The following is a 57,671-nucleotide window of genomic DNA, read 5'->3' on the forward strand; positions in this document are numbered from 1 at the left end:
AGGTTTTTGCTGACGACACCGCACTGGCATCGATACCGGACGGCGCGGTCGCCGACACAGAGGGCAACATCTGGAACGCCAAGTTCGGCGGCGGGCGGATCGCCGTCTACCAGGGGCAGGGGCGGCTTGCAGACGAGCTGCTCCTGCCAGCCACGCAGGTAACGTCCTGCGCGTTCTGCGGGCCCGATCTCGACTACCTTGCGGTGACAACAGCCAAACGGCTGCTCGACGATGAACAGAGACGGGCCCAGATCGAGGCCGGCAACCTGTTCATCTTTAGGCCGGGCGCAACCGGTTTGCGGGAGCCGGTCAGCCGGATCTGACCGGAGCGGTCGGAGGGGATCGGACGTCCTCGGGCAATTTCCGGTGCGACAAATCTGCGGAAGCCGGGGTCAGCGGATACCCCGCCTTACGCCGTCTTCCGCAGCATCAATATTGGAAGTGTCGACAATGGCCGGGCCGGTGTAGATGTCGTCAGCCATCGTGAAGCCCTGCGCCACGTGCAGCCACATCTGCTGCACCGACAGATAACCCTGCAGATATTGCTGGCTGTCGATCGTGGCGACAATGTCGCCAGACCGGATGCCATCGATCTGCGGCTGGGCAACATCGAACGTCATGTGGGCCCACTGACGTTCGAGGGGGACCAGTTTACGGGCGTCAATGACCGCCTGTGCTCCTGGAGGACCAAGTGTGAGCACAGCGTCCACGCCGGTATTTTCGGTCAGATATTCCGCGACGGCCCGCGCACAGGCTTCCGCATCGCCGCCAGGCACGCGAAGCCGGTCTGTCCTCAGGCCCTTTGCCTCGAAGGCCTGTTCGAAACCCTGATAGCGATCGGAATGGCAGATGTGGTGGTGCAGGTAATGATCCACGCACATGCCGGTTTTCGGCGAGAGCTTTCCGATCAGATAGTTGCCAGCAAGGCGTCCGGCGTTGGTATCGTCGCCGCCAATGTAAAACAGATAGGGAATGCGTTCGCCCTGCGGCCGCGGGTCCCTGGCGTTGATTGCAATGACCGGTATGCCCCTCTGGATGACGGCACGGAGCGGTGCGTCGACCGCCTCCACGCGCGGAATGGTGGAGATGATGCCATCCGGCTGCGCATGCATCGCTCCCTCGATAAGGCCAGCCTGGATTTCGGGCGAGAATTTGCCAGGTCTGAGGTGCTCGACATCGACGTCATAGCGCTCCGCAGCGTCCATAAGTCCCCTGCGGAAGACGTCCCAGAATACGTCGCCGAGAATGTCGTGCGTGATCGCGTAGAACTTCAGGCGTTTAGGTCGCATGCCGGGGAAACCGCAAATGCATAGCTATTCATATATCCTTGTGCTACATGCCTGACACTTGAAAATCAATCGAAAAGTTGACCCATGCGCAAGTACCGGATCGTCATTGTGGGAACCGGAAGAATAGCTGCCGTGCACGCCCGCTCCGTTCACCGCAGTCCGTGGCTGGAGCTCGCTGGCTTCGTCGATGCCCTGGCACCGGGCAGTCTGCCGTCAGACTGGGGCCTGCCCTGCTTTCCCACGCTGGGCGAGGCCGCAGGGGCAATAGTGCCCGACGCTATCGTCATCGCCTCACCGACAGACACCCATGTCAGTTATCTGGCGATGGCCGTCGATCTCGGTCTGCCGGCGCTCTGTGAAAAGCCCGTCGCCCGTGATCGCCGCTCCATCGAGGCGGCAATCGACCTTGTGGGCAGATCCGGCCTTCCGGTCATACTCGGATTTCATAGGCGCTTCGATCCCATGCGGCGTGAGGTCCGGAACCGGATCGCGGCCGGCGGCATCGGCAAAATTGAACATATTCTCCAGCTAAGCCGGGACGTCTCCCTGCCGGATCGGACCGTCACAGCGCATCAGGGCGGCATCGTTGCTGATATGGTGGTTCATGATCTTGACGAACTCCTCTGGCTGGTGGGACGCCAGCCTGACCGCGTTCTCGCCCGCCTGGACAGGAACGTCGATCCCGGCCTCGCCGAGATCGGCGACCATGACACCGCATCGCTGCAGCTGGAATGGGATGATGGTCCGGTAGGCCATATCTCGGCGACCCGCCGGGCCGTGCATGGTTTCGAACAGCGGCTCGAAGTCTTCGGGTCTGGCGGCCGTCTCGTTTGCGATGATCCCAGGGTCAGCTGCGTTCGCCAGGATTCGGCACAAGGCACATTGCTGGACGGTCGCGATGCCGACTTCCAGGAGCGCTATCGCGATGCCTATCAGGCCGAAGTTGACCATCTCGCGGACCTTTTGCGATGCGGCGGCGAGCCCCTGTGCAGCCTCGAGGACGGCCTCAGAGCCTTCGACCTGGTGGAACGGGTGGTCGAGAGCGCACGATGAAGGTCAGATCTGCCATCGGCTCGATCGGGGGCCAGCCCCCATGCTCTGTCCGCAGCTGCGAACATGACATTGTCGATGGCGCGCATTGTCGCTAACCTGCCGGCTTGTGCATTGCAATTCAGAGGCGGAGTCTAGCGTGCGGCAGGACGATGAAAACGGCAGCAAGCAGCCGACGTTGCTAGACGCGGCAGGCGGTCCGGATGGCCGCGGCAGGCTGCAGCCGTCTTCGATCGATGTGGCGCGGCTGGCCGGAGTGTCGCAGTCGGCAGTATCGCGCGCCTTTACCCCGGGTGCCAGCGTCAGCAAGAAGACGCGTGAGAAAGTAATCGCGGCAGCGCGTGAACTTGGCTACCAGCCAAGCATCCTTCCACGCATCCTGGTGACGCATCGCTCGCAGCTGATCGCCATTGTCATTGGCGGAATGTACAACCCCTACTACGCCAACATCTTCGAGCAGTTCACCCGACAGTTTCAGGCACAGGGCTACCAAGTCCTGGTGTTTTTCGTCGATCACAACGAGTACTTCGACGCAGCCATTCCCCTGATCATGCGCTATCGCGTCGATGGCATCATATCGGCGCTTTCCATAATGTCCAAAGACGCTGCCGACGAGTGCGCCCAGATGCGTATTCCTATCGTCCTGCTCAACGGACGGCAGCAGAACAAATGGGTTTCTGCCGTCTGCTGCGACAACGTCGAGGGCGGCAGGCTGATCGCAAATCTCCTGTTCCAGAAGGGTGGAACGCGATTCGCCTACATCGCCGGTAACGAAACGCTGGCCAATACCGATCGCGAGCAGGGATTTGTCGGGCGCCTGAAAGAGCTCGGCGTCGAGGATGTCGAGATCGTAAAAGGCAATTTCCACTACGAGGGCGGCTATGAAGCCGCCCGTACCCTGTTTGCGGGAGAGAGCCCGCCCGACGCGGTGTTCTGCGCAAACGACTTGACTGCCATTGGGGCAATGGAATGCGCCCGCGTCGAGTATGGCCTGCGCATTCCCGAAGACGTCATGATCGCCGGCTTTGACGATGCGACATTTTCGAGCTGGCCGTCCTATTCATTGACCACAATCCGCCAGAATGGAGCGGAAATGGTTGACGCAGCCATCGCCGCGCTCAAGCAGCGCTGGCAAGAGGGCACTGCCGGCGGTGGCAGGTTGCGCCTCGTTCCCGGAACGCTTTGCGAGCGAAAATCAACCGCACGCTAGCCCGGACATCTGCCACTTCCGTCGGAACACCCATTTCCATCTGCCTTGGCCTCGTGCACTGCCCAATTCGTTGCAGCCGGCACCCCGATAGCGGCAAAACCTGCATACATTTCAGGTTCCGACTTGACTTTGCATAGCTATTCATATCTTAAGATCACACGCTCGACAGGATCGGTTGGCAGCGGACGAAAGTGCAGAAACAGGACCTCGGAATGGCCGGATCGAACGAAATTGGCATTGGCATGATCGGCTACGCCTTCATGGGCAAGTCACATACGCTTGGCTATCGCGATGTGCCTCTCATTGCCCCGGAGGCCGTGCCTCGCCCAAGGCTGGTGTCGCTCTACGGGCGCGATGCGCAAAAACTCGAAGTAGCCAGAAATCGGCTGGGATGGGAACAGGGCGTCACGGACTGGCGCGATATCGTGGCCGACGACAGGATCCAGCTGTTCGACAATTCAGGTCCAAATGCGCTGCATGTCGAGCCGACTATCGCCGCAGCTCGAGCCGGCAAGCACGTGTTTTGCGAGAAGCCGCTTGGCCCAACTGCAGATGACGCCTTTGCGATGTGGGATGTAGCTCACAAGTCAGGCGTCAAGCATATGTGTGCCTACAACTATCGCTTTTTTCCGGCGCTGCAGCTCGCACGTGAGATCATCCAGTCCGGCGAGATCGGCGAAATCCTTCATTACCGGTCGCAGTTTCTCGTCTCCTCGTCTCTCGATGAGACACGCGAGAAAAGCTGGCGCGATGACAGGCAGGCTGCAGGTGCGGGAGCGCTTGGCGATCTCGGAGCGCACCATATTGATCTCTCGCGCTTCCTGATGAATGCTGACCCAGCGACCGTGCAGGCCGTTACCCGAATAAAGGTCGGCGCTGCAAGCGATGGCGCCCGGATCGAGACGGACGACCAGTTTGCAGCATTGTTCGACTATGACAACGGCGCGCTCGGCGTCGTCGAGGCCTCACGGGTCGCTGGCGGTCATCTGGTTACAAGCAGGATCGAAGTCGACGGCTCAAAAGGGTCGATAGCGTTTTCGATGCAGCGTCTCAATGAGCTGCGTGTTGCTGGAGCCGACAAGGCCTTCCGGACAATTCCGGTCATGCGAAGCGCTGATCCCTACCAGTCAAACTGGTTTCCGCCAGGCCATCCGCTTGGTTGGGTAGACACATTCAGCCATGAGGCCGTTCACATTCTGGGTGCGATTGCCGGGTTGCATGAGGTTGCTCCGATCGGAGCAACGTTCCGTGATGGCTACTACTGTTCCGAAATCATTGATGCGGCGATCGGTGCCGCCAGCCTCGGTCAGCGGGTCGACATCTCCTACCGAAGCGTAGACGAGTGAAGGGGTAGTCTGATGCGTATCTTCATCAGCTGGCCGGGCTTCGATCGCAACGGCGCGACCACAGGCAGACGCCTTCTGGATGCGGGCCATGAACTGGTGCTCGCGCCGAAGCTTGGCATCCGGACGCCCGACGAGCTGACGCATCTGGCGGCAGGTTGTGCCGGTGCGATCGTCAGCACCGATCCATTCACGGCCGACGTCCTTCGTGCGCTTCCGGATTTGCGGATAATTGCCCGGGTCGGCGTCGGTTTCGATTCGATCGATCGCGCCGTGGCTGACGAACTGGGAATTGCAATTTCAATCACCCCGGGCATGAACGCCGAGACCGTGGCAGACCACACGCTGGCGCTTATCCTTTCCGCCGTACGCAAGACTCCCCAGCAGGACAACTCGGTCAAGGCCGGGCGCTGGGAGCGCGTAGGTCCATTGACGCCAGGTGAACTGCCGGGCAAAACCGTTGGGCTTGTTGGCGCCGGCACCATCGCGCGCGCAGTGGCGCGCAGACTTGCCGGTTTCGGGGTCACCATTTGCTTTTTCGATGCTCTGGTCGATGCGCTTGCCGGCGCCGAAAAAGTCGCCAGTTTCGAAGAGCTTCTGGGTCGTTCCGATATCGTCAGCCTCCATGTTCCGCTGATCGCGCAGACCAATCATCTGATCAATGCAGCCGCGATTGCCCGCATGAAACCTACGGCCATTCTGGTCAACACGTCCCGCGGCCCGGTGGTCGATCAGAAGGCGCTTTTCGAGGCTCTGCGGGAGGGAAGGCTGGGCGGCGCGTGTCTCGACGTTTTCGAAACGGAGCCACCGTGCGCCGATACCCTTCGTGACGTCCCCAATCTGGTCTGTGCAGCGCATATGGGTGGCATCAGCCATGAATCCATAGCGCGCATGACTGGGTCGGCAACACAGTCCGTTCTTGACGTGCTTGCAGGACGAATGCCCGACACGGTCGTCAATCGTGACTCGCTCCGGGGGAGCCAATGAGCGCACATCAGGCCCCTGCGTTTCGCACGCGACTGCGTTCTGGCGCGCCGCTCATCGGTACGTGGATCAAGACGCCCAGCCGCATTGTGGTTGAAGTCCTTTCGAGCTCGACACTGGATGTCCTGTGTCTCGATGCCGAGCACGCACCTTTCGATCGTGGTGACCTGGACGGGTCGATCTTCGCTGCCCGTGCTCTCAGTATGCCAGTTCTTGTCCGTCCCGGCACGGCATCGGCCGACAGCCTGCTGAACTGCCTTGATCTGGGGGCCGTCGGGGTCGTTGCGCCCCATATCCGTACCGGCGAAGAGGCCGATCGGCTGGTCCGTAGCACCCTGTTCGGTCCTGGTGGGCGCGGTTACGCAGGGTCAACGCGTGCGGCAGGCTACACAAGCAAACCGATGGCTGAACACCGGGAGCGCTCCACAGACGACACGGTGATAATCGCCCAGATCGAGGACCGGGAAGCTCTCGACAATCTGTCTGACATCATCCGCATCGAACGCCTGGACTGTCTGTTCATCGGCCGGGTTGATCTCACCATTTCGATGGGAGCTGCTTCCCCCAAAGATCCGCAGGTGTTGGAAGCCGTCGATGAAATCTGCCGGAAGGCTGCCGAAGCCGGAATGCGCACTGGCATGTTCGTCTCGGATCTTTCTGAACTTCCTGGCTGGCTGTCACTGGGGTCCAGCCTCTTCCTGCTGTCGAGCGACCAGACCTTTCTGCAGGAGGGGGCTCGCTCTCTCCGAGCTGCATTCGACATTTCCACCCGCCAAGGCACTGAAACCTCTTTGATGGAACCCAGATCATGAACGTAGCTTTGATAACCGGCGCATCGCGTGGACTGGGTGCCGTCATGGCCCGCTGCATGGCGGCAGATGGCTGGGCAGTGGCAGTCAACTATGCCAGCGACGAAAAAAGCGCCTCACAGGTCGTACGCTCGATCGAGTCGGGTGGGGGCAAGGCATTTGCGGCACGCTTCAGTGTCGTTGATAGAGACCAGCTGCGCGTCGGCCTGGATCAGATACGCGACGCTCTCGGACCGGTCGATCTCATCGTGAACAATGCAACGGGACCGCAGCCGGAAATGCCGCTCATGGAGCAGTCATGGCGGACGTATCTCGACCAGCTCGAGTTCTTCGTCAAGGCGCCGCTTGAACTGCTCCAGCTTATGCTGCCGGACTGGCGCGCCCGCAAGTCCGGCAGGGTGGTCAACATCGGCTCGGAGATTGCCGAGCTTGGTAACCCGAATATCGGCAACTATGCATCGGCAAAGGGAGCAATGCTTTCAATGACGCGCTCCTGGGCCAAAGAGCTCGCCCCGGATGGAATTACTGTGAACCTCGTCGCGCCGGGCTGGATCCCGGTGGAACGCCATGCCGACGTGCCACAGGTCAGTCGCAACTGGTATCTCGACCGCACGCCCCTTGGCCATTTTGGCACTCCCGAGGACATAGCCAACATGGTCGCCTTTCTGGCATCGCCGAAAGCGAGTTTTATCACTGGCCAGAAGTTCGCAGTGAATGGTGGTCGGACGCTTCTGTAGGAACCACGCTCCGGCAACTTTCAGATTACAAGGAGGCATCGAGGCGAAGGTCTGAGATGGTCAAACCATGGAAGTCCGGCGTTGTGGGTGTCGGAACAGTAATTGCCGAATCCAATCATATAGTTGGACTTGGATGCTGAGAATGCGATTCAGGCCATGCTCAACAACTGATTCAAGTGTGGCGCCGGAAGACGCGAGCCCCCCAATCCGTTCGCGCACGCCGACGAATGAGGGCTGGGTTTCACCAGATCCTTCCTGAGGGCGATTTCTCCGGCAACTTCCCCGCTCGTGATGACCTGTCGGTTTCGCAGCCCGGGTCTCGCTCCTTGAGAGTGAAAAATCTGGATGCCCGGGATTCGACCTGGTCTGGCCGACGACACCTAGCACCGCGTGATCCACCCCCATGCCGAAGGCATTCAAGATTGATCGCATGCCTCGCTTTGGCAGTGCGTTGACCATGTCCATCTGCGAATTTCGTTCACAAGTCGTGTTCTGTGCGTGCGGCTAGTGCATCGTTCGTCCCAGCAAGAAGATTGGCATGGCGAAAGAGAGGCGTCGAAGGATGCCAAGGGCACGACCCTGACCGCGCCGGAAACGACTGGGAGAGGTCGTCGGCATCGCCACAACGGGAGGAACCATTGAAATCATATCTGTCACGATTGAGAACACTAACGCATGCCGTCTGTGCACTCGCCGTCGCGAGCGCTTTGCTGGTCCAGACGGCACAGGCCGGCACCTTCATGCCGGCATGCTACAAGCCCGGCCTCGGCAACACCGGCACGATCAAATACGCCAAGAAAGAGGGACCATACCGTGTCGCGCTGGTCAATGGCCATACGGGCATCCCCTGGCGCGAGCAGATGATCAAGAGCGTCAAAGTCTGGGCGGCTGCTCCGGAAAACGCCAAGAACATCACCGAACTCAAGGTCGTCAGCACCGGATCTGACGTGGCTGCGCAGATTGCCGCGATCGACAACTTCATTCAGGCCGGCTACGACGCCATTGCTTTCATTGCTGTCAACCCGACCGCCTTCGACGCCGTCATAAAACGGGCCAAACAGGCGGGAACCGTCCTGGTTTCGTTCGACAATCCCGTCGACAACCCGAGCGTGCTGCGCATAACGCCGGAATGGATCGAGTTCGAAGGCGCAATCAAGGCCCAGTCCGTCGTCAACCAGATGAAGGAACCGAAGGGCAAGATTCTGGAGATCCGCGGCATTCAGGGCAATTCCACGGATCGTGATCGACATTTGGGCGTGCAGAAAGTCCTCGCGAAATATCCGGACATCAAAGTCGTCGAAGTCGTCGGCAATTGGGATACGGGGACGGTCCAGAAAGTGACCGCCGACGCCATTGCGGTTCACGGTTTCTTTGACGCCATCATTTGCCAGCATGGCTGCCGCGGCGTGACCAACGCGATGAAGGCGACTGGCCATCCGCCGGTGCCAGTCGGCGGCGACGCCGAAAACGGCTTCGTCAAGGCGCTGGCGATGAACGACATCCCTGGCATTTCCGTTTCAACGTCGCCCGGCCAGGGTCCCGTCGCCGTTCGCGCTGCCATTGCCTTGATGCAGGGCGAAGAGTTTCCGGCCCTGGTCAACGTTCCGACGCCCTTTGTCGAAACCAAGGACATGAAACCCAATGTCAACTACTTCCCCGACGAGCCCGACACGTTGGAAACTGTGACCGGCTATGCGGTCTGCGGCTCCGACATGGTGTTCACGCCGGCGCAATTGAACGCCCAGTCCGCTGACAACAACTAGTCGCCCCAGCAAAGCGTCCGAACGGACGCTCCTGCACGTCGGCCGAGAGCAGATCCGATAAGCTCTCGGCCAACCGCGATCGAGGGGAGGAGGGAAGATGACCGAAGGTAGTTCCTTCTTGGCGTTGACGGACGTTACCAAGACATACGGCGGCGTCAATGCGCTGAAAAGTGTCTGCTTTGAAGCCAGACGAGGATCCATTCACGCCATCCTTGGCGAGAATGGCGCTGGCAAGAGCACGCTAATGAAAGTCCTTGCCGGTGTCACCCAGCCGGATTCCGGAGCCATTCGCCTGCAGGGCGATAACGTGACATTCGCGAATCCCGCCGATGCCGCGGCCAAGGGCATCGTATGCATCTTCCAGGAGCTTTCCATAATCCCGGATCTGAGCGTCGCCGAGAATATCTGCCTTACCCAACCGCCGAAGACGGCGTTCGGATTGATCGACCGCAAGGCGCAGGATCGTCTTGCCGCCCGGGTACTGAAACAGATGGGCTGCGGGGAGGGCATCGATACGCGCAGCCGCTGCGCTGACCTGCCCTTGTCGAAACGGCAGATCGTCGAAATCGCCAAGGCGATCGTCCGAAAGCCAGACGTCCTCATTCTCGACGAAGCCACCTCCGCGCTGACCGCGTCGGATGTCGGGCCAGTAATGGACCTTTTGCGCCGCATGCGCGACGACGGCGCCTGCATCCTGTTCATCTCCCACCGCATGCATGAAATCGAGGCGCTGGCCGACACCTGTTCGGTCTTCCGCAACGGCGAGCACGTCTCGACCTTTGCCAGCGGCGCCAAGACGCATGACGAGATCATCCAACTGATGATCGGCAAGCCAATCTCGCAGGTCTATCCTGACAAACCAGCCGAGGTGCCGGTGGCGCCGCCTTACCTCGACATCCACGACCTGCGCTGGGGCGACCAGCTCAAAGGCGTCAGCCTGTCACTGCGGCCGGGCGAAATCGTCGGGCTTGGCGGCCTCGACGGGCAGGGCCAGCAGGAGGTGCTGCTGGCCATCGCCGGCGTGCTGCGCGGTACCACCGGCACCATGCGGATCAACGGCCGTCCGGCCGTCCATCGAGGCCCGAAAGGGGGTAAGGGTTCGGACATGCGGATCGCGCTGATCCCCGAGGACAGGAAGACGCAAGGGCTCTTCCTCAGTCTTTCAGTTCGGGACAACCTCACCGTCTCGATGCTCGACCGCCTGAGCCGCTACGCCGTCGTCGACCGTCCAGGCGAAAAAGCGCTGGTCGGCCGCATGATCGATCTGCTCAAGATCAAGGCCGACAGCGCCGATGTCGCGGTCGGCACCCTGTCTGGCGGCAATCAGCAGAAGGTGGTGCTGGCCAAATGGCTGGCGACGGACCCGAAACTGCTGCTGCTGATGGACCCGACCCGCGGCATCGATGTCGGCACCAAGCAGGAAATCTATCGGCTGCTGCGCCGGCTGGCTGGCGACGGCCTCGCAATCCTGTTCCACTCAACCGACTATGACGAGCTGATCGGTCTGTGTGACCGGGCTCTCATCATGTACGACGGCCGGGTCGCCTCGACGCTGAGCGGTCCGTCACTGAACGAGCACAACATCCTGACGAGCGCGCTCAACCTGTCCCATGACAACTCCGGACGGGAAACTGCCGCGCCGAGTGCAGCACTGGCGGAGGGCCTGGCATGACAGCTTTCCTCGACATCCATTTGCGCCGCAACAACCGAGCGCTGCTCGCCTGGCTGGTGCTCGGCGGGTTGCTCGTCTATTTCTTGCACATCCATCCGAGGGGGGGCAGCATTGGCGTCCTTTCGGCATGGGCGAACCAGGGTACGGCGCTCGCCTTCCTGGCTGTCGGCCAGACCATCGTCGTGATGTCGCGCGGCGTCGACCTGTCGATCGGTCCGATCATGGCGCTGACCAATTGTCTGGCCTCGCATCTGGTCAATGGCGGGCCGCTGGAGCTTGCTTTCGGCATTGCCGTCGTGGTCCTCGCCGGCGCCGTGTGCGGTGCGATCAACGGCATCGTCGTCGTCTTCGGCAGGATACAGCCGATCATCGCTACCCTGGCGACAGGGGCCATCTATTCAGGCTTTGCCCTGATCATCAGGCCGATCCCGGGTGGATCGATAGACGAGACACTCAGCGAACTGACGACTGGCGACCTTGCCGGAATCATGCCGAGCTCGATCGTTGTGCTGTTCGCCCTCGTCTGCCTGTTCTGGCTGCCGGTGTCGAAGGCCAGCCTTGGCCGATCGATCGTCGCGGTCGGTTCGTCGGAACAGGCCGCCTATATGTCCGGTCTCAAGGTCGATCGGGCCAAGATCGCCGCCTACACGCTTGGCGGCATCTTCGCCTCATTCAGTGGCCTCTTCATCGGCTTTCAGACACTAAGCGGCGACCCGTCGATCGGGCTATCCTACACACTCAATTCGATCGCCGCGGTGGTGATTGGCGGTACCGCGCTGACCGGCGGTGCCGGCAGCGTACTGGGCTCGATCGCCGGCGCACTGATCCTGCGCACTATCGGCAGCCTGATCTTCTTCACCGGCCTGCCGCCGCTGGCACAACCCCTCTTCGAAGGCACGGTGCTGCTGGTCGCCGTGGCATTCGGCGCTACCAGGCTGCTGCGTATCAACAATCGGCTGGAGGTGTTTCAATGAGAGCCGTGTCGTTCGTCACTTCCTTCGACGGTCCGACCAAAGCGATCGCCGTGGCGATGCTGCTGCTGCTGGCCGTGGGCGGTGCCTACTATCACCAGTTCCTGTCGCCGATGTACCTTATGCAACAGCTGCAAAACGGGGCGTTTCTCGGCATTGTCGCAGCTGGTGCGATGATGGTGATCCTGCTTGGTCACATTGACCTGTCGGTGCCGTGGACAATTACCGCATCTGCCACCTTGGCTACCGCGCTGGTCGGCACCAGCCCGGAAGCTCTCGTCAGCGAGCGAGGCCTGGTTGCCGGCCTCGGCGCCGGGCTGTTGATCGGCCTGATCAACGGGCTGGGCGTCGCCTATCTGCGCATCCCGTCGATGATCTGGACGCTGGTCACCAACAACATCATCTTAGGGGTCTGCGTGTTCTACAGCGGCTTCTACGCACTGCGCAGCCAGCCTTCCCCGGTTATGTCGGCATTGGGAGCCGGCCAACTGTTCGGGATACCCTGCGCCGTCCTCGTCTGGTTTGCGGTCTCGGCGGCAATCGTGTTCCTGCTTCGACGCAGCAGGACGGGCCGCTACATTTACGCGGTCGGCACCCACGAACCGGCCGCCTATCTGTCCGGGATCGATACGCGCAAGGTCATAGTCTTCGCCTTCGTCGTTGCGGGCCTGTGCAGTGCCATCGGCGGGATGCTCCTCACCGGCTATGCCGGCCAATCCTATCAGCGCATGGGCGATCCCTATCTGCTGCCCGGCATCGCCGCGGTGGTTCTCGGCGGCAGCAGCCTGTTCGGTGGCCGGGGATCCTACTCGGGAACCGTCGCTGGCGTCCTGCTGATCACCCTGATCTCGTCGATGCTGTCGATCATGCAGGCGCCCGAAGCTGCGAAGCAGATCTGCTACGGCGTCGTCATCATTCTCATGGTCGGGCTCTACAGCCGGGCAGCGCCGGCCAACTAAATCATTCAGGCAGACAGGATCGGTCGGTATGCAACGAAGTGACGCACAGCGGCATTTGCAGCCGCCGACCAAATGGAGCGATGCGCTCAAGCAGGAGTTCGCCGTCAATCAGCTCAATGGCTGCGTCGGCCAGTCGCTGGTATCGGAGACCACACGGGTTCGCGTCTGGATGATCCGCCTGAAGCCCGGCGAACGGCTGGGCTTCCATCGGCATGTGCTCGACTATTTCTGGACGACGTCCACGGCCGGCAGCTCTCTCTCATCCTTCCACGACGGCCGGGTTGTCGAGACGATCTACCGTCCGGGCGATACCAAGCATTTTCGCTTCGGACCCGGGCAGTTTGCAGTGCACGATCTGAAAAACACCGGGGATGCCGCGCTGGTGTTCACGACGGTCGAATTCATGCAGAGCGCCAATCCGCCGCTGCCGGTGCCCGATCATGTTCGGGTGCGGCCAGGCCGGGTCACCTGGCCTGCGCTGTCCGAATAGCTCACGAGCCGTTACGACGGCTGACCGGTTGTTATGCGGCGTGGAATGCGCTCTGCCAGGAAGTTCACGAAGACGCGGATGCGGTTGGACAGATGCTCGTGGTCGACGAAGATCGCGTGGATGGGTTCGAGGTCGCCGGGGTTGAAGTCCTCAAGAACGGTGACCAGCCGACCCTCGTCGATATCCTTTCCGACATGGAATGACGACAGCCTTGCAATGCCGAGTCCGGCCAGCGCCAGCTGGCGCATGGTCTCGCCATTGTCGGTTCGCATGTTCCCACTGACCGGCAAGCTGAGCAGGGCTGCGGCAGCATTTTGTCTGTCCTGGAACGGCCAGGTATCGAGGTTGCGGCGGATGTTGAAGTTCAGACAGTTGTGCGATGCCAGTTCCTGCGGATGCGACGGGATTCCGTACTTTGCGAAGTAGGTCGGCGACCCGATGACGTGTCGATCGCTTTCCAGCAGCTTGCGGGCCTTGAGCGACGAGTCATGCAGGAGGCCGGTCCGGATGGCGACGTCGGCGCGTTCGTAGATCAGGTCGACCGGAAAATCAGAAAGGGTGAGATCGAGCGTAATGCCGGGATTTTGCGCAAGGAATTCGGGAACAATCGGGATCAGGTAGTGCGTCGCGAATGGAATGTTGGCGTTCACGCGCAGTGGCCCGCGGGGTTCATTGGACCCCGATGCGACGGCGCGCTCGGTCTGCTCGATCTCGCTGACGATGCGCTGAGCCCGGTCGAACAGCATCTCGCCCTCCGGTGTGAGCTGAAGATTGCGCGTCGACCGGATGACCAGAGGAACGCCGAGCCGCTCCTCGATTCTGGTAACCAGCTTGCTGACCGCCGAGGGTGTGATGTGCAGCGCGCGCGCCGCAGCCGAGAAACTGCCCATCTCGACAACCCGGACGAACACTTCCATTTCGGCGCCGCGATTGATCACGTGATCCTCCTCCCGCGCTGGTCCTGGCGACACAAGCCCGCCACTACGCGCCTGATCATAAGGAATCTGCGAGCAATTGTGAAATTGGTTCACAACTGAAATCTGTTTTTCGCAAATTCTGAAAAACACTCTCTTCCGCTACTGAATGATCAAGCCGGTGCGAACCGGAAGATAGCTGGAGGAGGGTGGCATGGACAGAATTCAGGATCTCCATCTGTTTCGCACGGTGGTACGCGCCGGCAGTCTCACTTCTGCCGGCAACCATCTCGGTCTGTCACCTGCTGCCATGAGTGGGCGCTTGAAGGCGTTGGAAGCCCACTATGGTGTCTCCCTGCTGAAACGGTCCACCCGTTCCATGAACCTGACCCCGGAAGGGCGGCTCCTGTTCGAGAATTCAGACCGTGTGATCGAGGAATTCGATACGCTAGAGGCGACGCTGCGCAGCGGCGGCAGCGATCTGCGCGGCTCTATCACGCTGACATGTCCGAGCGATCTGGGCCGGCAGCATGTAGCGGGAATGGTGGATGAGTTTCTCGCAGAAAATCCCGAAATCCAGATGCGCATGTTCCTCACCGACAACGTCCTGGACATCGTCGAGACCGGCTGCGACGTGGCGATCCGCTACGGTAACCTGCCCGACAGCGCGCTGACCACCAGACGGCTCGGACCCAACCGGCGGCTGATCTGCTGCGCGCCCGCTTATGCCGAGCGGCATGGCATGCCGGCCACGCCTCATGATCTTGCGCAGTACAACTGCCTGGCGCTGCTCAGGTCGGATCGCATCATGGATGAGTGGGAATTTATCAAGGATGGCGAGACAATGACCATCCGCATCCAGGGCGACCGGATGTCGAGTGATGGCTTCGCCCTTCGGCAGATGGCGATGGAAGGCGTTGGCCTGGTGCGCAAATCGCTGTGGGATGTTGCCGGTGATCTGAAAAGCGGACGGCTGCTGAGCGTGCTCGACGATTACACACGCAGCCCCTTCGGCTTTCACCTGCTGACCGACCACCGCACGATGATGCCGCGGCGCATCCGCCTGTTCATCGATTTCGCGGTTCGATATTTCAAGCGGCTGAGTGGCGAGTTGGCGGCCTATGTCTAGGTCGCCCCACCCCAGCATCCGCCGTACGGCGGTGGCATCTTTCGGAAATGCCGAAATAGGTCTTTCGCCCTTGGCTGTTTTTCCCATGGGCAAAGACGGGCAACAAGGCGGCGGGCAGAGTGCGTGCAGTCAGCTGCGTTCGGCACGAGCGACCGGGCGGACGTTTGCCGCAGTCAATTTTCTTCAATCAACAGGATGGAGGCCAAGGTCATGGATCTCGGTATAGCTGGAAAAGTGGCACTCGTGACTGGCGGCAGTTCCGGCATCGGACTGGCGATCGCCCAGTCGTTCCACAATGAAGGGGTGACCGTCGTCATCAACGGCCGTGATGCGGCGAAGCTGGAGGCGGCCGTCACCCAGATCGGACCCAACTGCCGCGGCGTCGTCGCCGATCTCACGACGGCGGAGGGTGCGGCCAAACTCTATGCCTTTGCACGCCAGTCCGGTCCGATCGCGTTCCTCGTCAACAATATCGGTCGCTTCGACGTCGAGGATTTCTTCACCATCTCTGACGAGCGCTGGCTCGAATACTTCGAGTTCAACGTCATGACCGGCATCCGCATCACCCGGCCGGTCCTGAAGGAGATGCTCGACAACAATGACGGCAGCATCGTCTTCATCTCGAGTGAAGCGGCAGTGCGTTCAATCCCGTTCATGGTCCATTATTCCCTGACCAAGACCGCGCAGCTCGGCCTGTCGCGGGCGCTTGCCGAGATGACGCGGGGCACCCGCGTCCGCGTAAACGCCTACATGCCGGGACCGACGGCGACGGATTCGGTCAAGGACTACTTCCACGGAATAGCCGCCGATCGGGGGATCTCGTTCGACGAGGTACTGCGAGGATTTTTCAAGGACGACCAGCCCGGATCGCTCATCCAGAAGCTGATCGATCCAGAAATGCACGGACGGGCAGTCGTGCAGATGGCAGCCAACTGGGCGATGAATGGGACCATGCAGCGCGCCGACGGCGGCGCTGTCCACTCGATCCTTTGAGCGCCGGGAAAGCACGCGCCCGATCTGCCGCGATGATCGGCCGCCGACATCATCCGCATTGACACGGGGGCACAGCTGTTTGGAAACGCAGCCGGCTGCCGCTCCTCGACACTCAAGCCTAACATTTCATCGATCGCCATGGGCCGCATCGCGCCGGGTGGACGACAGCATCAGGGAGATCCCAATGTATAAAAAGCGCGCCTTAGTCGTCGGTGTTACCGGCATCGTCGGATTGAATGTCGCCGAGTATCTTGCCGAGCAAGGTGGCTGGGAGATCAGTGGGATCTCCCGGCGGCGGCCGCTTGGTGCGAGTTACGTGAACACGATCGCCCTCGACGTCCTCGATCGCGAGAAGACGGTCCAGAGCTTGGCGCATCTCCAGCCGACCCATATCTTCTACTGCACCTGGACCCGGGGCGCCGACGAAGACGAGAACATCCGGCTGAATGGCGCCATGCTCGGCAATGTGCTGGATGCCTTCAAGGGCAAGAGCTGCGTCGAACATGTCGCGGTGGTGACCGGCACCAAGCACTATCTCGGCCCGTTCGAACACTATGCCAAGAGCACGCCCGTGACGCCGTTCCGCGAAGAGCAGCCGCGCCTGCCGCACAAGAACTTCTACTATGCGCTGGAGGACATCGTCATGGGGGCGGCGGCGGAACGCGGCTTCGGCTGGAGCGTGCATCGCTCGCATACGATTATCGGCTATGCCGTCGGCAACCTGATGAATATCGGCGCCACGCTGGCGACGCATGCGTCGATCTGCAAGGCAACCGGACAGCCGTTCTTCTTTCCCGGCCATCCCGCGGCCTATCAGGGGTTGAATGACATCACCGACGCGCGTCTGTTGGCCCGGCAGATCGTCTGGGCCTCTACCGAACCGAATGCCGGCAATGAAGCCTACAACGCCGCCAATGGCGACGTCTTCCGGTGGAGCCGGCTGTGGAACGTCATCGCCGACTATTTCGGCATCGAGGCCGCGCCTTACCCCGACAGGCAGGTCAAGCTTGAGGACCAGATGAAGGACTCGGGCCCGGCTTGGGATGGGCTGGTCGCCCAACACGGTCTGCAGCCGAACAGGCTTGGCATGCTGGCCTCTCCGTGGCACACCGACCTCGACCTCGGCCGGCCTATGGAATGTGTCAACAGCATGGAGAAGAGCCGCCGTTTCGGCTTCCTCGACTATCAGGACACCGACCGATCGTTCATCGACGTCTTCGATCGCTTGCGGCGCGAACGCGTCATTCCATGACGCGGCTGCGGATTTGCTTGAGGCGGCGCTGGTCGACAGCGCCGCTTTTCCTTGCGAACAGGCGAGATGCTGGTTAGGTGATCTTGTCGGGCCTGAATCGGGCCGCCGCCTCGGCCGATGCCGGCGTTACTCGAAGGGGCGGGCGCCCAGCATGTGGGCGATGCGGTCGAGGGTCCGCTTCGATGCATGCATCCGCCGGCACTTCACTTCCCTGACGCCAGGGACCTCCAACAGGAAGGTGCGGATAGGCCCTGCATAGGTCATGGCGATGTTGGGGCATGCCTCGCAGGCACCGGTCAGCTCGACGGTGACGACGCCATTCTCGATATCGACGATTTCGATGTTGCCGCCATGGCCGAGTACCAGCGGGCGGATGCCGGCGAGCGCCCGTTCGAGTCCGTCCGCGTTGATCTGCGGGTCACCGGCGGTCATGCAGCGAGCCCCAGCTCGGCCCGTTTGCGGTTGAGATCAATGCCGAGGCCATTGGCGAAGTTGATCCCGAAGACCTTTTCCTTGATCTCCCTGGTAAGCTGTGGATAGCCGTATTTGTCCTGCAGTTCGTCCGGCATCTCCATCGTCGCCCAGGCATCGATGTAGGGCTGGATGTGGGGCCAGATGAACGCCTCCGAACCGTAACAAATGCGGTCGCTGCCGACGAAAAGCAGCGCCTCGCCGAGCCTGTGCAGCATTTTGTGCGGCTGCAGGAAGTACTGATTGAACCACAACGGCAGGATCAGATAGACGTTTTCGAACCGGCTGGCGATCGAGATGGTTTCGGCAACATGGGGATCGCCCAGGTGGTGGATGCCGAAATTGAGTTCCGGAAAATCGGCCGCCGCATACTGGATGTCGTTCGGCATAAAGGCTTCGACCGGTCCGAGCTCGAGCGGAAAGCCCTTGTGGAACTGAACCATCTTGATGCCGAGCTCGATGGCCTTCTCCCATAGCGGATAGGCAACGTCGCGATCGTCGGCGCGCCACTGACAGCCACGCATCTGGTACTGATAGAATTTCATGCTGACGGCACCCCATTCCTTCACCTGGCGTTCCATCTCGGCAAGTGCGTAGTCCAGCCCCTGGTAAGCGGGGTCGACGCCGCCCGTAAGAAGGATGCGGGACGGGTTGGATTTGGCCAGTTCGTAGCTCAGTTCGACGGGACCGAGGCCGGCCTTCCAATGGGCGAAGAGCGGCACCGAACACGCCATGGCGAGATCGGTGTCGGACTTCTCGAAGAGGGCGGCGTTCGCCCAGTCGAGGTCCGGTGGTGACGAGAAGCCGGGATTGGCCTCCGGGCCGCGTCGCGCGGTGAGGTCGATGAAGCCCTTCAACTGTTCGCGCAGCACGCGCACGCGGCGCCCGTCGCTGCCGGGCTTGATCTGCCTGTCGGTGAAGTCCTGGCAATGGACCGCTGCGTCGAAGACAAACATTCCGTCCTTCATGATTTCCTCCGCTTTGCATGGCCGATCGTGCCGCCACAGCAAATTGCAGCGGCAAACGGATCGCCTGATGCTCGTCTCTAGCACGCCAATCGGACTCGGATTTTTCAGCATTTCCGCAGTCAGTTTTCAGAATGAATTGCCAACGAAATGACCGCTGGACGGTTAGAAAACGACACAAAGCCGAAGGTGAGATCGGCGTTCGCGTGGAGGACAAAAAGCGTGCTGGGGAAGCAGAAGAACAGGACACCGAACAGTTCGCCGCCCGCCGGTCGCGCTGAATTCGCACCGAACGAGGTGGAACTGGCCATGCTGAAGGAGAAAGCACTGTTCTCCCGTCTGGAGGCGATCCGGCTGATCGAGATCGCCAAGGTCGGCCACTATACCTCGGCCTTTTCGGCCGCCGAGCTGTTCGCCTCGCTCTATTATGGCGTCATGCGCCTGAAGCCCGGTGAGCCGAACTGGGCCGAGCGCGATCGTTTCATGATGGGCAAGGGCCACGCGGCGGTTGGGCTCTTCCCGATCCTTGCCGATCTTGGCTTCTTTCCGACGGAAATCCTCGATGGCTACACGCGCCTCGGCAATCCGCTCGGCGACCATCCCGACATGCGCAAGGTGCCCGGCATTGATTTCAGTTCCGGTTCCATCGGCCATGCGCTGTCGGCCGGCTGCGGCATGGCGCTGGCCGGCCGCATTCTCGGCAAGGACTTCCATACTTTCGTGATGATCGGTGACGGCGAGCTGCAGGAAGGCCAGGTCTGGGAGGCGGCCCTGTTCGGCGCCCACAACAGGCTGAACCGTCTGATAGGAATCATCGACCGTAATGGCTACCAGCTCGACGGCGCCGTCGACGACATCATCACCGTCGGGCCGATCGTCGACAAATGGCGGAGCTTCGGCTGGGAAACCCACGTCGTCGACGGCCATGACGTTGGTGCGGTGACGACGCTGCTGCGCTCACTCAAGGCCGACACGGCGCGCGACCGCCCGGTCATGGTCGTGGCCGAGACGGTGAAGGGCAAGGGCGTCTCCTACATGGAGACCGAACCGGGCTGGCATCTCGGCTATCTCGATCCGGTCGACGCCGAAAGGGCGATCGCCGAGATCAAGGCAATGGAGATACGGTGATGAACCGGCCGCTATCCGAAAAGTCCTGGCAGTATCGCCAGCTGAATGCCCAGACGCCGGGCCTCGACGCGTTATCCGACGCGCTGCTCGAGCTGGTCCGGACTGGCGAGCCGGTGGTCGCCGGAACCGCCGATCTGCAATATTCGAACGGTCTGGCGAAATTCGCGCGGGGATGCCCGGAGCGCTTCGTCCAGTTTGGTATTTCCGAGCAGAACATGGTGTCGGCAGCGGCCGGCATGGCTGCTGTCGGGCTCAAGCCCTATGTCGCGACATTCGCTTCCTTTCTGGCGCTTTTGTGCTGCGAACAGATTCGCATGGACGTTGCCTACTCCGCTCTGCCGGTCCGGTTGATCGGTCATCATGCAGGCATCTCGCTCGGCTTCTACGGCACCTCGCATCACGCCACCGAAGACCTCGCCATCGCCCGCTCGATAGCCGGTCTGACCGTGGTGGCTCCCGCCGATGGCGCCCAGCTTGCCTCGGTGATCGCAGCATCAGCCAACTATGCAGAGCCGATCTATATCCGCACCCAGCGCGGGCGCGACCCGGTGGTCTACGAGGCTGGCAAACCTTTCGTCTTCGGCAAGGCAATCAAGCATCTCGATGGCAAGGACCTGGTCATCATCGCATGCGGCTCGACGGTGCATCCGGCGCTTCAGGCGGCCAAAGCCCTGAACGCCAAAGGTCACAGCGTCGGCCTGCTTGATATGGCGACGGTCAAGCCGATCGACAGCGAGGCCATTCTCGAGGCGGCCACGAACGCCAGGATGGTGCTCACAGTGGAAGAGCACAATGTTCTGGGTGGTCTCGGCGGCGCCGTTGCCGAGGTGATCGCCGGGGAAGGGCTTCCGGTGAAGCTGCGCCGCCACGGCATCCACGACGAATACAGCCTGATCGCGCCGCCGACCCATCTCTATGCGCATTACAAGCTGGACAGCGCCGGTATCGGAGAAATCGCGGCAGGTTTGCTCGCTTGAGCAGGGACTGGCGCAGCAACGAGTTGAACCTCTGGGAGGACATACGTGAAACGGATCGGCCATATGTGCGAATGTATCTACCGTGGCGCCAGGATAAGCGTGACGCTGACGACAATCGTGACGGCTGGCGTCGCCCTTGCCTCACCGTCGCGTGCCGCCGATAGCATGACCTGGATCGGCAGCTGGGCCGCCAGCCCTCAGCCAGTCTGGGATGGTGATTTTCCTCTGCCGACGATGCTGCCGTTCAACCTGTGGAACCAGACGGTGCGCCAGGTCGTACGTCTGAGCCTCGGCGGCAATCGGCTGCGTGTCGTCATCTCGAACGAGTACGGCACGGAACCGCTGGTCATCAACGCCGCGCATATTGCGCTGGCAGGTGGTGGCTCAACCATTCTCGACGGCAGTGATCGCGTATTGACCTTCAGTGGATCGCAAGCGGCGATTGTTCCGCCTGGCGCGCCGATGATAAGCGATCCGATCGACCTCGACGTTCCGGCGCGCGGCGACGTATCCGTCTCGCTGTTTGTGGCCAGCCCGACGCCGTTGTCGACATTTCATTGGGATGCGGAGCAGACCGGCTATATCGGCGCCGGAAACCAGGTGTCGGCTGCGGCGATCGACGGCCCAAGCGAGATTACGACACGCATCTTTCTCACTGACGTTCTGGTGGAGGCGCCGCAGGGCGCGAGGACGGTGGTCGCCCTCGGCGATTCAATCACCGATGGCGCCGCTTCGGGTCTCAACCAGAATGTCAGGTGGCCTGACTTTCTGGCCGAACGGCTTGCCGGCGACAACGTCGCGGTGCTGAACGCAGGTATTTCTGGCGCCCGCCTGCTGCAGAGTCGGATGGGCGAGAACGCGCTTGCCCGTTTCGGCCGCGATGTTCTCAGCCAGCCCAATGTCAAGACGGTCGTGGTGTTGATCGGTATCAACGATATCGCCTGGCCTGGACAAAGCTTCGCACCGAGGGATCCATTTCCAACCCTTGACGACATTGTCACCGGATTTCGACAGCTGATCGCCCAGGCCCACACGCGAAATGTCCGGATCGTCGTCGGCACACTGACACCGTTCGAGAACGCACTCGCAGGCAGCCCGCTCGAGGGGTACTACAACCGACAGCGCGACGAGCTTCGGCAGAAGGTCAATGCATGGATCCGCACCAGCGGCGAATTCGATGCCGTCGTTGATCTCGATGCGATCATCCGGGATCCTGCAAATCCCCTGCATATGAAAGCTGAATACGATTCCGGCGATCATCTGCATGCCGGTGCCGGCGGCACCAAGGCCATTGCAGATGCGATGACGCTCGACGTGCTGTTCGGCAACCAGTGATCAACGACCATGCGTTCAACCTCAGTGCCAAGGTCTCCTGCGTATGGAATTGGGTCCGTCGCGAACCAGCGGATTTGGAAATGACTTCCAGGAGCAGGTCCCATTTCATGCGGCAGGCCAATCTCATCAACGGCGAATGGGTGCAGGCCGACAGCGGCCAGACGGTCGACGTCAACAATCCGGCCACCGGCCTCAAGATCGGCACCGTGCCGAAGTCGGGCAAGGCCGAGACGCGCCGCGCCATCGAAGCCGCCGACGCCGCCTTCCAGACATGGCGCAAGACCACCGCGCTCGAGCGCTCGAAGCTGTTGCGCAAGCTGCATGACGCGATGATGGACAACCAGGATGTGCTGGCCGAGCTGCTGACCATCGAGCAGGGCAAGTCGCTGTTCGAATCGAAGGGCGAGATCGGTTCGGCCGCGTCCTACATCCTGTGGTTCGCCGAAGAAGGCCGCCGCACCTATGGCGACGTCGTGCCGTCGCCCTGGGCGGACCGCCGCATCCTGGTGACCAAGGAGCCGGTCGGCGTCATCGCCGCCATCACGCCGTGGAATTTCCCGTCCTCGATGCTGGCCCGCAAGCTCGGCCCGGCGCTTGCCGCCGGCTGCACCGCGGTCGTCAAGCCGGCGTCGCAGACGCCTTATTCCGGCCTCGCCTGGGGCGCGCTCGCCGAGGAGGTCGGCTTCCCCAAGGGCGTCATCAACATCCTGACGGGTGCCGCCGGCGAGATCGGCGACGAGATCTGCGCCAACCCGCTGGTCAAGAAGATCACCTTCACCGGCTCGACCGAGGTCGGCAAGATCCTGATCCAGAAGTCGTCGACGACCGTGAAGAAAGTGTCGATGGAGTTGGGCGGCAACGCACCGTTCCTCGTCTTCGACGACGCCGACATCGAACGTGCCGTAGCCGGCGCCATCACCGCCAAATATCGCAATTCCGGCCAGACCTGCGTCTGCACCAACCGCTTCCTGGTTCAGGCCGGCGTTTACGACAAGTTCGTGGAAAAGCTCGCCGCCGCCAGCAACGGTCTGAAGGTCGGTTCCGGCCTCGAGGACGGCGTGCAGCAGGGGCCGCTGATCGACGAGAAGGCGGTGGAAAAGGTCGAGGAACTGATCGCCGACGCCACCGACAAGGGCGGCAAGATCGTCGCCGGCGGCAAGCGCCATGCGCTCGGCGGTTCGTTCTTCCAGCCGACTGTGATCGCCGATGCGACGCCGAAAATGCGCTTCATGAAGGAAGAGATCTTTGGCCCGGTCGCACCCGTGTTCAAGTTCGAAACCGAAGAGGAGGCGATCGCACTCGCCAACGACACCGAATTCGGCCTCGCCTGCTACTTCTACACCGGTGATCTCGGCCGCGCCTTCCGGGTCATGGAAGGGCTGAAATACGGCATGGTCGGGGTCAATGAGGGGCTCATCACCACGCCTGAGGCGCCGTTCGGCGGCGTCAAGGAATCGGGTCTCGGCAAGGAAGGCGGACATCAGGGCATCGAGGACTATCTCGACACCAAATATGTCTGCATCGGCGGCCTCGGCCTCTAGAGGAGATGTAGGATGCCAAGACCGGAGGTCAACCGATCGGGCGAAATGGAAGTCTTTGTAAGCGTCGTTGACCTGGGAGGCCTCTCGCCAGCCGCGCGTGCCCACCGAGTGACTCCCTCGGGTGTCAGTAAATTGATCTCGCGGCTGGAAGCACGTATAGGCGCTCGGCTACTCAATCGCTCCACCCGAACGCTCCATCTTACGCCGGAAGGGCGCATTTTTTACGAACGCTGTGTCGGGATCTTGGCCGATATCGACGAGGCCGAAAGCTGTGCTACGGCCAGCGAAGCACCGTCGGGCCGCTTGTGTGTTAGCGCCACCAGACCAATAGGCACGCATATTCTTCTGCCGCTCGTTTCAGAATTCCTTTCCCGGAATCCGAAGGTCACGCTCGACATTTATCTCGTCGACGCTATTGGCGACATTCGGGAAGAACGGACAGACGTGATCGTGACAAGCGGTCCGATGAGAAGCTCTCACACTGTTGCTCGCAAACTTGGTGAGACTGGCATGATTATCGTTGGTTCTCCTTCATATCTTGAATGCTTTGGCACGCCGAAAACGCTCGAAGATCTGGAACGTCACAATCGCCTCGGCCTTGCCCATACTCGGCCGATCGAGGGATGGCCTCTCGTGAAAGGCACCGAGCAAATGTGCGTTCCGCTGGTTGGAAATGCTCGTATTGGCGACGGGGAATCCCTGCGGGAACTCGTCATAAGTGGCCTAGGCCTCGCCCGACTGGCTCGCTTTCAAGTGAAGAAGGATATTGAGGCTGGCCGGCTGGTGCCAGTCCTCGAGGAAATTAACACTGGAGATCTCGAAGAGATTCACGCCGTTTACCTAGGTGAAGGTGGACATCTCCCCGTGCGTGTATGTGCGTTTCTGGACTTTCTGAGTGAGAAGGTCTCGATTTCTTGATCGCTGCTTTCGCCCTTTCGTCTCCGGGAGCGTTGGTAAGCGAGGAACGAAGTGCGGTAGACCAGCGCAGCACCGCCGCAACTTACCATTGGGCGGGACGATGCCGCACAAGCCGGAATGGTTTCTCAATCGCTGGGTCAGCAGGTGATGCAAAAGGGGCGGGTGCTCCAGCATGATCAGAGTTGCCTGTCGGGTATCGAGCGGGCTCATTATGTGTCACTGTCAATCACGCTGAATCACGGATTCACACGATGGAGCAGGATGCCGCTTTGCGCCGTCGCGCCATCGAAAACCAGGCACCTCAAGGACTTAATGGCAGAGGTGGATCGGGGCAGGGGATTGGGAGTTGGACCGGGATTGCTAATAGCAGGCTTGCTGGGCATCCCACTTGGCGCGAAAAATTGCCCAGTCGGCCCGAACTGCGACGACGCTGCTGTTCCATCTGCCTCTCGACGTCAAGGCAGCTCTATCATCTGTCTAGTTAAGTTAGCGGCGCTCTTCAGTCACAGCTCATTTTTCACGGAAAGTTTCCAGAACCGAGGCTCGTGTTACTCCGTCAATGCCGCTCCCGGCCTGTACGATAAGGGCGTTTAGGTCAGCGCGATCCTCACAGTCGAGCCGGACTATGGTGTGGTTGACGCCAATCTCTCCAGTAGTGACTGAGCCAACGATCACGTACTTGCACATCCCAAGATTGGCTCCGAGTCCCTGCTGAAGCCTATCCTGATCGACATTGTTGCCTTCGATTAGGACATATGCGTGCAGAATTTCGGCCCGGACCGGGTTAACCCACATGGCTATGGCGACAAGACCGATCGTGAAAGTGAGGTTTTTGACTGTCCACATGGCAAGTACCCTCCATAAAAATTGCGATATCACTGAGGTCGACGTGCCATCCAAAGCTCCTTTCAAAAGCCTTGAATCGCTTCGCGGCAGCCGACGCAATCCTTTTTGGCCAGAGAACTTAGCGCAAATCCAGCCGCAGCAGACCGCTATAGTCCTCGATCGAAAGGAAGAAACCTTCGTCGATCGCCTTGGCCTTGAATGTCGCGTCGTCGTTGAAAGCCCGGAATTCCGATTTCAGAACCCCGGTTGCATCGAAGTAGCGGTCGCGAAACTCATCCCGTCCGAGCCCGGCATAGTCGGCGTTGCGGGTGCCGGTCGCAGTGCACATCTTCAGAATCGCGGGATCGGCTGCGCTCGCCGGAAATGTCTTCATAGCGAAATCCATCGGGCCAAGGGAGGGCACCACACTGTGTGGAAATTGCGTCACACACCTTTTGGTGGTGTCGCCGTCCGACAGTGTCAGGTCGAAATAGGGCGGTCGCAATCCCTTTGTCGCCAGATAAGCGAAGGCACGAATGCGATTGGCCGCCTTCAAAGTGTTGAGGTCGGTCGTCTCCAGGAGATCGCCTTTGATCATCGGCGGTCCTATGCCGCCCAGCGCGGCAATCTGTTCCTGCAGCCAGCCCGCGTCGCGATCGATCCAGGTCAGGAAATCCAGAGGCACGGCCTCGGGTTCCGTGAGTTGCCGGCTCATGGATTGGGCCAAAGCCGCTGTCGTGGCGAGCATCGCCGTTCCGGCAAGGACCGCCGCAAGGAGTGGGAACTTTCGCATGTCATACCTCCGTCCTTCTTCGCCGCCGAGGATCAATAATTGTTGCGCGGCTTGATGCCGAGCATATCGCGCAATTGGTTCTCAGTTATGTCGTCCGACCGCGGGGTGCCGCCGACGCCGACGGTCCGTGCCTCCTCGTCCATCGCCGTGAATGGCTTTCCGTCAAGGCCGGTATAGGTGGCCGGACCCATGCCGGAAATCTGGCCCGCCTGGATATGCGAGGCATGGATCTGCTCATGCGCAAGCACGATGCCCGGATCGGCAGGTTCGACCGACGCCGTACCCGTCGACTGATCGAACTCGCTTGATGTCCGGGTACGGGCGGCAGCGGGGTCGTAGGAAATGACGGCACCGCCCGGTGTCGTCATCGGGTTCTTAGTAGGGTCGGCCAGATCCGTTCCGGTAGCGCCCGGCACCTTTTGGATCGTCACCGTTTCCGGGCTGTCTACGATACGCCGTTGCAGTTCACGACCCGTATCCATACCGGTACCTGGCACGAAGAAGTCCTTGACGTCGAGCCAGGCGCCGTGGAGCCAGCTTTGCGAGACCTCGCCGGTCTTGCTGTCGACCCGGGCCGTCGGGTCGGTGCGCTGGATGTCCTCCTCGACCTGCCGGCGGTAGGCCGCGTCGCCCGCCACGATCTCCTCGAGACCTGTCGGGTCGATATAGGCCATCGGATTGTTGTTGGCATAGGCGAAGAGGTTGCACGAGGTCGGGTTGCCGGTGCAGCGCTCCGGATCGCCGACATAGAGCGGGTCGGGCGAGATGAACCGGCCGAGCGCCGGATCGTAGTAGCGGGCGCCGAAATAGTAGAGCCCGGTATCGTCGTCGAGATACTTACCGGTGAACCGATGGTGGGATTTCTCACGCGGCAGCTCGCCCAGGACATCCGCCAGATGATCGGCCCACGCCGGCGCCAGCACCTCGGGTTTGTGCTCGGTGCCGTAGGCCCGATAGAGCATCTGCTCGACCGGGGTGCCGTCCGAGGCGATCACGTAGTCGCTGCTCTCGATATGGTCCTTGAGATAGTAGAACCACTTGCCGGTGCCGTGTTCGAGCCGCACCAACTTGTTGGATGCAATGTTGACGTAGCTCTCCTCACCCTTCGGGCCGACCTCGAAGGTCTCGACCGGATAGAGATAGAGCTGGTCGGGGCTCGAACCGTCAGGAGTGACGATCTTCTTGTAGAGGCGGCGACTGGTCTGGTCGTAGCCGTAGAAGACGTCGTTCGTCGCGGTCTGCGCCCGGATCAGCCGGCCGTTGATGTCGAAGACCGTGCCGGTGAGCTTTGGCGAAGTTGCCAGCTGACCGAAGCCGTCGAAACCATAGGGCTTGGACGCGCTGCCCGCCGGAACGAGGCCGGTCACGTCGGGTGCCGCAGGTGCGATGACTGCTCCGGGGTCGAGTTCGTCATTGCGGGCAAAGGCGCCGGCGGGCGAATAGCCGAATTCGCCATGTTCGCCGTAGCGATCGATGCTGAGGAGCTCGTTCTTGAAGTTGTAATGGAACGTTCCCGAACGGTCGACATGCCCGGGGCCACCCGTCCCCTGCTGCAAAGCATCAACGATCTCGGTGATCGAACCGTTCGAATTGAAGGCCATCGACAGGTCCTGCAGCGCAATGCCTGCGGCCTGCGAGACGATATGGGTGAGAAACAGTGTCGCCGGATCATAGGTCATCTGGGTGAAGGCCCCGAGCCGGTAGTCGACACGTTCGACACGCCCTTCGGGGTTGTAGGCGATGTTCTCGATCACCTTCTGCGGGCCCGCGAAATCCGGATGCGAGACCGTGACCGACTTCAGGTTCTTGTCGGGACCGAGGGCGAATTTCGACGACAGGCCGCGCGGCCCGGTCGAGGAATCGATCCGGCCGTCGAGCGTGTGGTGGAAATGGTCGGCGTATTTGGCGCCGCCGATCTCCACCTCGTTGGTCACCATCCGGCCGTTCGAGTTGTAGGCGAAGCGTTGGACCGTATCTAACAACCCGTTGGGGTCATGGATGACCACCTCGGTCATCTTGTCGAGCGGCAGCATCACTGGCATCTCGAACCCTTCGGCCGAGGCGACCTCGACACCCCTGTCGTAACGGTACTCGAGATGCAAGACCCCGTCGTTCACCTCGGTCAGCTTCCGGTTCAGGAAGTCGTAGGTGAAGGTCTGCACGGAGGCCTCGCCGTTGGCGCCGATGCGCGCGATCGCCGATTGCCGGCCCCGCGCGTCGTAGAAGGCGTAGCGCTCGCCCATGCCGGGGATCGACTGGAACTCGATATCGCCGACGGAATTGTAGATCAGCCGTCGCGGCGTGGGTTCGCCCGGTAGCCAGATTTCGCTCATATAGCCGAAGGAATCGCGCAGGAAGCGGGAAATGTGGGTCGTGCCGTTGCCGTCTGCCGCAATGAAACCGGTCACGCCGTTCTCGTTTCCGAGCGAATATTCCTCGCTCTGCACCGTGCCGTCGAACTGATCGGAATAGGTGGTGATCGTAAGCGTGCCCCACGGCCTGAAGTTCAGGTCGGAGACCTTGCCCGATGGATGGGTTTCACGCACCGCGCGGCCGGCGGCGTCGTAGGTATAGGCATTGCCGATCTCATGGTCCGGGCGCGGAACATCGCCGAGATCGAACACTTTCTGCAGATTGAGGTCGTCGACGCCGGCAAAGCTCTTGACCACGAACGGGGTCCAGCGGAAGATCTGGTTCTCGTTGCGGTTGTAGAGCGAGAAATTGCGGACCCGAACGCCGCCCTCGGCAACGTTTTCGAGATCGGCGATCTGGTTGCCGCGGGCATTGTAGGCCGCGAGCTCGGCAATGAACTCGCTTTCGCCCTCCGGCGTCTCCGCGGCGCTTCTGTAGCGGCGCTTCGACGTCAGGATCAGCGACGGCAATCCGCCTTCGCCGATCTTGTAGTTGTAGAATTTTTCGGCACCATCGGCGGCTGCCTCGAGCGTCCTGCGGCCGAGCGCGTCGTATGTGTTGGTGACGGCCATGCCGAGCGGTGTCGTCATCGTCGCCACAGCGCCTTGCCGCGGCCCGTCATAGGTCATGGCAGTGACTTGGTCGAGCTCGGGCGCGCCGCCTGCCGGCTTCGTATGACGCAGCGGCAGGGTGCCGGTTTCCTCATAGCTAACCGTCTCGATCTGGCCAAGGTCGTCCGACATCGAGGTGGTGTTGCCGAAGACGTCGTAGGCCATGCTCTTGGCGAGCGTGCGGGTGGCGTTGCGGAACTGCTCAAGCCCAGCCGGCAGTGAGCCAAGGCCCGAAAGGACTTCGAGCGTGCGTGTGCCCATGCGGCCGCCGGCATCGGCCAAATAGGTGAAGCTTTCGCGGCTCAGGAGTCGTGTCCCTGCAAGGATCCGGCGCTCGGATGCGGCGTTGACGATGCCGAGCGCGGCGAGATCGGCGCGCGATTGCGTATAGTCGGTCTGGGTGGTGCGGGTGAAGCCTTGGACCGTCAAACTCTCGGGTCCCGGGATGTCGCGAACACGCACCGTTTCCGAACCCGGCATGTTGAACTCGTCGAAATCTGCATAGGTCTGGGTCTTGATCGGATCCTTGCATTCGGGATCCGCCGGGCTCTGCTGCTCGGCCTCGCCAGCGGATTCGGTCAAGGTTTCCTTGACCTTGCTGAGGTAGGACGAGCCGTCGCTATTCGGATGGGCTTCCCAGACGGACGCCTCGCATTTGAGCATCATGCCCGTCGCCGGCAATTTCTGACTGCGCGTCGCGGTCGATAGAGAGTGAATGGCCGCGGTGGAGGGATCGAGCGTCTCGGTCGCCTCTGCGCTTGCCACGAGTGTAGCTTCCGGCACCACCTCATAGGTCTTGCGGATTTTGAGCTTGCCCGCGAGGTTCAGGTCGGCGACCGCTTCCGCGAAGGTATAATATTGCTCGCGCGCCAGGCTCGAACGTTGGGTGACACGCATGCCGGCCGCATTCTCGTCGCCATAGCTGACCTTCTCAACATCCGAGAAGCCGATGAAACGGCGGTTGATCACGTCGTAGAAAGGGTTGTGGTAGAAGAATTCGTCCGTCTGCACCTGGGCCCGGGCCTGGCCCGGTATGCCCTGGGACGTGACGAGCTGCTTGGCGACGACGACGGGGAAATGCAGGTTTCGCGTCGCCAGGCCGTTCGCCCGGTCGCGCAGCATCTCGTCGATCGAGGTCGCATAGCGGATGTCATGCCTGCGGCCGGAATCGAAGTCGACGACCGTCAGCAGGTTGGCCTTGACAAGTTGCATCGTTTCGGTGCGGTTGAAATCGATGACGACGACCGGTTTGACCTCGTCGCCCGACGGTTTCTGGAAGACGATGATCTCGGTCTGGCCGTCGCCGTCGAGATCGGCAACGCGCGAGGCGAAGCTCTGCGTCGAGGTGCCAAGCTGGACCCTCAGATTGAGCGCGATGTTCAGCGGATCGTTGAGATAGGTGCCGTCGCCGAAGCCAAGCCACACCCGCATCTGGTCGGTGCGCTCGCCCATCGACGCGAAGTCGATGATGCCGTCGCCATTGGCATCAATGTACCACATGGTGGCGAGGCTGTCGCCGGGCTGCATGCCGCCGATCTTCGAGAAGGCGCCGTCGCCGCAGAGCGGATCGTTGAGCGCGGCATCGCCGAAAAGCAGCGCGTTCGGATCGGGCGAGAAGATGTTGCCCTGGTTCTCGTAGAGGCAGAATCCCTGGTCAGCTGGGCGGATGACCACGAGATCGGGCAGCCGGTCGCCATTGATGTCGACCATCCGCACATTGCCGCTGCCAAGGATTTGGCCGTCCTGGCTCGTGAACGGAAAGGCCTTCGTCAGCGCGCCGAAATTGACGCTGTAGCCGCCGTCCGCCTGCCGCCGGGTGAGATTGAGGAAGATCCGCCATTCGGTGCGCCCGTCGGCATTGAGCCGGGTGGTGACGATGTCGGACAGGCTGTCCATGTTGAGATCGGCAAACCGACCGTTGCCGTCGGTGAAGGTCGTCGGCGAGACGCCAGCCAGCGGGATCGAGCGGCCAAGATAGGGGAAAGTGCCGTCAGCCTTGCCGTCATAGACGTGTATCAGGCCGTCTTCGATTTCGACGATGTCGACAAAGCTGTCGCCAAGGATATCGGCGAAGGAGAAGCGGTTGTCGGTGAGCCGCGGGGCGATCTGGCGCATCAATCCCGCCTCCGTTGGGCGGGAGAGAACGAGCTGGGCGGTCTCGCCGAACGCGCTGTTCAAATCGCCGCTGCCGAAATGGACGACCGCGCCGTCATCCTTGGTCTGCACAATGTCGACCAGAGCGTCCATGTTGAGGTCGGCAAGTTCGAAGTTCTGCGGCGGAATATCGCCCGCAAAGGCCATTTTCGGTGCCTCGAAGACAATCGGGCGGGAGGCGAGCTCGGCGCTCGTCCAGGACGAATAGTCGAATTGGATGTCCGGGAATTTCAGCGTCGTCTCGGCAAGCGGCGCGCCGGTGGTATCGCCATACCGGTAGAGCACGCGCAACTGATCGAGTACGTTGACCGACTGGGTGTCGATCGCCGGCGCCAGATCGGCCTGCGCCTTTGCCATGCAGTCGGGATGCGCGCGCACCACGAATTTCGACGTGTCGCTGGTGTCGCGGCCGACATAGCCCATGCACCACTGGCTATAGACGGTCTCCTTGAACTTGGCGGTCACCTTGCCGTAGAGCCGGGCATTCTCCTGCCGGCTGCCGATCGTGTGGCTGACGAGCGTCGACTGGGTGTCGATCAGCTCGAAGTCGTAGCTGCTCTGACCGCCGGCGAAGCTGATCCGGGTCAGGTAGCTGCGCCCGCCGAAGCGCTGGTAGTCGTAGCGCACCGCTTCGCGATTGGCGTTCAACTGCAGGACCAGCGGCCATTTCGTCACATAGGGCTTGACCGCATCGAAATTGCCCTCGGCCACCGAGGGGTCACCGCTCAAGATCAGCCGGGATCCGTCGGCATTGATCACCTCGAAGCCCGAGGGGATCGTGTCGCTGTGGAGGCCGCCCGTCAGGTCGAGCGTGACCACGTCGAACGCGCCGGTATGGTAGAGGATCTTCACATAATCCTCGGCGTATTCCAGCCGATACTCCCAGACGCCGTTCTGGTTGCCCAGGTAGACGAGCCGCGCGCCCATATAGGTCAGGTGCGAGAAGAAGTCGCCCTCCGGCTTGGTCCCGGGTATTGCTGTGCCGAGATCGTCATTGACCATGATGGCCTGGACATTGAAGCGCCAGCCGATGCCGAGTCCGTTGCCGGTATCGCCGGCAAACTGGTTGTAGGTCAGGCTCATCTGCGGGCCGAACTGGCCGCGGGTGGGCAGATTAGGGAACGGCAGCGCGAAATTCGCCGATCCGGTGTTGTTGTTCAGGGTAAAGCTTCCTTCCTCCTGGGTGACGGTGCCACCGGCGGCCGGCAACTGCACGATCGATGTCGCCGACTTGTCTTCTGCGCGTGCCGGGGCGCCGAGGATTGTTGTACCGGCGATCAGGGCTGCGAGGGCAGTAGATGTGGTTCTGAACATGGGACTACCTTTCCTGAAGCAGGTGTCACGGATTGAATATCGGACCGACGATGACGTGCGGCTGAACTAGAACGGTCGCGCATGTGGGACCGGGGCACGCGCCGAAATTCGTCGCCGGCGTGGTGGTCGTCGTCAGGCCATCCAGCACATGGATGTCGGGATTGATCGGGAATACGAGCAGCGGCACGCGCTTGCAGGCATCGTTGACCTGCGGGATGTTCGCGCGGAAGGAGCAGATCGGATTGCCGCCCAGATAGGTCTTGCCGATGACCGGCTGGACCTGAGCGAGCGTAGCGACCCTGTTACCTCGTAGATCGACGATCGATAGTGCCGGAAGCGAACCCAATGGCGCCGCATTGACGACCCGGTTGTTCCTCAGATCGACATTCGAAAGCGCCGGCATGCCGGACAGATTGGCGACATTGGTTATCTGACTGTCGTTCAAATAGATGTATTTCAGCCCGCTTGAGGCGAAGCGCGGAATGGATGCGAGCCGATTGGTGGCAAGGTTCAACTTGACGAGTGCCGTCAGCGAAGCGATGGGCGTCGCGTCAAGGACGAGATTGTCGAATAGATTGAGTTCGCGAAGCGCACGGAAGTGGACGATGGGATCGACGGCGATGATCGTTTTCTTGTTGAGCGTGAGGCTCGTGACCGAGTGAGCCCAATCCTGTGCGGCGGCGCAGTCCGTGCTGTCGACGTGATCGGCCTGCATCCGGCTGTCGAGCGCTGCCATGAACGCACGAACATTGCCGAGCGCGATTGAATCGAAGCGGTTGACGATGCAGTATTCGGAGAAGCTCGCATATTGCAGCGGCAGGTTCCGCATGCCGGCGTCTTCAAGCAGCGGCAGGTCGGCAAGCGGCGTGACCGACCGGACATTCGTGTCGGAAAAAAAGACCTTGGTCAGCTTGCTGAGCATGCCGATGCCGGTCAGGCTCGATAGCGGATTGCCGTCGATGCTCAATTGCTCGAGCCGGCGCAGTTGCAGCACCGCCTGCATCGAGGCGATCTGGTTGTTGCGGACCCAGAGGCGCGTCAGACCCGGTATTGCCGACAGCACCGAGACGTCGGTCAGCTGGTTGTCTGACAGGTCGAGCGAGGTGAGGTTTCCCATCACCGGGAAATAGGCGACGCTCGTCAGTCCGCGGTTCTTGGCGTCCGCGAACTCGCGTGACCTGAGATCGTCGTAGGCCTTGCCACAGGCAATCTTGCCTGAAATCGACAGGAGCGCGTCCACCTCGTTGGCCTGCGCCGGTGTCAGGAAGTCAGGCTGATTTCGTACCAGGCATGCTGCAACGAAATCGGAAGTCTGCACCGGATTGCCGGAGACATCGAGATTGATCAGCCCGGTCAGCGTCGCAAGCGGCCTGATGTTGGTGATCGAATTGTCGGCGAGATTGAGCGCGCCCAGGTTGACGAGGTTGGTGAGCGGCGAAACGTCTGTAATGGCATTGCCTGAAAGGTTGAGCGAGGTCAGCTGCGGCAGGGTGGCAAGCGGGCGCAGGTCGCTGATTATCTTTGACGAAAGGTCGAGCGAAGTGGTTGCCAGCAGCGCATTTCCGACCGTGGCGCAGGTGCCCCCTCCCTCGAGGTCGATCAGGGCGCGGATCGTCTGTCCGAGAGGCGTGGCGGCGTCGCGATGCAGCACACACAGATCGACGAAGCTCTGGCCGCCTTCGACGACGATGGGGTTGCCGCTCAGGTTGATTTGCAGCGTCGAGGGAAAGCTGCCGAGATTGGCGAACGTCTCGATCCGGTTGTTGGCAAGGTTGAGAGTCGTAAGTCCGCCCAGCGCGCTCAACGGGTCGAGCATCTCTCCGGTCAGGTCGTTGTTGGCGATGGAGAGCGTCGACAGGGCCTGCAGGAACTGCAACGGCCCGAGATCAGTGACCTCGTTGTTGTCCAGCGTCAGGTTGGTCAGGAGAGCTAGCGCCGACAACGACCGGATGTCGCTAATGCCGTTGTCCGAGATGTCGAGTCGCACCAGCGCGGTCAATGGAGCAAGCGCGTTGATATTGCCGACATGATTACCGGAAATGTCGAGGAAGGTCAGCGCCCTTAGCTTGGTCAGCGGTTCGAGATCGGTAATCGCATTGTCGGCGATGGACAGGCTCGTCAGATGGGCGAGCACCGAAATGGGGCCGAGCGACTGCACGCCCTTTCCGTTCAGGTTCAGCGTAATGATCGATTCCAGGAAAGCCTGGGCAGCGCTGCAGGCGGCCGGATTGCCGAGCGTCGAAACACCGCCTGGCGTGGAATCGAGCATTGCCATGACGGTTGCGGTCTCGGCGGGTGTCCGGTCACCCTTCACGCACCACTTGGCAAATGTCGTCGGCCTGTCGACGAGCGGTGCTCCGATCAGACAGGCGATGGTGTGAATTTTGCCCACGAAAAACGGGGTTGGGTCGGCGTTGAGCGCCTCGTCGAGATCGAGCTTGAGCTCCGTCACCAGCGGAGCGCAGCCAGGGATGTAAAGACGATCGGAGAAGGATGTGGCGCCGAGGTCGGACGGGAACTGGAGATAGTAGACGAGGCCGCTGCCATCGTCGCGCGCGAAGACCTTGATCGGATAGGCGTCGCCCGACGGGCACAGAAGCGGATTGGTCGCCGGGTCCGCGGCGACGATCACGTCATCGACGGCGGTCAGCACTTCCGAGGGAACGGTGGCAAAGCCGAGCCCGCGGATCACCGCCTCCTCGTCGGCCTGGCTTTCGCACCGAATCCGGTAGCCGCGTCCTTCGGAAATGAGCAGGGGATGGTGGAGCCGGTTTGCTGCCAGCGTCGGGTCTTCGAAAAGCACGACCTTCGGCTCGTCAGCCCGCGCCTGGCCGGCGCCGGCGGCCACGAGCAGGACCAGAATTAGGAGCAGCGATGGGGCGATGCGGTTCATCTGGTTTCTCCTTTCGAGGCTCAGGCTGTTCGATGCGGCTCAAACAGCCAGAACCACTGGCGGCGCTAGTTCTCGTCCGCCACTTTGATGGTCCAATAGCGCGACGGGTCGCGGTCGCAGGTGAACTGGAGGGCTGGGATGTTGTTCAAGTTGGCGAGCCCGCCAGCGACGGTCAGGCACTTGCCCGTCTGGACGTTCTCCGCCTGAACTCCGTCGCTCGTCTCGACCAGGTGCCAGCGGCGCGAAGGATCGCTGTCACAGTTGAACTGCAGGGCCGGGATGTTGTTTTCGGTGCTGACTCCGCCGGCAATCGTCAGGCACTTGCCCGTCTGCACGTTCGCCACCTGGAAGCCGCCGCCTGTCTCAACCAGCCTCCAGCGCTGCCATTGACTGCCGTCGCAGTCGAATTGCACCGTCGGCGCGTTGTTGTCGATTCTGCCTTCCGCGACCGACAGGCACTTTTCGGTTTGCCGGTTCACCAGCACGACCTCGGGATCGGCCGCCCGTATGCTCCAGAACCGTGACGGATCGCGGTCGCAGTTGAACTGGAGGGCGGGGATGTCGTCATCAGTGCTCACCCCGCCGGCAATCGTCAGACATTTCCCCGTCTGCACGTTTTCAGCCTGAAAACCGTCGCCGGTCGCGGTCAGCTTCCAGCGTCGCGACGCGTCCTGGTCGCAGTTGAATTGGAGGGCCGGGATGTTGTTTTCGGTGCTGAGCCCGCCGGCAATCGTCAGGCATTTTCCGGTCCGCACGTTCTGCAGCTGAAAACCGTCGTTCGTCTCGACCAACTTCCAACGGCGCCACTTGTCGCCGTCGCACTTGAACTGGACGGCCGGCGCGTTGTTGTCGAGCCGCCCCTCGGCGCCAGCCAGGCACTTGCCGGTCTGCATGTTTGCCAGCACCACGTCGGCTTCCTTGATTGCCGTGATGCAGGCTTCGAAAATCTTGCCGGAGGCCACCGTTGATTGCTCAGGTCGACTGATGCAGACCGGATTGCCGTCCAGCGAAGGATTGAATGGCAGGATGGCGCTGACGGACTGCGCCGTGGCCAAGCGGTTCGCGCGCAGGTTCAGAGCGGTAAGTTTGGTCAGGCCAACCAAGGCGCGCGCATCCGCGATCCGGTTCTTCGACAGGTCGAGCGCCGTGAGTTCTTGCAGTAACCGCAGCGGCGAAACGTCAGTGACCTTGTTGTTGGCCAGAACCAGCCGCGTCAGCGCCCGCGCCGAGGCGAGCGGCCGCAGGTCGGCGATCTGGTTGGAACTGAGATCTGCGTCGACCAGATTCTTCATCACGGCCGCCACGTTGATGTTGCTGATCCTGTTTCGCGACAGATCGAGGAACGTGAGCTCGGCCAGCTTTTCCAGATCGCGCGTGTCGGCGATGTCATTACCGGACAAGGTCAGGCTCTTCAGATGGGTAAGTGTCGCCAGCGGCTCAAGGTTTGTCAGCCGTCGCCCGGCAAGGTCGAGCGTCGTGCTCGACGCGAGAAAATCCTGCGCGCTTGCGCACCCCGCCGGATTGCCTAGCGCGGAGGCGCCGCCGGGTGTCAGGTCGAGCAGTTCCTCGACCGTCGTCTGCTGGGCCGGATCAAGGTCGTCCTTTTCGCACCAGCTGGCGAAGGTTGTCGGCTTGCCGACAAACGGTGCGCCCGCGACGCATGCGATGGTGTGGATCCTTCCGGCGAAGAATGGGGTGGGGTCGGCGTCAATCGCCTGATTGAGGTTGAGTTTCAGTTCCGCAAACAAAGGCGCGCAGCCGGGAATATAGAGTTGGTCGGAGAACGATGTTGTTGACCCTAAATCGGTTGGGAACTGCAGGTAGACGAGCCCGCTGCCGCCGGCGTGCGCAAAGACCTTGATCGGGTAGTTCTCGTCGAATGGACACAACAGCGGATTGGCGGCCGGGTCGGCCGCGACGACCACGTTGTCGACGGCGGTCAGCACTTGCGACGGGACGGTGGCGAAGCCCAGTCCGCGAATCACCGCTTCCTCGTCTGCCTGGTCGTTGCAGCGGATGCGGTAGCCGCGACCTTCGGAGATGAGGAGGGGATAGTGCAAGCGGGTGGCGTTCAGCGTCGGGTCCTCCAACAGGACGACCTTCGGTTCCTCGGCGCGGGCCGGACCGGCGTCGATTGTCGCGAGCAGCGCCACCAGAAGGAGCAGCGATCGGGCGATGCTGTTCATCTGGTTTTCCCTTTCGCTCTATTCGACCAGGCTGAAGCGGCCCGGCCCGCAGGCCCGGCTGGTGTTGTCATGGGCGATGTCGTTGCCCGGCAGCAGGAAGCTCGCGCTTGATGCGGCATCGGCAAAGCTGACCGCGCAGCGAAAGCCGGAAACGGTCGAGGTGGTGAAACTTGCGGAGGAATTGCGCTCAAGCTGAATGGCCGAGCCGGCTGCCAGGCCGGCCGCGGTCGGCACAAGCCCGTCCGACCGACCTGCGACGTTTGCTCCGCGCAGGACGAGCGGATTGGCCGCCGCGATGTCGGTGAAATCGATCCGCATCAGGCTGTCGGAGGTCAGGACCGCACCAAAGCGGGCGCGGGCGAGGGCGGATCGGTTAGGCGGCCGCGCCGAAACGAGCAATCGCGCCCTGACACCCTGTATTGCCAGCATGTCGGCTTCCACCCGCAGGTTGCGGGCATAGAGATCGGCAAGGCACAGCGACATGCCGCGCGCGAGCGGCGCCAGGCCCTCCGCCACAGTGCCGATGGTGACATCGTCGAGAGCGACCACACCGTTCTGCGCGATCAGCCCAACTACCTCATCGGTCGACGGAGCGGCGGTGCGCACCAGATCGATCCGTTCAAGCTCGAGCCGCGGCAGCGCGTCGGCGACGATCAGCACGCCCGTCGAGGAGAGGATGCAGGACGCGGTGCCCGCCGGCACACGACTTTCCGTCCCGACCAGCCGCGTGCGGGCGACGCCCGGCGCAGGCGCCATGTGGACGGTTCTGAAAGGCAGCGCCTTTAGGATGAGGGCTTGAGGTACCTTGATCGAGGCCGGCAGTTCGAGCCTAAGATTTGTCCGGCCGGCACAGTCTCCCTCGGCGGCAAACCGCGCCAGGGTCAGCGTGCCGCCGTCATTGAGCTGGCGAATGCAGGTGTCGCCGGCCGAGCCCCGGCAGTCGAAACCGGTGCCCGGCGCCTGGGCGGCCGTCAGCGCACGATCCGTCTCGGCCATCCAGTCGCCAATGCCGGTTGCGGAAAGTCCAAGCGCCGCGGTCAGTTGCGGGCAGCCGGTGAAAGAGAGACTCCGTCCTTCGGCAAATGTCCAGTCAAGACGCGGATTGCCGAGTGGATCGAGCGAGGTGGACGTAAGTCCGGGTGACAGTGGCGAGAGCCCGAGATCGAGACCGGGCTGCGCAAAGGCCGCGTGCGCCCTCTGGTGGCCGTTGCAATCTGTCAGGCACAGATCGACATAGGGGGCCGAGCGAAGTGCTGCGACGGCCTCGGCGCCGAGCAGCGTCACTGCCTCGCCCTCTGCAATGCCGAAGAATGCGCGCAGCTTCGCCTCGGCCGTCTCGGCGGCGGCGCCACCCTCGACGATCAGGTCGCGCGTTGTCCGGTCGTCGAGGCGGACGATCGGCAGGTAGGAGGGTACGGCGCCTTCGCCCGGCGGGGTGTAACGGGCGACATAGATAGTGTCGCCGATGCTGTCGGCGCTTAGGAAGGTTTCGAACCGGTGCAGCCTCCAGCGGGCCACATTCGCGGCGGTTGCATCGGGTGGACCTACGAGTTCTCCGCGCCCGCAATCGAGGGTAATCGGCGTTCCGAGATTGGGCGGCGCAAGGAAACCCTGGAGGACGCCGGGTAATTGCAGACGCTCGCGAATGGCAAGCGCCGCCTTGATCTCCGCGCAGGCCGTCGGCACCGCGTAATAGCCATTGCCCGAAAGCGCCGGCAGATAATAGTTGCCGGATACCTCGACGTCGGCCCAAATCGGCGTTGTGGCCGGCCAGTCGATTTCGAATGCCGTGCCGGAACATGGCAGGCGCGGCTGCGAGCCATAGCCATTGTCCGCTTGCAGCTTGGCAAGCGTCGCCTCGATTATCTCGACCGTATCGGGCAGGTGCAGAAGTCGTTTCGCTTCGGCCGAACTGGTGCAGCCGGCGAGTTCCACTGCCTTGCCGTCGAAAAGCGCCACATAGACATCGATGTTTTGGTCGGTGACGAAGACGTTGAGCTCGGGCGCTGCCGCACCGGCGGGAGATGCGCCGGCAACGAATAGAACGACGAATGCCGCTACGTGTTTCATCTGAGTTCACTCAGGCAGCTTGCCGCCCGGGTCGGGTCCATGTTGACTTCGGTCATCAGCGGGTCGAGGCCGGCGGCTTGGCAGAGGTCACTGACCGAGATCGAATGCGGGCCTTCGAAATCGACCGTCAGCGTGCCATTGGTGATCTGCCCGTCCTGGCCGATGCAGAGCGGATTGTTGGCGAGCGCCGGCCTGCGGCAGGCGCGGATCACGCCAGTCATCGCCCGCCGGTTGGTCAATTCGCAATAGTAGATGCGGCAGAGGGCGGCGACCGTCGCGCGGTTCTCGGCATCGGCGTTGATGATGCGCCTGACGTCACCCACGAGCGCCTGCGCCTTGGTTTCGAAAGTGAGGTCCTCGACGCGGGTCTTCTCCCCCTCGAGTTCGCCCGCCCGCTCGGTGATCTTCGGCATCAGGTTGATGTTTTCCGAGGTGATGAAAAGCCCGCCTTTCCAGCGGTCGAATTCGTCGAGGATCGAGGTGGCTCTGAGGATCGCCTCGCGATAGGCGTCGTAGATGGGGCCTATCCTGGTGTCGCGCGCCGCCTCGTAGACCTGGTTCAAGGCGGCATATTCCTGGTTGACGACGTCGGCACCGGCCGTGATGTCGTCAATGCCGGCGCGTGAGCCCTCGACCAGGCCCTCGGCCCGCTTCAGCTTGCGGCTGAACATTGCCGTGATAGGGCTTTCTACGCCGGAGAAATAGGTCTCGACCACCTTGCCGGCCGCCTCGTCGGCGAAGGCGTTGATCTCGGTTTCCGACAGGTTGGTGATGAGCCCGCATTCCGCGTCGAAGTCCGTGCTCAAAGCGCCGGCCTGGCAAGCGCTCATCTCTGTAAGCCGCGCGTCGAGATTGCGCCTCGGCCCGAGCCCGTCGGCATAGTCGAAGAGCGCATGGTTCCATTTGATCGCATTGAGATCGGCCTGCGACAGACGTCGGTCGCGGCAGAAATAGGTCCGTTCGAGAAGGTTCTGATTGTTCGAGGCGCGGTACGCTTCGAGATGGCGCGTGGCCTCTGAACAATGCGCAAGCCCCGACACTAGTCCGGCAAGCTGCTGGTGGACCGGCGGCAGCCCCCGCGTCTGCGCCTCCTGCATCAACCTGGTCGTCCTCTGGTTGTCTTCCGGACTGCGGGCCTGACCATGGAAAACGCACAGGCCCTGTTCGAAGGTCCTGAGCGTGCCCTCGGGAATTGCCGGGCCATCGCAATTGGGGGCGTCGAGCACGCGGGCCCCGATCGTGTAGCCGGCGAAGTTGTCGACGAAGAGATCGCGCGCACCGGCATCTTGCGCGGCAAGCGCCAAGGTGAGTGCGGCAAAGACAAGGAAGGCCCTCATGGCGCACTCGCGAAGATGAAATAGAGGGTAAAGACCGCGCCGTCGAACGGACAGTCGCTCGGCTGCAGAGACAGCCGATAGGAGCCGATCAGCGGCGCGCCGAGATAGGGCAGGATCAGGCTCGTATCGTTGGACGGCCCCGGCGGGCGCGGGAACCTGCGCGCCTGGTAGCGGTCCTGCACCCAGTAGCGGATGATTCGGTTGATCTCGTCGCGGCTGTCGGCCTGGTTGAAGAAGGTCTGGAAAGCCAGCCGCTCCGGTCCGATGGCGATATCGGCCCTGACTTCGGTCGACCCCTTGGTTAGCGGCTTGAAGACGAAGCCGCTGCCGCGATGCTGAAGTGCGAAGCGGTTCCACTGGGCGCCGGTGCACTGGTAGTCGGTGCCGATAAAGGTATCGATCAGGGTCAGGTTCTTGCGGTCGCGGAACTTGCTGGGCGACCAGAGCGCGAAATAGCCGTTCGCCTTCATCGACGCCTCGGTGGCGGCGAAGGGCGAGACCTCGAATTCGACGTTCTCTGCGATGGCCAGCTTGCGGGCGAAACCGGAATTGGCAGGCACGACGACTTCGGCCACGTCGATATTGATCTGCCGCTCGTCGAAGAAGCGCTTATTGACGATGTCGTCGATCATCGCCCGCAATTGCGTGGCGTTGCGTACATAGACCTCCGGCACCGTCTCGGCCTCGCCGGTGAAGCCCTGGACCACCTCGAACCGGCGGCGCATCAGATGCATCATCCGGTTGGCCGTTTCGAGCACGCGCCGCTTGGTCACCAGATATTCGGGGATGCCCTTCATCAGCTCAGAGAGGGTCTCCTGATTGGCGATGAAGAGGTTCTTGCGCGTCGCGGGGTCATCGATCTGGCTGACGAGCTTGGTCATCTCCTCCTGCTGCGTGCTAACTTCAGCCTGGATGTCGCCCTGGAATTTCAGGATGCCGTCCTGCAGCGCGCGGCTCTTGAGGCCGAGCTCCTTGGCCTCTTCGAGGCCGGCGACAAGGAGTTCGGTATTGCCGCGCGACTGGGTGATGCGCTGTTCGACGAAGGCGAGTTCGGCGTCGTTGAGCGCCAGCATCTTTTGTTGCTGGCGCTCACGCAGCTCGGCGATGAGATTGGTCGAGGTGTTGGATTCCTCGGAAAGACCGGTTACCGTCGTCTGGGCCGAGCGGACGCGGTCGATCCGGCCATTGGTAGCCGCGACCAGTTCGCCGATACGGGCATTGTCGTCGTTGAGCTGGGCTTCCGTCAGCGCCAGCTTGTCGAGTTCCAGGTTGAGGATCGAGATCTCGTTGGTCAGCCGCTCGATGGTCCGCTGCTGATCGGCGATCTGGAAGCTCAACAGGTCGTTTTCGCGGGCCTGGAGGTCGAGACCCGCAGTCACGCGCTGGTGGTCAGCCTTCAGCCGCGCCACCTGTTCGTCGATCCCCAGGTCCTGGCTCTGGCATTCGACGCTCGCCGTCGAGCTCTGCAGCGTCAGCTCCCGGATTTCCTCGGCCCCTTGCGCCCGCCGTCCCGCCAGCTGGAAATGGGTATTGATGAGCGCCCGCGATTTCAGCGCCTTTTCCAGATCGAGTTGTTCGTTCGACTGGCGAAGCTGGGTCAGCCGCTGATTCAAGCCGTTGATCTGGTTGATGTTGTCCTGCGTCACTCGGCCGGTGGCGATGATGGTGCCCAGGATCGACTGCGCCGCTTCGAGCGCCGCCTTCACCGGCTTGGAGACATCGATCTTCGTTTCGACGCCACTGGCCATGGCACACGCGCAGACGTTGGTCTCGGGTATGGCCGCGGCGATCGCATAGGCAGCCTGAACGGCGGTCAGCGTGATCTGTGCGGCCTGCGTGGTGCCGTTGAAAGCGACGAACCACGCGATCACCTCGGTCAATTGACCGTCGACCTGTTCGCGCGCCTCTTCCAGGTCCGCCTTCTTCTTCTCGTAGAGGCCCTTTTCCGCCTCGTACATCTTCCTCGCGAAGTCGGTCTCCGTCTGCGTGAAGTCGCCGCAATCGACATTCGCTAACTCCTGCGACAGCGGAATTTCGGTGGTGATCATCTGCTGATCCGCGATCAACGGCTCGATATCCGAGAAATCGGCGCTCCCGATCACGCATTTCATCAGGAACGCCTTGGCCTGGATCTGCGAGTCCAGAAGCTGCGCCCTGAGACCCGACTGCCCGTCGGGGCCGCACATCTGCGTCACATATTCGGTGCGAGTGAAGGTCGGAGCCACCGTCTGGCAGGGCTGCTCCCCGCCGAGAAGCGGGGTGAACGGCTGGTCCGGCGCCTCGCCGATGAAGGCAAGCTGGTTCTCGATGCCGCAGAGCTGCTCACGGTCAACCGCGCGCCGGCGCGCATAGATGTCGGTCTGGCGTAGGTGAAGCTCGGTGATCGTGTCGTTCGCGCGAACGATCGCGGTTTCGTTGTTGGCGATCTGTGTCTGCAGGATCTGCCTCTGCCGGACCAGTTGCTCGAGCTGGTTGGTGTTGCGGTCCGATTGTCGGGCGTATTCGGTAATTTGGCTTTCGAGAGAGGAAATCTGCAGATCGAGGTTCATCTGCGTCATTTCCCAGCTCAGCAGCCAGCGCAGCTCGTTGCGCCGCTCGACCTCGGCCTCCTTGGACAGGACGATGAGATCGAGTTCATGGCGGTCGTTGATCTGCCGGCGCTGGTTTTCGAATTCGGCGATCTTGGTGGCGAGCTCGAGTTCGAGCGACCTGATCTGCTGGCGGTAGCCAAACGTGTCCTTCTCGGCGTCGACGGCGTTGATTTCCTGCTGGACCGTGGTGGCGAAGGTTTGCGCCTCCTGCTCCAGCTTGCCGATCTTGTGGGCGATCAGGTTGACTTCCTGGCTGCGGATCGTGCGTTCCTCGTCGAGCGCGCGGGTCGCTTCGCCCTCCTTGTTCGCATACCAGCGTTCGACCAGCGCCTCGACATTGCGCTCGACCTCGTTGAGACGCTGCTCGCTCTCGGCGAGCGCCTGCTGCAGATCCTCAAACGGGATCGTGGTGAACTGCATCGGGTCGATGTTGAGGAACAGAAAACCCTTGCGGACGCTGTCCATCCGGGCCGTCAGCTCGCTTTCCTGCAACAAGAGGTCGGCGCGCAGGTCGTCATAGGTGGACTCGCCTGGAATATCCATCTCGGACTCGACCAGCACCCACATCGCGGCCTCGTAGTTGGTGTAGGCCTTGGAGAGGTTCGGCTGGCCCGCGAGGCCTGCGCCGCCGACCACGCCCAGCGTGTCGGTGACCAGGAAATCGAGCGCTTTCACCCGCGCCTCCGAGACCGTCTGGTACCAGATGTCGCCGGTATTCATGAGAAGCTGGATCTTCAGGGCAGACAGCGCGATGAGCTGTCGCACGAAGGTGCGGTACAAAGCCTCTTCGCCCTCAGCGGTGCCGCCGCCTCCGCCTTGTTGTCGGGCGAGGATGCGCAAGCCCCGGTCGACGATCTCGATCCCCAGCCGGCCGAATTCCTGCGCCGCCTGCGGCGAGAGCGGCGTATCGTTGCGGCTGACGCCGCTCGCCGAGGACAGGAACGGCATGTCGGCGGCCAGGAACAGCCGGTAGCGCGCAAGCTGCAGATGGCAGTCGAAATCGCAGACGATCGCGAGGCGTCCCGTGGTCTCGTCGCCGCAGGTCGTCAGGAACTGCTCGAGTTCCGGCGCCACCTCGCCCATATACTTCACGTCGGCACGGAAATTGGCGATCTTGAGAAGCGTGGTCAGTTCGCCGGCGCGACCGGTTGCGGCATCGACATCGAGATCGAGGCAATTCTGGGCGCGCGCCATGCCGCCGGCGCCGAGCATGAGGCCGATTGCGAGGCCGCATAGCAGGAGAAACCGCTTCATGGCTGTACCGTCGTCAGATAGATTTCGGAAATCTGCCGGACATGCCGCGCCAGTTCGGCCATTTCGGCCTTTTCGAGCGACGGATTCTGGAAGCGCGCGACGACTGCGCGGGCATGATTGATGCAGTCCTCGTAGGGACCGTTGATGGTGCCGGTCAGTGCGCCTGTATCGAGGCTCAGGTCCAGCGCCGAATAGGCCCCTGCCAAGGAGGCGCAGGACGAAAGTTCGGTCGAAATTCCCGGGTCGTCGACCACATCGGAAAGGTCGGCAAGCGCTGTTATGACCGCTTCGATCTGGCCGACTATCTCCGACATCCTGGCCTTGCCGTCCTCGAATTCCTCGAGGGCGTCGGGCTGGTTGAGGCTGGACAGATCGACGGCTTGGAGGGTAGCGATCGTTTCCGCAGCCTTCAGCTGGTCCTCCTTGACCAGGACTATGTTGGCCTGCGCATTGCCGAGGACGCGCTCCAGTTCCATCACGTCGGCCGACCTGATGAGGACGTCCATATCGTTGACGAGTGCCTGGAATTCGGTAGAGGCGGCATTCATCAGGTTGAGCGTGTCGTCGACCTTCGCCCTGACCGCAACGACGATCAGTTCGCGCACGCGTGTCTCCACGAGCTCGGCCGTTTCGGCACGCCCCCGGACCGGCTTCACCGAACAGACGAGATTTGCCAGCACGTCGGTGCCGAGCCGTGTGCGCACCGCTTCGGCAGCAGGGAGAAGCGGACGCCAGGCTTCGGAGACGATATCGGCGGAAACCCCGGACAGGGGCCCGGCATTGATTTCGTTCATCCGCGTAAGGTGCCGGCATTTTTCGGTCAGGTCTGCGGCCGAGAAATAGAGCCGCGCGGTGATCAGGTAGGCCTCTATGGCGGCGGCGTATTGCCGTCCGGTGAGGGCGGACAGCGTCTCGGCCGTATCGATTGAGATCGGGGCAAAGAAGCGATAGCGGCTCAGGTAGATTTCCGCCCATGCTAGCCGGCGCATCAGGACTGAAGCATCGTCGGCCGAGAGCGGAATGACCGGAAAGCCATGGGTGCTGACGGTGCCTGCCGGCGTTGCCGCCTCGCCGATCACCTCGCCGGAGAAGGGCAAGTCGAAATCGGGCTGGGAGACAACATGGCTCGGTTCCGCGGCAGCGGGCCCGGGAGCGAGCAGGCTGAAACGCGGGGGTTCGGGTACTGCTGATCCCAGCGTCGCGTTCCAGAACCCGTCGAGCTTTTCTGAAGTATAGGCGCGTTCAAGCACTGTCTCGCTGCGAGCCGCGCTGCCCAGAAGGCAAAGGGCAAAAATGAATGCGGAAAGGGAGCGGGCCGTTGTCATCGGCAGTACCACACGCGTTCGGCGGCGCCCGGCTGGGCACAGATACCGGTGGCGGCGCCGTGGGCCGCCCAATCGGTTTTGATCTGCGCAAGGTCGTTGAAGGCGCTTTGTGCCGCATTGTCGGCATGAACCTCGGCATCGAGCCGCCAGAACGGCTTGACCGGGTCGGTCGGCAGCAGGATGCCGATCATGTTGATGTGAAAAGCCGAGACTTTCAGGAAATCTTCGGCGCCGGCGACAGTCTGGTTCCTGAGATTGGCATATTGTTCGGGTGTGACGCCGCCGAGCGCTGCCTTGAATTCTCCCTCGGAGACTTCCACCGAGCGCAGCATCTGCGCTGTCTTCGTCGCCAGCCCGTCGAGGATCGAGGTATTGGCTACCAGTGTCGCCCCGGCTCCGGTCACCGGACCGAAGATTTCGGTAAAGATCGCGCGGATCGCCTTCAAATGCGTCTCGGCCGACCTGATCTCCACCCGGCGCAGCGCGATGCCGGTTTCAAGATCGGAGGCACGGCTGACGAAGCTTCTGAGGGTGAGAAGAAGCGTGTCAAAAGCCGAACGTGCCTCGGGAGGCGGCTGGAGGAAGACCGAACGGGCGTACTGCACCGCCTCGCTTCCGGCTATGTCCTCGACCGTCGCGCGGGTGAGCGCCGATTCCGGGCATCCGGTAACATCGCCCAGATCCGTCAACATCTGAGCGGCATGGTATATCTGGTCCATCTGCCGGACCGTGCCGAAGGTCCCGCTTTCGGTGAAGCGGGTCTCGATTCCGGAGAGATAATCGGTGAGATATTCGCGGGAGAACTTGACCATCTCGCACTGGACACCCGACGCGCGCTCGCGGACATGACGGCCGTAGAAGGAAGCCCCGATGAAATATTTCTGGTCCGGCGTCGGCTCGAACCGCTCGACGAATAGCGATTGGATGATCGTGTCGTACTCGCCGCAGGCATAGGTGCGCTCTAGGCACGTCGCATCGGACTGTAAGTCGCAACCCGCAATTGCGGCCCCGCAGACCTGTTGCGCGGCCGCTGGATCGATGTCAACCACGCTAAATCCTGCAGTCGCGTATACTGCAGGTAGCAAGAACTTTTTAGTTAAGTTTATCAAAGAGATTAACACAGCAAGCCCCCCGCCGCTTATAAGGGCGGCGCGATTACATTTTTGCTGGCAAACGTCTTTAGAAAAGAAAAAGTAAAATACTTTGTTATGAATTCAACTTCTATTGCGTTTGAAGGCAAGGGAATTCAAAGTTGACGACGAAGTTAATTGTTCGTTAAGGCCTGCTCTCTGCTCGCGTCGGCACCGAATGGGGCTGGAAGCTTCGCAGCAGGCATCATCTGATGCGTCGAAGCAGCTCGAAGAAAGCGCGTCAAGGTGGGACATCGCTATCGTCGCCGAGAACGAGGCGTTCAAGGCGGTGACTCGAGGACGGCAAAAAAAGCTTCTCGAGCTGGCCGAGAGATCCAATTGACGGCGGTCGGGCCATTTGAGCGAACACATATGGGAGACGCGTCGCGGCTCGCTCGGGGCGGCCTGGCAAATTGCCGATGCGGTCGCACTGATCAGAAGCGAAGCGGGTCGAAACGTCGGGAAAACACAGCACGCTGGCGCACGGCATCGGGCCATGGCGCAGAAAGGGCTGTGGCGTACAACTGGGAGAAGCGCAGCTTCGGAGCATGGCTACAGAGCGCCGCGCCGCGAGAATGCACCGCAACGAGCCGGCCACCGCCCTCGCCACCAGGCTGGCGCGTGTCGCCTGGAGCGTGCTGCGCACCGAGAAGGCTTTCGACACACAACGTCACGAGGTCACCGCCATCTGAGCCGATGACTTCAACCAGTTCGCGATTGAAACACTGCATGGAACGGATCGATAAACGCGCCCTGGGTGACCCAAATGTTGCTCGTCGACCTGTCCGCTAGTAAGGCCAAAGGCGCGTGCGTATTCCCATCAAGGCCACGCCCGGAGCCGACCAAACAGGCCGATACATATCAGCGACTTCCGCCACTCACGCACAAGCTCACTTAGGATCAGCAGCTCCACCTTGGGTCATTTTTTCGCGTTGAAGCCCTGTCGTTTGGTGACACCTGGGGCGCCTTCTTGCCTCGGTTCCTGCTGAGCAGGGCAGTGACGTGTGAATCGGCACCGAAGATCGACCAACTCCAGGCCGGCGCAAGACTTTGATTTACTAATACAAAATGGGCATCGGGTGGGGTCACGATCGGCGCCGATGATGACCCACCAACGCTGCGAATTTGCTAGCAAAGCCATGTAGTTGAGGACTTTCGGCTGGGGGTCAACCGTCGGTGCTGATTCACACTCTTCGGAGCGCACTTTCATTAAGCCTCGCGCAATCTTTGCAGTCCATTCTGCTTGTCGACGGTCGGGGGGAACATGAAGCGCAAGCCGACTCTGCTTTTTGCCTTTCCGGCTCTCATCCTTCTGATTCTCGCGGGGGAGCGAGCAGCGACATTCCTGCTGGGAACCTATCCGGCCAGCCCCGCCATGTGGCGGATCTGGCTTGAACTGCGCCCTTTGTCGACCACGTTCTGGCAGCAGGTCGACCTCTATCTGGGCGGTTCAATGGTCCTTGATGCCGCCATTCTGACCGCCGCATCGATCGTCTGCTGGATGGCTTGCCGGACGAGAAAGTCGGCCGCATTCTTCCTTGCCAACCACGTCGCACTGCTTTTCGCCGCGCTGATGATCGCGTCCAGCAGCCATTCTGAAACAGCGAGCACGATTGCGGCGTTCACCGCGCCCAACGGCCTTCCGTTCTCGCTGATAGTCGATTTCACATGGCAGAACAGCCTCGTGCTGCTTCTGGGCACAGCAGCCTGCGCCTACTGCCATGTTGCGTTTCTCGGCGAGGCGCGACAGCGTTCCGAAGCGCTCGCCGTACGGCTTATTGCTCTGCAGCGGGATCTTTAGGACCCGGGGCACGCCGTGGTTTTCACGAAATAGGCCTTCACGTATCCGTCCAGGCTGACTGATGGCAACGGATAGTAGGTGACCGGACACCATTGCCGCTTTCGGTCGGCGCCGGTCGGACGGCATGAGCCCGTCGCCACGATGATACCGTTGTGATCGGGAGCGATCGCGCCCGCCGCCCTGGAAAGGTGGCTTGGCTGCGATCTGATATAGAGCACATCCCAAAAATCGACATTGACGACGTAGTAGCAGGTCGCAGCCGTCGCGCTCCCGATCGGTGCCAACAAGATGACGGCAGCTCCGAATGCAGCTGAACGCAAAACCGTTCTCTCGTTGCCTGTCGCTTTCAGTTGATCTTCTTGTAATGAACCTTGCCGTCAGGTCGCACTATGCGCTGGTAGGAGGAGTTTGGGGCAGGGGGCGCTGCCGCGACCCTCCTTTTGGGCGGGAGCGGCATATCGACGACACCGGGTTCGGTCGCTGCTTCGAGATCGGTGGATGCTTCCGCCATCGTGGTCGTGACCACGGAAGGCTCCTCCATGCTCGATATGTCGTCGTCACTGTCCAGGGGCAGGCTCTGTTCAAGTCGGGCAATACTGCCTTTGACTTCGTTGAAGCTGCCCTGCAGGTGACTGTCCAGTCTTTCGAACCGGCTTTGAAAGCCGTTGTTGACCGTATCGAGCCGGGCTGCGATCCGTTGCTCGAACGATCCGAGCCGTTCCAGCCGCCCTTCCACAAAGCGCAGATCGCTGATGCCGCGGTAGAGATAGACCGCGGCCGTCATGTTCATCGCCGTGATCAGCAAGGCGCCGGCGGCGACAACGCCGATCATCCTTGCATTGCTCGGTTTGCCTGCGACGGTTTGCTCTCCGGCGTGGGTCGCCGGCCCAACGTCTATTGCTGGCCCAATACTGATTGCTGGCATGTCAGGGTCGCTGATCATTGTCATTGGACCACCACCTTTGCGCCGACAGAGACGCGCTTGAAGAGATCGATGACATCGGTGTTGGTAAGACGAAAACATCCCGATGTTCCGTCGAAGCCGATGCCCTTGGGATCGTTGGTGCCGTGGATACGGTAGAGCGTGTCGCGCCCGTCCCGCAGCAGATAGAGCGCGCGCGCGCCGAGTGGATTGTAGGGGCCGGCAGGCACCATTTCGGGCAGCTCCGGCTGGCGGGCGCGCATTTCCCTGGGCGGGCGCCATTCCGGCCATTCGGTTTTCGCCCCCACCTTGACGATGCCAGTCCAGCCAAAGCCGTCGCGTCCGACGCTGATCTGGTAGCGCAGCGCCTCGCCCTGCCGGGTCACCAGATAGAGCGCCTTCTCGTCCTTGCGGATGATGATGGTGCCGGGCTGTTCCGTGGTTTGGAGAGCAACCGCCTTGCGGAGGCTGGGCCCCATCGCCGGCAGCGGCGGCCGGTCCGATAGCGCGGATCTGGCATGGGCGAATTCCCAGCCCGGCATCCCCAAGGCCAGGCCTATGATGCAGGCGCCGGCCAGCGTCGGGACGATGCCGTATCTACCGGGCAGCGTCATCGATCCGCTCCTTGAACATCCGCTTCAAATCCTTGTTGAATCGTGCTCGCGCATCCACTTCCAAAGGCAGGATGGCCCGGTTCAGCGCGTCGGTCAGCAGCGCATTGTCCAGGGCGACCGACTTGATATGCGGCGCCTTGAATATCTTCTCGAGCTCGCCGCGCGAGAAGTGGTTGCCGAACCATTTGCGCTTGTGCTTGTTGGCGACCAGCGTGATGCTCACCGAATTGCCGCGCAACTCGCGGATCTTCTTGTAGAGCCGCTTGCCCTGCCGCAGCGAGGCGACGTTGAGCTCGAAGACGATGAAGATCTCGTCGCTTGTCGAAAGCACGGAATCCTGCCACGGGGTCTCGATATTCGGCAGGTCGATGACGATGTCGTCGAACCGGTAGGCGACGAGGTCCAGCAGCCGGAACACGAAATCGCCGCCCTGCGGCTCAAACGGCAGTTGCGGCCTTTCGAATGAATAGATGGTCAGGCCGGAGGGGCGCGAAAGCTTGATAACGTCCATCAGCTCGACGTCGAGCCTTTCCGGCTGGCCGATGATGCCGGCCAGGTCGAACTGGTTGAACAGGTTGAGATAGGCGCCGCAATTGGCGCTCTGGAAATCGAGGTCGACGAGGCAGGTCGAAGCCGCACGTTCGGTGGATTTCGACGCCAGGAATTCCGCCGCCGACAGAGCCAGCGTCGTGGCGCCGGCGCCGCCGCTGGCGCTGATGAAGGTGATGATGCGGCTCTTGGTGCCTTGGTTGCCGGTGTCGTGGAAGGTGACCGCGTTCAGCAGTTCCTTGGCGTCGAGCGGCTTGTGCAGCCAGTCCGAAGCATTCATGCGAACCAGGATACGCGTCTGTTCCGAGGTCAATTCGCCGGAAACCGCGATCAACGGCACCGCCGCCCACAGCGCGCGCGCCGCGACTATTCCAGGCTCGCCGAGCAGCTCGCCATTGGCGAGGTCGAGGATGACGATGCCCGGCCGCGTGTCGGCGGGCGGGCCTTTGAGAAAGTCGCCCGTCTCGGAGATCCTGACATCGTAGATGGCCAGCGCGTCGAGCCGCGTCGCCACCTCGCGCTTGAATTGCGGATCCGAGGAGAAGAGGGCGACCTGCTTTCGTTTGGTCGGGAGAACCTTGGTGTTGATGGCGTTCATGGGTAGGTGCTTTTCATATCTTCGCCCGTGACTGTGCTCATCATGGAGGGCATGGTGAGGTTTCCGAATCCGAGCAGGCCGCCGAGGAAGAAGAACTGGAAGGTAAGACCCTCCAGGCTGACCGTGACCGTCGGGACTGGTCCGCCCGGGCGACCCCAATAGCCGAGGCCGGTCGCGGAGTAGGTAATCCTGACATTCGCCGGCTGGAGCCTGGGGAAGAACACGACCATGCGATTGTAGATCGCGTCGAAATTCGCTTGGTTGAATCCAGTACATCCGCCTGCACCGGTACAGGAATAGGTAGGGAAGCTGCCAGTTGCCATAGACGTGCCCACCAGCGCCACGTTCGTGGTGACCGCCGCGCTTGCAAGCGCGTCACTGACCGGATTGGAAATAGAGGCTGCCCTCGCGCCGACTTGAACCGCCTTATTAGCTGCATTCCATTGGTAGAAGGCATAGCCGAAATCGACGAAGCCAAGCGTCAGCGTAAGAAGCAGGGTCATGGCAATTGTAGCCTCGACCATGGCTGCTCCGCACTCCTCTGGGCTGAAATCACTCAATGGTCGCATGTCAGTACCCGACAAATCGCTCTTCTTGCGAAGCTGTGATGGTGATTGGGCCGACGCCGATATAGGAGAGCAGCGAGGTAGCCCCATATGCGTAGCTGGTGGTTACGCGGATCGTGCGGACAGTCGCGCCGGTCCCTCTGTAGTCCTGCAAGCCCGTGTCTGGATCGACCGGGTTTGCAGTGTCGTAGGTCGCGATTACGACGGGCTCGTCGGCGGCCCAGTCGGCTACCCTGAACGTCCCGGCCACCGGTGTCCCGTATTTAGCGATGTTTTGTGCAGTAGAGACGCAATAATTTGTGCCTGGGTCAGGGTTTACAAAGTCCTCTGTGCAGCGCGCCATGAAGCGTGCCGCGTCGCGCAGCCCGGCTTCGATCAGCAGCTTGCGGTGGATGACGGTGCCGAATTCGAACACGCCCGCCGACAGGGCAATCATCAGCGGCGTAATCAACGTCATCTCGACCAGGATCGTGCCGCGCTCCTCGCGGCGGAATTCCCGGGCGAGTCGGCGAAGGATCCCGGTGCGCTTAGCGGTAAAGTTGGACATTGTCCTTCGCGAAGCCCATCATGGTGCCTCGCCCCTGATTTCCATCGATATCAACGATTTCGGCCAGCACATCGTCGCCGGTGACGGGCTCAGTGAGAAAGAAACTCGCGAATCCCATCGCGGTCATAGATCCGCTCTGTCCGTTCAATTCGCTCTGGAACAGGTCGCAGTCGACAATGGCAGCATAGATCAACCGTCGGTCCGGGTCGGTCGATGGCGAGGCATGGCAAAGCGCTTCGCCGGTCTCGTTGCCAATTGAAAGGGTGTCCACCAGATCGTTGTCGATCTCGTATTTGTAAAGGTCATACCGGGACGGCGGGCTGGCGTTCGTGTAGTCGCTTCCGTCTTGGTGGTTGAAGTCATCCAACTCTCCATTGGGGTAGTTGGTTGCCACGTAGCCCTCATAATCCCAAAGTCCATTGCCGATGCGTCCGCCGAACAGCGGGTAGGCGGTGTCCTGCGTCAGGCCATGGAACTTTGTGAGGTCGGTCCCGGGTATCTTGTCGCACGGATCGGTGCCGGGCTTGTTGCCCTTTGGCTTGAAATCAAAGCCTTTCCGAATATTGGGTGCTGGCGGAACCGACGCGTCGTCCTTTGAGAAGTGCGGGCCGTACATATCGAAACGGGTGTTGAACGCCGCCTTCGCCTTTTCAGTCAGATTGCCGGTCTGCGTGTAGATCCCCCTGCTGTTCACGCATTCCGGAAAATCCACGTGGGCGATGTCATCCGCAAGGTCTCCCTCGCCATAGCCGTGGGATACCGCCGGTCTAAGGAAGCCCATGTTGCCGGGTCCCCATGACGTCGAGCCCATTACGAGTTTGATGCCTTTCCGGTAAAAATTCTGATTGTTCGCCACATCCTGCAGGTTCTGGCCCGGGAACGGGTTGCAGATGAAGAGCGGGGTCATGTCGCAGACGACGACGCCCGCGAATCCCGCTACGGCGGTCGCGCCGACATCAAAGAAGTTGTTCGCGCCGGCGCCGACGAAGGACGCTGGGAAGATCGCGTCGAAACGGCTTGCCTGGACTGAAACCATGATAAATTCGGCATCCGCGCTGGTCGCCGCCTTCCGATCGACTCCATTGGCGTCGACCCCCGTCAGCGGATTAATGGCCGTCGAATCGCTTGTGGGTATGCTCGCGAGAAAGCACCAAGCGATGTCGCCCCCGTTCCGGCAGGCCGTTGTGCCGTTCACGACGCCGCCATTATCAAGGTCGGCGCGAGCAGTCACACTGGAGAAGCGGCTGTCGTTCTCGACAAGGTTGGCGAGTGCTCGTTCCGCCCGGCTCCACGCGTCTGGCTTGCCGTCAAGTTCCGCCGCCGCCGCAAGCGCAAAGCTGTCGGCCCCCTTCTGAAGATCGTTGTGGAGGTTGTTGACCCGGCTCATGTCAATCGTCAGCAGGGAAAAGCCGATGATTGCCGGCAGCATGATGCTGACCAGTATCAGTGCCATTCCCCTCTGATCGTGCCAGAACGCGCGAATGATCCGCAGCATGGCTTTACTCTTAGCTCCCTGACGCCAGGGTTCCTCGTTTACCTGACGCCGACCCGCATTCCTCTGTTTAATCCCCGGTGTTGCCGACATTGACCGTGATGGCCGGCGGTGGCGGCGGTGGTGGTGGAAATTTGTAACTCTGGGCAACAGCGGCAGCGCGCGCGCCATCGCCTTCGATCGCCGTGTTCCTCGACGCCGGATTGAGCGGATCGACCGTCTGCAGCAGCGAGTTGTATTTCTGCGTGTCGCCCGCCGCCAACGTCACCGTCTCGTAATTGTTCAGGTAGTCGGTAGCGCAGCCCGTCAGCGCGCCGGCGCACAACAGCAGGAGCAAGGTTCTATTTCTTGACATAGAGCATCTTGTCCTTGGATTTGAGGTCGAGCATGTGGCCATAGGGGCCGACCACGCCTTCGCCGAGTTCATATTTGCGAACCATGTCCTTGGTCACTTCCAGTTGACCGAGCACGAAAAACTCGGGGTCGTTGGCGGGCCGCGTCTTGTCGAACGGCGTCGCCAGCTGTTCGCCTGGTTTCACCGGCCGCACGATATGCGGCGTCACGATCACGATCAGTTCGGTCTCTTCCTTCTGGTTGCTCGAATTCCGGAACAGCGTTCCGACGATCGGCACCTGGCCGAGCCATGGCACCTGCCTCTGGATCTTGGTGTTCTTGCTGGACAAAAGCCCGCCGACCGCGAAGCTCTGGCCGTCGCGCAATTCGACGACGGTCGACAGCTTGCGGTTGGTGAATATCGGGTCGCCGGCGCTGGTGAAGCCGGTGAGGTCGCTGACTTCAGGCGCCAACCTGATGTTGATCTTGTCGTCGGCAAGAACGACCGGGGTGAACAGCAGATTGACGCCGAATTGCTTGAACTCGACCTGGACCTCGCCATCACTGTCGACGCTACGGATAGGCACCTCGCCGCCGGCGTTGAAGCTGGCCAACTCGCCGGATAGAGTGGTGAGATTGGGCTCGGCCAGCATGCGCACCACGCCCTTAGCCTCCAGCGCCTCGATGATCAGGTCGACCTTGACATCGCTGTTGATGACGCGAGTGATCAGCGCCGCGAATGGATTGCTGTTCGAAAGAAGGCCGGTAACCAGGTTGCCCGGCCCCAGCACCAAATTGTCCTCATCCACGGTGGCAATACCGGTTGCGGTTCGGGTCGTGCCGCTGCCGTTGGTGCTCCTGATTGAGATGCCAAGATCGCGGCCGGCATTGCGCTTGGCCTCGAGCACGCGCACCTCCAGGTTCACCTGCTGGCTGTCGTCGATGGTCACGGCGTTTATGATCGCGTCGGGTCCATATTGCTGGGCAACCTGTATGATCGCCGCCAGCGTGGCGCCGTCCTTGACATGGCCGCCAAGCCTGACCTTGCCGTTGATCGAGCCGATATCGATGCGCGACCCGGGCGCCACCTGCCGGATCGCTTGCGCCATGTCGCTTACGTCGACGCCGACCTCGATCTGGATCACGCCAAGCGAGCGCTTGTCTTCCGAGAAGAGGTTGACGGTGGTGGTGCCGGCGCTCTTGCCGATGACATAGAGTGTCCGGTCGGTCATTGGCTGGGCGTCGGCGATCTTCTCGTCGCCCACGACGATATCGCCGAGTGTGGCGTTCACCTGGACCGTCACCGACTGCGACATGGGCAGGAAAATACGATGGACGCTTGGGTTCGAGACATCGATGCGGCGGTCGGCTGAATGAGCCGCGAGGCTCAACTGCAGAAGTGCCGTCAAGCAGGCCAGAGCGGCCACTGCCAGTCTTCCCCAGAACACACGCATCTATATTACCCCCCTTTGCCGACTATACGGACAACCCCTTGCCCGAGTGCGCCGGCGTTATTTTTGTCGCGGCACGTCGTAGGTGTCGAACTTCACACCTCGAAAGACGCCGACTGTCGCACGCGCCGGCGGTTCCGGCTGCACATATTTGATTACTTCCTTAACTACCTCTTGCATCTGGGGCGCCGAGGCTACTGCCGGAGCAGGTTTTGCGGCGCTCAACAGGTCGAGCCTGCTTCCTACCCGTTCCACCGCCTGGGTCAGCCCATTGATCTTGTCATCGGCGCGCTTGCGCTCGGCCGCGGCCTCAGCCTCGGCGGCGGCCTGCCTGGCGAGTTCGGCCTGCCTGTCGGCGACGTCGGCCGGCGTGTCGCCTGTCAGGTCGGAAAGTGTCACGCGTTCGGTGGTCTCGCCCTGGCTGGCGGCGGCCTGGCGAAGCGCCAGCGACAACTGGCCGGCGCCGGCGGCAAGCGTAAGCTTCTGTGCGTCCCTGGTGCTGGCCTCGAGCGTCACCGATTTCACCACGGTCGGGCTGTCCTTGCTTTCATCAGCGACCTGGTCGACGGCGAGCACCTTCATGCTCTGCAGCAACACGTCGACAAAACTTCTGTCCGCGCCATCGCTGCGGGCGGTGCGCGTCAGAAGCACATCGACCCGGTCACCGGGAAAGACGAATCCGGCGACGCCAAGCACGTCATTGACGCGGATGGATACTGCCTTCATGCCCTCGCCGAGCACCGCCGAAAGTGTGGCGCGCTGGCCGGGGCCGGTGATTCTGGTTGCGAGAACCGGCTCGTTGATCCCGATCGTCTGCAGTGCCTGCTTCGTGCCGTCTCCGGCCAAAGCCTCTTTTGTTGTCCTGAAGGCACCGGCCGGAACCGCGCCCGCCGGCCACGCAATTTCGCGCAGCTTGTCTGATGTCAGCGTGTCGCCGAATTTCAGCGCGACGGCAGCGACAACGACCGTGTCGCGCTGGACATTATCCCCCTTCGCCATGGCG

The 57,671-nt window shown here is 61.6% G+C and carries 46 protein-coding genes (2 of these 46 only partly in view); 22 read left to right on the plus strand and 24 right to left on the minus strand.

Annotated features, from left to right (window positions below; genetic code table 11):
* A protein-coding gene (locus AC0NID_RS14845) for an SMP-30/gluconolactonase/LRE family protein (protein WP_473458074.1) crosses the window boundary here: on the plus strand, nucleotides 1-323 show its 3' end. 547 nt of this gene lie to the left of the window's left edge; the window shows 323 of its 870 coding nt (coding positions 548-870); its start codon lies beyond the left edge, outside the window; the stop codon is at nucleotides 321-323.
* 69 nt (nucleotides 324-392) lie between these two features.
* Here AC0NID_RS14845 and AC0NID_RS14850 read toward each other — a convergent pair whose 3' ends face one another.
* Nucleotides 393-1,289, minus strand: a complete 897-nt coding sequence (locus AC0NID_RS14850) for a sugar ABC transporter substrate-binding protein (protein WP_473458075.1) — start codon at nucleotides 1,287-1,289, stop codon at nucleotides 393-395.
* Between the two features lie 84 nt (nucleotides 1,290-1,373).
* Between AC0NID_RS14850 and AC0NID_RS14855 the strand changes: the two genes are divergently transcribed.
* The 11 genes from AC0NID_RS14855 (at nucleotide 1,374) to AC0NID_RS14905 (ending at nucleotide 13,277) form a co-directional block, all read left to right on the plus strand.
* The gene (locus AC0NID_RS14855; RefSeq protein ID WP_473458076.1) at nucleotides 1,374-2,342 is read left to right on the plus strand and encodes a Gfo/Idh/MocA family protein; all 969 of its coding nucleotides are present in this window, start codon (nucleotides 1,374-1,376) and stop codon (nucleotides 2,340-2,342) included.
* Nucleotides 2,343-2,478: 136 nt separating this feature from the next.
* Nucleotides 2,479-3,549: a LacI family DNA-binding transcriptional regulator gene (locus tag AC0NID_RS14860; protein WP_473458077.1), complete on the plus strand. Its 1,071-nt coding sequence runs from the start codon at nucleotides 2,479-2,481 to the stop codon at nucleotides 3,547-3,549.
* A 212-nt stretch (nucleotides 3,550-3,761) separates the two neighbouring features.
* Nucleotides 3,762-4,895: a Gfo/Idh/MocA family protein gene (locus AC0NID_RS14865; RefSeq protein WP_473458078.1), complete on the plus strand. Its 1,134-nt coding sequence runs from the start codon at nucleotides 3,762-3,764 to the stop codon at nucleotides 4,893-4,895.
* A 12-nt stretch (nucleotides 4,896-4,907) separates the two neighbouring features.
* Nucleotides 4,908-5,879 (plus strand): phosphoglycerate dehydrogenase, encoded by a 972-nt coding sequence (locus AC0NID_RS14870; protein WP_473458079.1) that lies wholly within the window; start codon nucleotides 4,908-4,910, stop codon nucleotides 5,877-5,879.
* On the plus strand, nucleotides 5,876-6,688 hold the full coding sequence (locus AC0NID_RS14875) for an HpcH/HpaI aldolase family protein (RefSeq protein WP_473458080.1): 813 nt from the start codon (nucleotides 5,876-5,878) through the stop codon (nucleotides 6,686-6,688). The genes AC0NID_RS14870 and AC0NID_RS14875 overlap by 4 nt, the downstream gene beginning before the upstream one ends.
* A gap of 56 nt (nucleotides 6,689-6,744) precedes the next feature.
* The gene (locus AC0NID_RS14880) at nucleotides 6,745-7,422 is read left to right on the plus strand and encodes an SDR family oxidoreductase (protein ID WP_474033446.1); all 678 of its coding nucleotides are present in this window, start codon (nucleotides 6,745-6,747) and stop codon (nucleotides 7,420-7,422) included.
* Nucleotides 7,423-8,060: 638 nt separating this feature from the next.
* Nucleotides 8,061-9,185 (plus strand): sugar ABC transporter substrate-binding protein, encoded by a 1,125-nt coding sequence (locus tag AC0NID_RS14885; RefSeq protein ID WP_473458082.1) that lies wholly within the window; start codon nucleotides 8,061-8,063, stop codon nucleotides 9,183-9,185.
* Between the two features lie 97 nt (nucleotides 9,186-9,282).
* Nucleotides 9,283-10,857 (plus strand): sugar ABC transporter ATP-binding protein, encoded by a 1,575-nt coding sequence (locus AC0NID_RS14890; protein WP_473458083.1) that lies wholly within the window; start codon nucleotides 9,283-9,285, stop codon nucleotides 10,855-10,857.
* Complete coding sequence (locus tag AC0NID_RS14895; RefSeq protein WP_473458084.1) at nucleotides 10,854-11,831, plus strand: ABC transporter permease; 978 nt, start codon at nucleotides 10,854-10,856, stop codon at nucleotides 11,829-11,831. The genes AC0NID_RS14890 and AC0NID_RS14895 overlap by 4 nt, the downstream gene beginning before the upstream one ends.
* Complete coding sequence (locus tag AC0NID_RS14900; RefSeq protein WP_473458085.1) at nucleotides 11,828-12,787, plus strand: ABC transporter permease; 960 nt, start codon at nucleotides 11,828-11,830, stop codon at nucleotides 12,785-12,787. Before AC0NID_RS14895 ends, AC0NID_RS14900 begins: the two co-directional genes overlap by 4 nt.
* Nucleotides 12,788-12,815: 28 nt before the next feature.
* Entirely contained in the window at nucleotides 12,816-13,277 is a 462-nt protein-coding gene (locus AC0NID_RS14905) for a cupin domain-containing protein (protein ID WP_473458086.1), read from the plus strand.
* 11 nt (nucleotides 13,278-13,288) lie between these two features.
* Here the strand turns inward: AC0NID_RS14905 and AC0NID_RS14910 are convergent, their stop codons facing one another.
* Complete coding sequence (locus tag AC0NID_RS14910; RefSeq protein ID WP_473458087.1) at nucleotides 13,289-14,215, minus strand: LysR family transcriptional regulator; 927 nt, start codon at nucleotides 14,213-14,215, stop codon at nucleotides 13,289-13,291.
* Between the two features lie 190 nt (nucleotides 14,216-14,405).
* Between AC0NID_RS14910 and AC0NID_RS14915 the strand changes: the two genes are divergently transcribed.
* The 3 genes from AC0NID_RS14915 to AC0NID_RS14925 all read left to right on the plus strand — a co-directional run bounded on the left by AC0NID_RS14915 (nucleotide 14,406) and on the right by AC0NID_RS14925 (nucleotide 17,565).
* On the plus strand, nucleotides 14,406-15,320 hold the full coding sequence (locus AC0NID_RS14915; protein WP_292159407.1) for a LysR family transcriptional regulator: 915 nt from the start codon (nucleotides 14,406-14,408) through the stop codon (nucleotides 15,318-15,320).
* A 210-nt stretch (nucleotides 15,321-15,530) separates the two neighbouring features.
* A complete protein-coding gene (locus AC0NID_RS14920) occupies nucleotides 15,531-16,313 on the plus strand; it encodes an SDR family NAD(P)-dependent oxidoreductase (protein ID WP_473458088.1) in 783 nt (260 codons plus the stop codon).
* Nucleotides 16,314-16,497: 184 nt separating this feature from the next.
* Nucleotides 16,498-17,565 carry an SDR family oxidoreductase gene (locus AC0NID_RS14925; protein ID WP_292159411.1) on the plus strand — a complete coding sequence of 356 codons (1,068 nt, stop codon included), beginning with the start codon at nucleotides 16,498-16,500 and terminating at the stop codon, nucleotides 17,563-17,565.
* Between the two features lie 126 nt (nucleotides 17,566-17,691).
* Here the strand turns inward: AC0NID_RS14925 and AC0NID_RS14930 are convergent, their stop codons facing one another.
* Nucleotides 17,692-17,997: a NifU family protein gene (locus AC0NID_RS14930; RefSeq protein ID WP_473458089.1), complete on the minus strand. Its 306-nt coding sequence runs from the start codon at nucleotides 17,995-17,997 to the stop codon at nucleotides 17,692-17,694.
* Nucleotides 17,994-19,004: an amidohydrolase family protein gene (locus AC0NID_RS14935; protein WP_473458090.1), complete on the minus strand. Its 1,011-nt coding sequence runs from the start codon at nucleotides 19,002-19,004 to the stop codon at nucleotides 17,994-17,996. Before AC0NID_RS14935 ends, AC0NID_RS14930 begins: the two co-directional genes overlap by 4 nt.
* Nucleotides 19,005-19,223: 219 nt before the next feature.
* On the opposite strand from AC0NID_RS14935, the gene AC0NID_RS14940 reads away from it, so the two are divergent.
* The 5 genes from AC0NID_RS14940 (at nucleotide 19,224) to AC0NID_RS14960 (ending at nucleotide 24,900) form a co-directional block, all read left to right on the plus strand.
* Entirely contained in the window at nucleotides 19,224-20,129 is a 906-nt protein-coding gene (locus AC0NID_RS14940) for a transketolase (protein ID WP_473458091.1), read from the plus strand.
* Nucleotides 20,129-21,106: a transketolase family protein gene (locus AC0NID_RS14945; RefSeq protein ID WP_473458092.1), complete on the plus strand. Its 978-nt coding sequence runs from the start codon at nucleotides 20,129-20,131 to the stop codon at nucleotides 21,104-21,106. The genes AC0NID_RS14940 and AC0NID_RS14945 overlap by 1 nt, the downstream gene beginning before the upstream one ends.
* Nucleotides 21,107-21,151: 45 nt before the next feature.
* Nucleotides 21,152-22,441 carry an SGNH/GDSL hydrolase family protein gene (locus tag AC0NID_RS14950; RefSeq protein WP_473458093.1) on the plus strand — a complete coding sequence of 430 codons (1,290 nt, stop codon included), beginning with the start codon at nucleotides 21,152-21,154 and terminating at the stop codon, nucleotides 22,439-22,441.
* 80 nt (nucleotides 22,442-22,521) lie between these two features.
* Nucleotides 22,522-23,982 (plus strand): NAD-dependent succinate-semialdehyde dehydrogenase, encoded by a 1,461-nt coding sequence (locus tag AC0NID_RS14955; protein WP_474033447.1) that lies wholly within the window; start codon nucleotides 22,522-22,524, stop codon nucleotides 23,980-23,982.
* Nucleotides 23,983-23,994: 12 nt separating this feature from the next.
* Nucleotides 23,995-24,900: a LysR family transcriptional regulator gene (locus AC0NID_RS14960; RefSeq protein WP_473454024.1), complete on the plus strand. Its 906-nt coding sequence runs from the start codon at nucleotides 23,995-23,997 to the stop codon at nucleotides 24,898-24,900.
* 510 nt (nucleotides 24,901-25,410) lie between these two features.
* Here AC0NID_RS14960 and AC0NID_RS14965 read toward each other — a convergent pair.
* The 10 genes from AC0NID_RS14965 to AC0NID_RS15010 all read right to left on the minus strand — a co-directional run bounded on the left by AC0NID_RS14965 (nucleotide 25,411) and on the right by AC0NID_RS15010 (nucleotide 47,786).
* Nucleotides 25,411-25,746, minus strand: coding sequence for a hypothetical protein (locus AC0NID_RS14965; RefSeq protein ID WP_473454023.1), 336 nt, complete (start codon nucleotides 25,744-25,746; stop codon nucleotides 25,411-25,413).
* Between the two features lie 118 nt (nucleotides 25,747-25,864).
* Nucleotides 25,865-26,518, minus strand: coding sequence for a hypothetical protein (locus tag AC0NID_RS14970; protein WP_473454022.1), 654 nt, complete (start codon nucleotides 26,516-26,518; stop codon nucleotides 25,865-25,867).
* 32 nt (nucleotides 26,519-26,550) lie between these two features.
* Nucleotides 26,551-33,009, minus strand: a complete 6,459-nt coding sequence (locus tag AC0NID_RS14975; RefSeq protein WP_473454020.1) for an RHS repeat-associated core domain-containing protein — start codon at nucleotides 33,007-33,009, stop codon at nucleotides 26,551-26,553.
* A gap of 25 nt (nucleotides 33,010-33,034) precedes the next feature.
* Nucleotides 33,035-35,902 (minus strand): leucine-rich repeat domain-containing protein, encoded by a 2,868-nt coding sequence (locus AC0NID_RS14980; RefSeq protein ID WP_473454019.1) that lies wholly within the window; start codon nucleotides 35,900-35,902, stop codon nucleotides 33,035-33,037.
* 65 nt (nucleotides 35,903-35,967) lie between these two features.
* Nucleotides 35,968-38,088: an RICIN domain-containing protein gene (locus tag AC0NID_RS14985; protein WP_473454018.1), complete on the minus strand. Its 2,121-nt coding sequence runs from the start codon at nucleotides 38,086-38,088 to the stop codon at nucleotides 35,968-35,970.
* Between the two features lie 18 nt (nucleotides 38,089-38,106).
* Nucleotides 38,107-40,158, minus strand: coding sequence for a hypothetical protein (locus tag AC0NID_RS14990; protein WP_473454017.1), 2,052 nt, complete (start codon nucleotides 40,156-40,158; stop codon nucleotides 38,107-38,109).
* Nucleotides 40,155-41,495, minus strand: a complete 1,341-nt coding sequence (locus tag AC0NID_RS14995) for a hypothetical protein (RefSeq protein ID WP_473454016.1) — start codon at nucleotides 41,493-41,495, stop codon at nucleotides 40,155-40,157. The genes AC0NID_RS14990 and AC0NID_RS14995 overlap by 4 nt, the downstream gene beginning before the upstream one ends.
* Nucleotides 41,492-45,340 (minus strand): hypothetical protein, encoded by a 3,849-nt coding sequence (locus AC0NID_RS15000; RefSeq protein ID WP_473454014.1) that lies wholly within the window; start codon nucleotides 45,338-45,340, stop codon nucleotides 41,492-41,494. The genes AC0NID_RS14995 and AC0NID_RS15000 overlap by 4 nt, the downstream gene beginning before the upstream one ends.
* Nucleotides 45,337-46,665 (minus strand): hypothetical protein, encoded by a 1,329-nt coding sequence (locus AC0NID_RS15005; protein ID WP_473454013.1) that lies wholly within the window; start codon nucleotides 46,663-46,665, stop codon nucleotides 45,337-45,339. The genes AC0NID_RS15000 and AC0NID_RS15005 overlap by 4 nt, the downstream gene beginning before the upstream one ends.
* Nucleotides 46,662-47,786 carry a hypothetical protein gene (locus AC0NID_RS15010; protein WP_474033448.1) on the minus strand — a complete coding sequence of 375 codons (1,125 nt, stop codon included), beginning with the start codon at nucleotides 47,784-47,786 and terminating at the stop codon, nucleotides 46,662-46,664. Before AC0NID_RS15010 ends, AC0NID_RS15005 begins: the two co-directional genes overlap by 4 nt.
* A gap of 557 nt (nucleotides 47,787-48,343) precedes the next feature.
* Between AC0NID_RS15010 and AC0NID_RS15015 the strand changes: the two genes are divergently transcribed.
* Nucleotides 48,344-48,487, plus strand: a complete 144-nt coding sequence (locus AC0NID_RS15015) for a hypothetical protein (protein ID WP_473454010.1) — start codon at nucleotides 48,344-48,346, stop codon at nucleotides 48,485-48,487.
* 572 nt (nucleotides 48,488-49,059) lie between these two features.
* Nucleotides 49,060-49,596: a hypothetical protein gene (locus tag AC0NID_RS15020; protein ID WP_473454008.1), complete on the plus strand. Its 537-nt coding sequence runs from the start codon at nucleotides 49,060-49,062 to the stop codon at nucleotides 49,594-49,596.
* On the opposite strand, the gene AC0NID_RS15025 is transcribed toward AC0NID_RS15020, so the two are convergent.
* The 10 genes from AC0NID_RS15025 to cpaB form a co-directional block, all read right to left on the minus strand.
* On the minus strand, nucleotides 49,593-49,883 hold the full coding sequence (locus tag AC0NID_RS15025; RefSeq protein ID WP_473454007.1) for a hypothetical protein: 291 nt from the start codon (nucleotides 49,881-49,883) through the stop codon (nucleotides 49,593-49,595). The genes AC0NID_RS15020 and AC0NID_RS15025 overlap by 4 nt on opposite strands.
* 59 nt (nucleotides 49,884-49,942) lie before the next feature.
* Nucleotides 49,943-50,545, minus strand: a complete 603-nt coding sequence (locus AC0NID_RS15030) for a hypothetical protein (RefSeq protein WP_473454006.1) — start codon at nucleotides 50,543-50,545, stop codon at nucleotides 49,943-49,945.
* The gene (locus AC0NID_RS15035; protein WP_473454005.1) at nucleotides 50,542-51,132 is read right to left on the minus strand and encodes a L,D-transpeptidase; all 591 of its coding nucleotides are present in this window, start codon (nucleotides 51,130-51,132) and stop codon (nucleotides 50,542-50,544) included. Before AC0NID_RS15035 ends, AC0NID_RS15030 begins: the two co-directional genes overlap by 4 nt.
* Nucleotides 51,116-52,279, minus strand: coding sequence for a CpaE/TadZ family protein (locus tag AC0NID_RS15040; protein WP_473454004.1), 1,164 nt, complete (start codon nucleotides 52,277-52,279; stop codon nucleotides 51,116-51,118). Before AC0NID_RS15040 ends, AC0NID_RS15035 begins: the two co-directional genes overlap by 17 nt.
* Nucleotides 52,276-52,803 (minus strand): TadE/TadG family type IV pilus assembly protein, encoded by a 528-nt coding sequence (locus AC0NID_RS15045; RefSeq protein WP_473454003.1) that lies wholly within the window; start codon nucleotides 52,801-52,803, stop codon nucleotides 52,276-52,278. The genes AC0NID_RS15040 and AC0NID_RS15045 overlap by 4 nt, the downstream gene beginning before the upstream one ends.
* Nucleotides 52,804-52,849: 46 nt before the next feature.
* Nucleotides 52,850-53,392, minus strand: coding sequence for a TadE/TadG family type IV pilus assembly protein (locus AC0NID_RS15050; protein ID WP_473454002.1), 543 nt, complete (start codon nucleotides 53,390-53,392; stop codon nucleotides 52,850-52,852).
* Nucleotides 53,373-54,887 (minus strand): TadE/TadG family type IV pilus assembly protein, encoded by a 1,515-nt coding sequence (locus AC0NID_RS15055; RefSeq protein WP_473454000.1) that lies wholly within the window; start codon nucleotides 54,885-54,887, stop codon nucleotides 53,373-53,375. The genes AC0NID_RS15050 and AC0NID_RS15055 overlap by 20 nt, the downstream gene beginning before the upstream one ends.
* 67 nt (nucleotides 54,888-54,954) lie before the next feature.
* Nucleotides 54,955-55,239, minus strand: coding sequence for a hypothetical protein (locus tag AC0NID_RS15060; RefSeq protein WP_473453999.1), 285 nt, complete (start codon nucleotides 55,237-55,239; stop codon nucleotides 54,955-54,957).
* The gene (locus tag AC0NID_RS15065; RefSeq protein WP_473453997.1) at nucleotides 55,226-56,671 is read right to left on the minus strand and encodes a type II and III secretion system protein family protein; all 1,446 of its coding nucleotides are present in this window, start codon (nucleotides 56,669-56,671) and stop codon (nucleotides 55,226-55,228) included. Before AC0NID_RS15065 ends, AC0NID_RS15060 begins: the two co-directional genes overlap by 14 nt.
* 57 nt (nucleotides 56,672-56,728) lie before the next feature.
* Nucleotides 56,729-57,671: the 3' portion of a Flp pilus assembly protein CpaB gene (gene cpaB / locus AC0NID_RS15070; protein ID WP_473453996.1), read on the minus strand. Its footprint extends 95 nt past the window's final position; only the last 943 of its 1,038 coding nucleotides appear in the window; the start codon falls outside the window, past its right edge — the gene reads right to left on this strand; the stop codon is at nucleotides 56,729-56,731.

This window comes from Mesorhizobium sp. WSM4821 (assembly GCF_055901555.1).

Coding starts and splice junctions, on each gene's coding strand:
- AC0NID_RS14850 (WP_473458075.1), bottom strand. CDS start 1,289: ATGCGACCTAAACGCCTGAAGTTCTACGCGATCACGCACGACATTCTC.
- AC0NID_RS14855 (WP_473458076.1), top strand. CDS start 1,374: ATGCGCAAGTACCGGATCGTCATTGTGGGAACCGGAAGAATAGCTGCC.
- AC0NID_RS14865 (WP_473458078.1), top strand. CDS start 3,762: ATGGCCGGATCGAACGAAATTGGCATTGGCATGATCGGCTACGCCTTC.
- AC0NID_RS14870 (WP_473458079.1), top strand. CDS start 4,908: ATGCGTATCTTCATCAGCTGGCCGGGCTTCGATCGCAACGGCGCGACC.
- AC0NID_RS14875 (WP_473458080.1), top strand. CDS start 5,876: ATGAGCGCACATCAGGCCCCTGCGTTTCGCACGCGACTGCGTTCTGGC.
- AC0NID_RS14880 (WP_474033446.1), top strand. CDS start 6,745: ATGGCGGCAGATGGCTGGGCAGTGGCAGTCAACTATGCCAGCGACGAA.
- AC0NID_RS14890 (WP_473458083.1), top strand. CDS start 9,283: ATGACCGAAGGTAGTTCCTTCTTGGCGTTGACGGACGTTACCAAGACA.
- AC0NID_RS14895 (WP_473458084.1), top strand. CDS start 10,854: ATGACAGCTTTCCTCGACATCCATTTGCGCCGCAACAACCGAGCGCTG.
- AC0NID_RS14900 (WP_473458085.1), top strand. CDS start 11,828: ATGAGAGCCGTGTCGTTCGTCACTTCCTTCGACGGTCCGACCAAAGCG.
- AC0NID_RS14905 (WP_473458086.1), top strand. CDS start 12,816: ATGCAACGAAGTGACGCACAGCGGCATTTGCAGCCGCCGACCAAATGG.
- AC0NID_RS14915 (WP_292159407.1), top strand. CDS start 14,406: ATGGACAGAATTCAGGATCTCCATCTGTTTCGCACGGTGGTACGCGCC.
- AC0NID_RS14920 (WP_473458088.1), top strand. CDS start 15,531: ATGGATCTCGGTATAGCTGGAAAAGTGGCACTCGTGACTGGCGGCAGT.
- AC0NID_RS14925 (WP_292159411.1), top strand. CDS start 16,498: ATGTATAAAAAGCGCGCCTTAGTCGTCGGTGTTACCGGCATCGTCGGA.
- AC0NID_RS14930 (WP_473458089.1), bottom strand. CDS start 17,997: ATGACCGCCGGTGACCCGCAGATCAACGCGGACGGACTCGAACGGGCG.
- AC0NID_RS14935 (WP_473458090.1), bottom strand. CDS start 19,004: ATGAAGGACGGAATGTTTGTCTTCGACGCAGCGGTCCATTGCCAGGAC.
- AC0NID_RS14945 (WP_473458092.1), top strand. CDS start 20,129: ATGAACCGGCCGCTATCCGAAAAGTCCTGGCAGTATCGCCAGCTGAAT.
- AC0NID_RS14955 (WP_474033447.1), top strand. CDS start 22,522: ATGACTTCCAGGAGCAGGTCCCATTTCATGCGGCAGGCCAATCTCATC.
- AC0NID_RS14960 (WP_473454024.1), top strand. CDS start 23,995: ATGCCAAGACCGGAGGTCAACCGATCGGGCGAAATGGAAGTCTTTGTA.
- AC0NID_RS14965 (WP_473454023.1), bottom strand. CDS start 25,746: ATGTGGACAGTCAAAAACCTCACTTTCACGATCGGTCTTGTCGCCATA.
- AC0NID_RS14970 (WP_473454022.1), bottom strand. CDS start 26,518: ATGCGAAAGTTCCCACTCCTTGCGGCGGTCCTTGCCGGAACGGCGATG.
- AC0NID_RS14975 (WP_473454020.1), bottom strand. CDS start 33,009: ATGTTCAGAACCACATCTACTGCCCTCGCAGCCCTGATCGCCGGTACA.
- AC0NID_RS14980 (WP_473454019.1), bottom strand. CDS start 35,902: ATGAACCGCATCGCCCCATCGCTGCTCCTAATTCTGGTCCTGCTCGTG.
- AC0NID_RS14985 (WP_473454018.1), bottom strand. CDS start 38,088: ATGAACAGCATCGCCCGATCGCTGCTCCTTCTGGTGGCGCTGCTCGCG.
- AC0NID_RS14990 (WP_473454017.1), bottom strand. CDS start 40,158: ATGAAACACGTAGCGGCATTCGTCGTTCTATTCGTTGCCGGCGCATCT.
- AC0NID_RS14995 (WP_473454016.1), bottom strand. CDS start 41,495: ATGAGGGCCTTCCTTGTCTTTGCCGCACTCACCTTGGCGCTTGCCGCG.
- AC0NID_RS15000 (WP_473454014.1), bottom strand. CDS start 45,340: ATGAAGCGGTTTCTCCTGCTATGCGGCCTCGCAATCGGCCTCATGCTC.
- AC0NID_RS15005 (WP_473454013.1), bottom strand. CDS start 46,665: ATGACAACGGCCCGCTCCCTTTCCGCATTCATTTTTGCCCTTTGCCTT.
- AC0NID_RS15015 (WP_473454010.1), top strand. CDS start 48,344: ATGGCTACAGAGCGCCGCGCCGCGAGAATGCACCGCAACGAGCCGGCC.
- AC0NID_RS15020 (WP_473454008.1), top strand. CDS start 49,060: ATGAAGCGCAAGCCGACTCTGCTTTTTGCCTTTCCGGCTCTCATCCTT.
- AC0NID_RS15030 (WP_473454006.1), bottom strand. CDS start 50,545: ATGACAATGATCAGCGACCCTGACATGCCAGCAATCAGTATTGGGCCA.
- AC0NID_RS15035 (WP_473454005.1), bottom strand. CDS start 51,132: ATGACGCTGCCCGGTAGATACGGCATCGTCCCGACGCTGGCCGGCGCC.
- AC0NID_RS15040 (WP_473454004.1), bottom strand. CDS start 52,279: ATGAACGCCATCAACACCAAGGTTCTCCCGACCAAACGAAAGCAGGTC.
- AC0NID_RS15045 (WP_473454003.1), bottom strand. CDS start 52,803: ATGGTCGAGGCTACAATTGCCATGACCCTGCTTCTTACGCTGACGCTT.
- AC0NID_RS15050 (WP_473454002.1), bottom strand. CDS start 53,392: ATGTCCAACTTTACCGCTAAGCGCACCGGGATCCTTCGCCGACTCGCC.
- AC0NID_RS15055 (WP_473454000.1), bottom strand. CDS start 54,887: ATGCTGCGGATCATTCGCGCGTTCTGGCACGATCAGAGGGGAATGGCA.
- AC0NID_RS15060 (WP_473453999.1), bottom strand. CDS start 55,239: ATGTCAAGAAATAGAACCTTGCTCCTGCTGTTGTGCGCCGGCGCGCTG.
- AC0NID_RS15065 (WP_473453997.1), bottom strand. CDS start 56,671: ATGCGTGTGTTCTGGGGAAGACTGGCAGTGGCCGCTCTGGCCTGCTTG.